This is a genomic window from Micromonospora sp. NPDC093243, from assembly GCF_044753725.1.
GTDB lineage: Bacteria > Actinomycetota > Actinomycetes > Mycobacteriales > Micromonosporaceae > Micromonospora.
The window spans coordinates 510,108-567,778 of the sequence record NZ_JBIVNT010000003.1; the positions used below are offsets into that span (position 1 = coordinate 510,108).

Genomic DNA, 57,671 nt, shown 5'->3' on the forward strand with positions numbered 1-57,671 from the left:
GGATCGACACGGCCGCGGGCAGCATCCTGTGCGACCCATGGGTCAATCCGGCCTACTTTGCCTCCTGGTTTCCGTTTCCGGACAATTCCATGCTCGACTGGGAGAGCCTCGGCCAGGTCGACTACCTCTACGTCTCCCACCTGCACCGGGACCACTTCGACGCGGCGCACCTGAAGCGGTACGTCTCGAAGCAGGCCACCGTGCTGCTGCCCGAGTTCCCCACCTCGGAGATGGAGGACGAGCTGCGGGAGCTGGGCTTCACCCGGTTCCTCAAGGCGCCGAACGAGCAGGTCGTCGAGCTGGACGGCGGCCTGAAGATCATGATTCAGGCGTTGACCAGCCCCACCGACGGCCCGATCGGCGACTCCTCCCTCTGGGTGGAGTACGACGGGGTTCGGCTGCTCAACCAGAACGACGCCCGCCCCACCGACCTGAGCGTCTTCGCCGAGCTGGGGCACGTGCACGCGCACCTGCTGCAGTTCTCCGGCGCGATCTGGTACCCGATGGTCTACGAGCTGCCCCAGTCGGCGAAGACCGCGTTCGGCAAGCAGAAGCGCGACCGGCAGTTCGACCGCACCTGGCGCTACATCGACGACCTGAAGGCCTCGCACGTCTTCCCGATCGCCGGCCCGCCCTGCTTCCTCGACGACGCGCTGTGGCAGTTCAACGACATCCACGGCGACGAGGGCAACATCTTCCCCGACCAGTCGGTCTTCATGAGCGAGTACGCGAAGGTCGGCGGCACCAACGGCATCGTGCTGCTGCCGGGCAGCGTCGCCGAGGTCACCACCGAGGGCGCGACCACCAACCACCCGGTGCCGGTCGAGGAGTTCTTCGCCAACAAGGTCGCCCACCTGGAGGAGATGCGCGAGCGCAAGCGCCCGATCATCGAGGCCGAGAAGGCGTCCTGGCGGCATCCCGAGGTGGACGTGCTCGGCGAGATGAAGCGCCGGATCGAGCCGTTGCTGGACGAGTCGATCTACCTGGCCAAGGGGGTCGGCGGCCCGGTCCGCTTCGACCTGGTGGGGTACGACGGCGACAGCGTCGAGTCGATCGTGGTGGACTTCCCGGGCAAGGAGGTCCGGCCGTACGCGGACGAGAAGGTGCGCTACCGGTTCCGTACCGAGCGGGCGTTGATCGAGCACCTGCTCTTCATCGACGAGGTGGACTGGGTCAACTCGCTCTTCCTCTCCTGCCGGTTCTCGGCGGCCCGGATCGGCCAGTACAACGAGTTCGTCTACGCGTTCTTCAAGTGCCTCTCCGAGGAGCGCCTCCAGTACGCCGAGGGCTGGTACGACGAGCACGAGCGGGCCGTCGACGCGGAGGACATCACCCTGGGCGACTGGGTCGTGCAGCGGCGCTGCCCGCACCTGAAGGCGGACCTGAGCCGGTTCGGCATCGTGGAGGGCGACCAGCTCACCTGCCAGCTGCACGGCTGGCGGTTCGACCTGGCCAGCGGCCGCTGCCTCACCAGCGTCGGGCACAAGGTCCGCGCCCACCGCGTCGACGCCGACACCCCCGCCCCCGCCGGCGAAGCCGCCAGCTGACCCCCCACCCCGCCTCCGCCCCGGCGGCGATCATGGAGTTGTGGTGGGGGACGAAATCCCCTTCCCGCCCCATCACGGGCACCACGACTCCATGATCGAGGGGGCGATGGGGGCGGGGTGTGACCGAGGGCGACGACGAGTCCAGGTACCGGTACGGGCGGGACCGGGAGATGGCCCGGGACGCATCCCGGGTCGAGGCGTTCAGCGACGCCGTCATCGCGATCGTGTTGACGCTGATGGCGGTCGACCTGCTCCAGCTCGGCCCGGTTCGCACCGACGGGACAGGGTTGCCCCGGGCGCTGCTGCACGAGTGGCCGGCCTACCTGGCGTACGTCATCACCTTCGCCATCGTCGGTCAGGTCTGGCTCACTCACCACAACATGTGGCGCTACGTGGTCCGGGTCGACCAGGTCCTGCTGGTCTTCAACCTGCTCCTGCTGCTCTTCGTGGCCGCCATCCCGTTCACCGCTGACCTGCTCGCGGACAACCTGCGCGGCAGCGTCCAGGAGCAGCGGCTGACCGCCGCGCTCTACGTCAGCGCGGTGCTCGGCGAGGCGCTCTTCTTCAACCTGAGCTGGTGGTGGGCCCGCCGCCGGCGCCTGCTGCACCCCGACCTGGATCCCCGGCTGGCCCGGGCGGTGGCGCGGCGGTTCCTGCTCGGACCGGCGCTCTACCTGGTCGCGTTCGCCTTCGTCTTCGTCGACCCGATTCTCAGCCTCGGCCTGTACCTGCTGCTGGTCGGCCTCTACCTGATCCGCGGCCCCGGCGACCTACCCTCTTCCGCCCGCTGACCGCCCCCGCTCCGGCCCCGCCCCACCCGGCCCCGCCCGGCCCCGTTGATCATGAAGTTATCGCCCGCCGGCACGGCGTGTCGCGGCAATAACTTCATGATCAACGGGGTCACGCGGGCCGGGCCGCACCCGCCGGGTCGCGCGCGCCGGGGTCGCGCCGGGTCAGGCGGTCAGGTCGGTGAGGATGCGGCGGGCGGCGTTGTGCCCGGCCGCGCCGATCACGCTGCCGGCCGGGTGGCAGCCGGCGCTGCCCGCGTACACGCCGTCCACGCCGGTGGCGTAGGGCATCCGGTCGGTGAACGAGACGGTGTTGTCCACGTGGTGGATATGGCCGCCGGCGATGCCGAAGTGCGCCTCGATGCCCGGTGGCGGCAGCGGCACCGCGTCGGCGATGAGGTCGCCGGTGCCGGGCGCGTACCGCTCGCAGATCTCGATCAGCCGGTCGACGTAGCCGGGCAGCGCCGCGTCCCAGGTGGTGCCGGCCAGCTCGTAGGGGACCGACTGGACGAAGAGCGCCGACGAGTGGTGCGTGCCGTCGGAGAGCGACGGGTCGACGGTGGTGTGCAGGTACCACTCGATCGTCGGCTCGGCCGGCAACCGCCCGGCCCGCACGTCCGCCCACATGGCGCGCAGCGCGGCCATCGGCGAGGTGTCGTCCCCGCCGACCAGCGACGCCGACCCGGGCAGCAGGTGGATGGTCGAGCCGAACGGGCTCGGCGCGTCCGCCGGTAGGCAGGAGAAGCGGGGCAACTTGGTCAGCGCCAGGTTGAGCTTCAGGGTGCTGCCGGTGCGGCGGACCGCCGTCATCCGCTCGCCGAGGGGCGCCGGGAGCGCGCCGTCGGGCAGCAGGCCCATCAACCGGTACGGGTCGCAGGCGCCGAGGACCACCCGGGCGGCCACCTCCCGGCCGTCGGCGAGCACCACACCGCTCGCCGCGCCACCGTCCAGCGTGATCGCCTGCACCGGCGCGCCGGTCAGGATCCGCGCCCCGGCGGCCTGGGCAGCCTCGGCGAAGGTACGGGAGACCGTGCCCATGCCGCCTTCGGCGATCATCCAGGTGCCGCCCGAGCCGGGCAGCCGGCACATGTTGTGCACCAGGAAGTTGTGCCCGGTGCCCGGGTCGTCCGGGCCGGCGTTCAAGCCGGAGAGCCCGTCAGTGACCGCGTACATGCTGACCAGCAGCTCGGAGCGGAAGTCGAAGCGGGCCAGGTAGTCGGCGACGGAGCCGCGGACCAGGTCGACGAAGACCTGCCGCAGCGCCGGCCGGACGTAGCGTTCGGCGGTCTCCTCCACCGGCAGCGGCTCGGCCAGCCAGGCCGGCGCCAGGTCCTCGCGCAGCGCCGCCAGCTCGGCCTGGAGCGCGTCGTCGGCGGCGACGTCGGCGGGGGAGAAGAACTCGGCGAGCTGGGCCCGGGTGGCCGCGGTGTCACTGCCGAAGAGCAGGTAGGGCGAGCCGAGCTTGCCCGGGGTGGGCAGGAAGTAGTGCGGGTCGCGGCGTAGCACCGGGATCCGCACGTCGAGCGTGGCGAGCAGCTCCGGCGGCATCAGCCCGAGCAGGTACGAGCCGGTGGAGTGGCGCAGCCCGGGCACCTTCGGGAACGGGTTCTCGGTGCGGGTCGCGCCGCCGATGACGTCGGCGGCCTCCAGCACCAGCACGTCCAGACCGGCCCGGGCCAGCAGGACGGCGGAGACCAGGCCGTTGTGCCCGGCGCCGACGACCACCACGTCGGCGCGCGCGGGAAGCTCACTGCTCATGCCGCCGCAGCCTACCCGCCCAGCGACCTTGATCATGAGGTTGCCGGCGGGAATGGAGATCGAACCTGCCGCACGCCTCGTGATCAACCGGAGCCGTCATTCCGCGTTCATCGGATAGCGGGTTTCGTCGATGCCTTTCCGGCCCTAGCGTCGACGGGGCATCGATTCTCGTCCGGGAGGTCTCCGATGGATCGTCGTACCGTCCTGCGCTCCGCCGTCGCCGGCGCCGCCGCCTTCTCCGGCAGCCTGTGGGCCGGCGCGGCCCTGGCTGCCCCCGCCCAGCCCGGCCCCGGCCCGTACGGCGAGCTGCTTGCCGCCGACGGCAACAACCTGCAACTGCCCGCCGGGTTCACCAGCCGGGTGATTGCCCGCTCCGGCCAGCGCGTCGCCGGCACCTCGTACCTCTGGCACTGGGCCCCCGACGGCGGCGCCTGCTTTCCCGCCGGCAACGGCTGGATCTACGTCTCCAACTCGGAGATACCGCTGGTCGGCGGCGCGTCGGCGGTTCGTTTCAACGCCGATGGCGCGGTCGCTGCGGCCTACCGGATCCTTGGCGGCACCAACGTCAACTGCGCCGGCGGAGCCACCCCGTGGGGTACCTGGCTCTCCTGCGAGGAGGTGCCGCTCGGGCGGGTCTTCGAGACTTGGCCCGACGGCAGCCGGGCGGGCGAGGAGCGGACCCGGATGGGGCGGTTCACGCACGAGGCCGCCGCCTGCGACCCGGACCGACGGGTGGTCTACCTGACCGAGGACGAGGGCGACGGCTGCTTCTACCGGTTCGTTCCGGACAGCTGGGGCGACCTGCGCAACGGGCGGGTGCAGGTGCTCTGCGCACCGGCCGACCAGGTGGCCGGCCCGGTGACCTGGCGGGACATCGCTGACCGGGACGGCTTCCCGATCCCCACCCGGCACCAGGTGGGCGCGGCGAAGCACTTCGACGGCGGCGAGGGGTGCTGGTACGACAGGGGGACCTGCTGGTTCACCACCAAGGGCGACAACCGGGTCTGGGCGTACGACGCGGTCAACCAGCGCCTCGACCTGGCGTACGACGACTCGTTGGTGCCGGCCGGCGCCGCGCCGCTGACCGGGGTGGACAACATCACCGGCACCGCCGGCGGCGACCTCTACGTGGCCGAGGACGGCGGCAACATGGAGATCAACGTGATCACCCCGGCCGGCGTGGTCAGCCCGTTCCTGCGCATCCTCGGCCAGTCCTCCTCGGAGATCACCGGTCCGGCGTTCTCCCCGGACGGCACCCGGCTCTACTTCTCCTCCCAGCGCGGCACCAGTGGCGCCTCCACCGGCAGCGGCGGCCTCACCTACGAGGTAACCGGCCCCTTCCGCCGCTAACCCCACCCACCCCCACCCCCACCCCACCCCCGGTGACCCCTGTTGATCAAGAGGTTTGCGTCACCGGAGCGGCCTTTCCTGACGCGGATCTCTTGATCAACCCGGGTCGGTGGGGGCGGGGAGAGGGGGTCAGTGGGGGCGGTGGGTGCGCCAGGCGGAGAGGGCGAGGGTGGCGGAGTAGCCGGCCAACACGATCACGTGGAACACGTAGAGCCAGAGCAGCACCGCGACGCCGGCGCCGATCTCCTCGAATCCGCCGAACGGCACGCCCAGGTCGATCGGGAGCGAGGCGAAGAGGACGAAGCCGTGCAGGAAGCCGGAGAGGTTCGCCGCGGTGAACGAGCCGACGCCCAGCGTGGAGAGCCAGTCCGGCGAGGCCGGGCCGACCACCCGGAACACCCAGAGCAGCACCGGGGTGAGCACCAGCCACACTCCCAGGAACGACAGCACCACGCCCAGCGCGCCGACCCAGCCGCCCCGGCGGACCAGGTCGGTGTTGGTCGGCAAGGCCACCAGGATCGACAGCAGCAGGGCGGGCGCCGGGGCGAGCAGTGGCAGCAGCAGCAACCGTCCCCGCCAGCCGACCCAGGACTCGCCGGTGTGTGACGCGGCGACCGAGACGAACGCCCGGCGCAGCCCCTCGCCATAGAGCGAGGCCGGCAGCAGCGAGGCCAGCGCCAGCGCCGGGGTCAGGCCCACCCCGGCGTCGACCAGCGCGGCCACCGCGTGCGGCGCGCCGATCGCGTCCGGCAGGGTTCGTACGGCGTACGACGTGAGCCGTTGGACCCGGTCGGCCCCGGCCACCAGCGCGGTCGACCAGATCGCCAGCAGCGCGACAGGTACCACGGCGATCGCCCCGTAGAACGTGATGGCGGCGGCGTGCAGGGAGAGGTCGCGGCCGCGTACCGGGCGGAACGCGGCACTGGCGATGCGTTTCGTCCACTGCCACCGGCTGCCCATCGGAGCTTCTTTCCCCGCCCGGCGCCCCGGCACTCATTAAGATCGCCGGCCATGACCGTCCTGCGCACCGAGCGGCTCGTCCTGCGGGACTGGACCGACGCCCCGACCGACCTGGCCCGGCTCTACGACATCTACTCGCGTACCGAGATCACCCGCTGGCTGGCCGCCTCGGGGCTGCCGCTGACCGACCCGGCGCAGGCCGCCGACCGACTGCGGATCTGGCGGGACCGGCACGCCGAGCACGGTGGCCGGTACGGCACCTGGGCGATCGAGGTGCGGGAGAGCGGTGTCGTCGCCGGCACCCTGATCCTCAAGCCGCTGCCCGGCGCGGATGGCGAGACACCGACCGAGAACATCGAGATCGGCTGGCACCTGCACCCCGACTCGTGGGGGCGCGGCTACGCCACCGAAGCGGCCCGGGCGGTGCTGGCGCGGGAGTTCGCCGCCGGCGCGCCGGAGATCTACGCGGTCGTCTCCCCGGGCAACGAGCCGTCGATGGCGGTCTGCCGGCGCCTCGGCATGACCCACCTCGGCCGGCGTACCGACTGGTACGGCGGCGAGGAGTTGGAGACGTTCGCGGTGGCCGCTCCGAGCTGACCGTCCGCTCCCGCTCGATCAGCCCTCGCCCGCGTCGCAGCGGGCCGCGGTCACCCGCGGCCCGCTGACGGCGAACGCCGAGCGGCCGGTTGCACAAACGCCGTCACCGCGACCGGGCCGCCGCCGAGCGCTGGACGCTGCGCGCGAATAGTGATTGTGGTCGAAGTGTTGACGCCCTCGTAGCACGTCAGTAACCTTTGGTCAACGTCACGCAAGATCTAGACAAAGACGTGTCTTGTTCGTTGCAAGCGTCTGAAAAATTGCGCGGGGCCGCCTCTTTGGCGGCCTTTCTCCCCATGTCCCGGAGAGGCCTGGTGATCGTCTCCCTCCTGACGCGCTGGTCGTAGCCTCACTGGTTCCGCCCCGGTCGAGCGGCGTCCGCAGGCCGCTTCACCGACCGCCATCACCCCGCCTTCTCGCTCCCCGACACCGGCCCGGCTCGCCGCCGCGCCCCGGCCGGTGCCGCGATGCCGCACACCCCCGCCGCGGTCGAGAGCATTCCGCGGTCCCGTCCCCCAACGACAGAGGACAGTGATGAGACGAACGAATCTGTTCAGGATGGTGGCGACGACAGTCGCGGCCACGATGATCGCCACCGCAGGGTCGGCGGCCGTCGCGAATGCGGCGCCTGACTCGGGCCCCGCCGGCACCACAGCCGCGAAGAGCACGAGCGACTTCGTGGCGGCGGCCACCAATCTCGCCGCGGGACGCCCGACCCAGGAGAGCGGCCACGCCGACGTCTACGACTCGTCCAAGGTCGTCGACGGCAACGCGGGCAGCTACTGGGAGAGCACCAACAACTCGTTCCCCGAGTGGGTGCAGGTCGACCTCGGCTCCTCGCAGGCCGTCAACCAGGTCGTGCTGAAGCTGCCGACCGCCGGGTGGGCGACCCGTACGCAGACCCTGAGCGTGCAGGGCAGCGCCACCGGGTCGTCGTTCAGCGACCTGGTCGGGTCGCAGACCTACACCTTCAACCCGGCCAGCAACAGCACGGTCACCATCACCTTCAACCAGACCGCCACCCGCTACGTGCGGATCAACTTCACCGCCAACAGCGGCTGGCCGGCGGGCCAGCTCTCCGAGCTCGAGGTCTACGGCAGTGGCGGCGGTGGCCCGGACACGACCGCGCCGAGCGTGCCGGGAAACCTCTCCTACACCCAGTCGGGCACCACGATCACCCTCAACTGGGTCGCGTCGAGCGACAACCCGGGCGGTAGCGGCATCGCCGGCTACGACATCTACCGCAACGGCGCGTTCCTGCAGTCCATCGGGAACGTGACCACGTTCAACGACACCCAGCCGACCACCGCGACCGTGTCGTACTACGTGCGGGCGCGCGACGTCGCGGGCAACCTCTCCGGCAACAGCAACACCGTGACCCGTACCGGCGGCGGCGACACGACCGCGCCGAGCATCCCGGGGACGCTGTCGCACAGCACGTCGGGCAGCACGATCACGCTCAACTGGGGTGCCTCCACCGACTCCGGCGGCAGTGGCCTGGCCGGCTACAACGTCTACCGCGGCGGCAGCCTGATCGCGACCCTGGGCACCGTCCTCACGTACCAGGACACCCAGCCGGCGACGGCGACCGTGTCCTACTACGTCCGCGCCCGCGACGGCGCGGGCAACCTCTCCGGCAACAGCAACACCGTCACCCGGACCGGGACCGCGCCGCCCGGCTGCACCAACGTGGCGCAGGGCAAGGCCATGACGGCGACGGGCTCCACCTTCACCTTCACCCCGGAAAAGGCGAACGACGGGCAGCTCACGACGTACTGGGAGGGTGCGCCGAGCTACCCGCAGAACCTGACCGTCGCGCTGGGCGCGAACCACTCCATCACGGCCGTCAACGTCAAGCTGAACCCGGACCCGGCCTGGGGCACCCGTACGCAGAACATCCAGATCCTCGGCCGCGACCAGGCCTCGTCCACGTACACCAACCTGGTTTCGGCGGCCAACTACCAGTTCGTCCAGGGCAACAACGTGGTGAGCATCCCGGTCACCGCGACCACGGCCGACGTGCAGCTGCGGTTCACCGCCAACACCGGGGCACCGTCGGGCCAGGTGGCCGAGCTCGAGGTGTGCGGCACCCCGGCACCCAACCCCGACCTGGTGATCAGCTCGACGACGTGGTCGCCCGCGTCGCCCAGCGAGGTCACCCCGGTCACCCTCTCGGCCGTGGTCCAGAACGTGGGGTCGGCAGCCGCCGGAGCCACCACGGTGAACTTCAGCCTGGCCGGCGCGGTCGTCGGTAGCGCCGCGGTGGGCGCCCTCGCCGCCGGTGCCTCGACCACCGTCTCGTTCAACGCCGGGACCCGGCCGATGGGCAGCTACAGCGTCTCGGCGGTGGTCGACCCGACCAACACGATCGTCGAGCAGAACAACGGCAACAACAGCTTCACCGCGCCCGCTCCGCTGGTGGTCGCCCAGGCGCCAGGCCCCGACCTGCAGGTCCTCGGCATCACCTCCAACCCGCCGAACCCGGCCGTCGGGGCGTCCGTCACGTTCACCGTGGCGGTACGAAACCGCGGCACCACCGCGACCGGCGCGACCACGGTCACCCGGCTGACGGTGGGCGGCACCACGCTCAACACCAACACCGGGTCGATCGCCGCCGGCGCGACGGTCAACGTGGCTGTCGCCGGGAGTTGGACCGCCACCAGCGGCGGGGCCACCATCACCGCCACCGCCGACGCGACGAACAGCGTCGCCGAGACCAACGAGACCAACAACGCGTTCAGCCAGTCGATCGTGGTCGGGCGGGGCGCGGCGGTGCCGTACGTCTCCTACGAGGCGGAGGCCGCCCGCTACCAGGGCGCGCTGCTGGAGACCGACCCGCTGCGCACCTTCGGCCACACCAACTTCGCCACGGAGTCATCCGGGCGCAAGTCGGTGCGGCTGAACAGCACCGGGCAGTTCGTCGAGTTCACCTCGGCCAACCAGGCCAACTCGATAGTGGTGCGCAACTCCATCCCGGACGCGCCGGGCGGCGGCGGCATCGAGGCGAGCATCAGCCTCTACATCAACGACGTCTTCTCCCGGAAGCTGACGTTGTCGTCGCGGCACAGCTGGCTCTACGGCAACACGGACGGGCCGGAGGCGCTGACCAACACCCCACAGGCCGACGCGCGGCGGCTCTTCGACGAGTCGAACGCGCTGCTGGCGCAGTCGTACCCGGCCGGCACCCGGTTCAAGTTGCAGCGCGACGCGGGTGACAACGCCGCGTTCTACATCATCGACATGATCGACCTGGAGCAGGTGGCGCCGGCGGCCAGCCAGCCGGCCGGCTGCACCTCGATCACCGCGTACGGTGCGGTGCCGAACGACGGGCTCGACGACACCGCCGCGATCCAGCGGGCGGTCACCGACGACCAGAACGGGGTCATCGGCTGCGTCTGGATCCCGGCCGGGCAGTGGCGGCAGGAGCAGAAGATCCTGACCGACGACCCGCTGAACCGGGGTACGCACAACCAGGTCGGCATCAGCAACGTCACGATCCGGGGCGCCGGGATGTGGCACTCCCAGCTCTACACGCTGACCGAGCCGCAGAACGTGGTGGGCGGCATCAACCACCCGCACGAGGGCAACTTCGGCTTCGACATCGACAAGAACACCCAGATCTCCGACATCGCCATCTTCGGCTCGGGCCGGATCCGTGGCGGTGACGGCAACGCCGAGGGCGGCGTGGGTCTGAACGGTCGGTTCGGCACCGGCACCCGAATCAGCAACGTCTGGATCGAGCACGCCAACGTGGGTGTCTGGGTCGGGCGCGACTACGACAACATCCCCGACCTGTGGGGCCCGGCCGACGGGCTGGAGTTCACCGGCATGCGGATCCGCAACACGTACGCCGACGGCATCAACTTCAGCAACGGCACGCGCAACTCGCGGGTGTTCAACTCGTCCTTCCGGACGACCGGTGACGACGCCCTCGCTGTCTGGGCCAACCCGTACGTCAAGGACCGCAGCGTCGACATCGCCCACGACAACCACTTCGTCAACAACACCATCCAGCTGCCCTGGCGGGCGAACGGCATCGCCATCTACGGCGGCTACGGCAACTCGATCGAGAACAACCTGATCTACGACACGGCGAACTACCCGGGCATCATGCTGGCGACCGACCACGACCCGCTGCCGTTCTCCGGGACGACGCTGATCGCCAACAACGGGCTCTACCGCACCGGTGGCGCCTTCTGGAACGAGGACCAGGAGTTCGGTGCCATCACCCTCTTCCCGGCCACCCGGGACATCGTCGGGGTCACCATTCGGGACACCGACATCATCGACTCCACCTACGACGGCATCCAGTTCAAGAACGGCGGCGGCAACATGCCGAACGTCGCCATCACGAACGTACGGATCGACAAGTCCAACAACGGCGCCGGAATTCTCGCGATGAGCGGCGCGCGCGGCAACGCCAACCTGACGAACGTAACCATCACCAACTCGGCCGACGGCAACATCGTCATCCAACCCGGATCGCAGTTCGTGATCAACGGCGGTTAGTCCCGCGCGACCCGCCACGGCGGGAATGCGCGTGAGCGTTCGACGCACGACCGACCAGCCATGTGACGTGCTCCTGCCCGTCAGGGAGCACGCTCACATGGCTGGTCGCGTTCACCGGGCCGGTGGGACCGCACCCGCCCGGACGACCTCGGGGCCGGCGCCTCCCGGACCACCCGCCGGGACGTCAGTTCGCGCGGCTGGCCGCCGACGACGACTCCGGACGGGACAGCGGCAGCGTTGGGGCGGTCGTATCCTCTGCGGCCGTGATGATCAGTTTCGAGACGCAGCCGGACCGGCGCCTGCTGACGGACGCGCTGCGCCGCACGATGCGCCGGAGCCTGCGCCTCTTCACGCTCTGCGGCTTCATCCTGCTGCTGCCCGCGGCGGTCGGTCTGCTCGGCGACGACCCGGTGCTGGCGGTGGGCTGGTTGGTGGGGGCTGTCGTCTTCTGGATCCTGCCGCCGCTGGTGGTGCGCGGCGCGGTCCAGGCGAGCTGGAAGACGTACGGGCTGCCGATCGCCTGGCAGTTCTCCGACGAGGGGGTGCGGATGGACTCGGCGCTGATGGAGAGCCTGGTCCGGTGGGCGGCGCTGGAGTCGGTCGAGCCGGTCCCCGGTCAGTTGCTTCTCAGGATCAACCGTCAGCAGGTCGTCCCGGTGGCGATCGGCGCGCTGGCTGCCGCCGACCGTGACGCGCTCGCCGACCTCCTGCGTGCCCGGAACCTGCTCCCCGGCGGGGCGCGGCTCACCGCCTGACGGGTACGCAGGATCTGCACGATGATCCACACCGGTGCGGCGACATGGCGGTATCCGGGTGACCGGGATACCGCAACGTCGCTGAACCGGTGTGGATCGTCCGCCGCCACCCGGGTGCGGCGAGGCCGTCGGGCATCCGACAGTCGCGACCGCCGGCGGCGGGCCGGGCCGCTCGCGACCGCCGTAAGCGGCTCGTGACCTGCGCCGATGGCGCGCAGCCGGGGGCGCCGTGGCGGTCCGGGGACCGTCCGCGGGACGAGCACACCACCCCGTCGACATGCCAGTGTGGACTCCTGATCGACATCGGGTTCGGGCCGTACGCCGGAGCGAGGGGTCGGAGGCAGACATGGATGACGAGGCCGGCTCCACCTCCGGCCGGCCGCTGCGGGCCGCACTTCGCTGGCTCGCTGCGGCTGCCGCCATCGCCGGCATCGTCGGCGTGGTGTTCCAGGTGATCGAGTGGGCCGGCTCCCGGGCCACGCCGTCGGCGGCGGCGAGCGCCACGGCCGGCCCGACCTCGGCGGGCCCGCCCACGGCGAGGGCCGGCGGGGATGAACAGTTCGTGCAGGCCGGGCAGTGTGTACGCAACGTCGGTGACGCGGACACCATCGTGTACGAGATCGCCACCTGCGGCCCCGGGACCCCGCGGGTCCTGGCCCGCATCGAGCAGGCGGTCACCGATGAGGCGCAGGCCGACGCGCTGTGCGCGGCCCAGGCGCCCGGCTTCACCGATTACCACTACTCGAACTGGGCCAAGCGCTCCGGCTACCTCGACATCGTGTTCTGCCTCGGCCCCGCCTGACCGCCACCGAGGTCCCGGGATCGCGTCGACCTGCGCAACCGGGTTCCCTCGATGGCGTTGTTCGAGCTGACCGAGGGGGAGTACCGGCCGGTGGCCGCCGCCGCGGCCGGCAGCACGTTCGAGATGCGGCAGCCCTTCGGGTTCGCCATCGACCCGGCCGACCTGCTCGACGAGGAAGCTGCCGAGCGGGACGAAGCTCCGGCGCAGGTCGACGGCGAGAATTGAGGCTCCCAGCGGACGCACAGCGGCGCTGGGGAAGAATGGCCGGGTGACTTCCGCGCGAAATCTCGTCCTGCTCGGTTCCACCGGGTCGGTCGGCACCCAGGCCATCGACATCGTCCGGCGCAACCCGGAGCGGTTTCGGGTGGTGGCGCTGGGTGCCGGCGGCGGCAACGTCGAGCTGCTCGCCGCCCAGGCGCTCGAGCTGGGGGTGGAGGCGGTCGGGGTCGCGAAGGCGTCCGCCGCCCAGGATCTCCAGCTGGCGTTCTACACCGAGGCGAGCCGGCGTGGCTGGGCCACCGGGGACTTCAAGCTTCCGAAGATCATTGCCGGGCCGGACGCGATGACCGAGCTGGCCCAGTGGCCGTGCGACGTGGTGCTCAACGGGGTGGTCGGTTCGCTCGGGCTGGCGCCCACCCTGGCGGCGCTGCGCGCCGGGCGTACCCTCGCGCTGGCCAACAAGGAGTCGCTGGTGGCCGGCGGCTCGCTGGTCAAGGCCGCGATGACCCGGGCGGGTCAGATCGTGCCGGTGGACTCCGAGCACTCGGCGCTGGCCCAGTGCCTGCGCGGCGGGACGCGCGGCGAGGTGCGCCGACTGATCGTCACCGCCAGCGGTGGCCCCTTCCGGGGCAAGCGGCGCGACGAGTTGACGCAGGTCACGCCCGAGCAGGCGCTCGCCCACCCGACCTGGAACATGGGTCCGGTCGTCACGATCAACTCAGCCACCATGGTCAACAAGGCGCTCGAGGTGATCGAGGCGCACGAGCTGTTCGACGTGGCGTACGGCGACATCACCGTGATGGTGCACCCCCAGTCGGTGATCCACTCGATGGTCGAGTTCGCCGACGGCTCGACCCTCGCCCAGGCCAGCCCGCCGGACATGCGGCTGCCGATCGCGCTGGGCATCGGCTGGCCGGACCGGGTGCCCGACGCCGCCACGGCGGTCGACTGGACGGCCGCGCACACCTGGGAGTTCGCCCCGCTCGACGACGACGCGTTTCCGGCGGTCGCGCTGGCCAAGGCCGCCGGCCAGGCGGGACGCTGTCGCCCGGCCATCTACAACGCCGCCAACGAGGAGTGCGTGGCCGCGTTCGTGGCCGGCCGGCTGCCTTTCCTCGGCATCGTGGACACCTTGGCGAGGGTGCTGGACGACGCTCCGGACTTCGACGAACCAGGTACCGTCGGGGACGTGCTCGCGGCCGAGTCGTGGGCACGCGCGCACGCGCAGGAGATCATCGCCGGGTCGGCGGAAGGAGCTTGATGTCATTCGTGCTCGGGGTAGCGCTCTTCGCGCTGGCCATCCTCATCTCGGTGAGCCTGCACGAGGCGGGGCACCTGCTCACCGCCAAGGCGTTCGGGATGAAGGTCACGAAGTACTTCGTCGGCTTCGGGCCCACCCTCTGGTCCTTCCGGCGCGGTGAGACCGAGTACGGCCTCAAGGGCATCCCGCTCGGCGGCTTCTGCAAGATCGTCGGAATGACCCCGCAGGACGACGACGTGGACCCGGCGGACGAGCCGCGGGCCATGTGGCGCTACCCGGTGTGGAAGCGGACGATCGTGATGTCCGCGGGCTCGATCACCCACTTCGCGCTGGCGCTGGTGACGCTCTGGATCCTGGCCGTCTCGGCCGGCCTGCCCAACCCGAAGTTCCCGTCCACCGAGGCGGAGATCCGCCAGGAGCCCGCGGTCATCGTGCTCAGCGACTGCGTGGTGCCGGAGAGCATCGCCCGTGCCTGCGCGCCGGGCGACCCGGCCAGCCCGGCCGCCCAGGCGCAGCTACGTGACGGCGACCGGGTCACCTCGCTCAACGGCACTCCGATCAACAACTATGGGGAGCTGCTCACCGCGCTGCGCGGGCTCCAGCCGGGCAGCACCGCGACCATCGGCTACGTCCGCGACGGGCAGCCGGCCGAGACCCGCACCACGCTCGCCCAGACCCAACGCCCGCCGCTGGACGACCCGAAGGGCGCCGTCGCACCGGTCGCCGCGCTCGGCGTCGGGCTCATCCCCAGTACCCCCACCCGGGTGACGTACGGGCCGGTCGGGGCGTTCGGCGCGACCGCCGACTTCACCGGCGAGATGGCGGTGGGCACCTACCACGCGCTGCTGCGGATCCCGTCGAAGGTGCCGGCGTTGTGGACCGCGATCACCGGCGGCGAACGGGACGTGGACACCCCGATCAGCGTGGTCGGCGCCAGCATCCTCGGCGGCGAGGCGGTGGAGAACAACGCCTGGCTGGTCTTCTTCATGCTCTTCGTCTCGCTGAACTTCTTCATCGGCGTGTTCAACCTGCTGCCGCTGCTGCCCGTCGACGGCGGACACATCGCCGTCGCCTGGTTCGAACGGGCCCGCTCCTGGGTCTACGCCCGGTTGCGGCGTCCGGACCCGGGCCGCGTCGACTACCTCAAGCTCATGCCGTTCACGTACGTGGTGATTCTGATCGGTGGCGCGTTCACGTTGCTGACCATCACCGCGGACATCGTCAATCCGATCTCGCTCTTCTCAAGGTGAGTGTTGAAGTGACCGCTGTCAGTCTCGGTATCCCCGCCGTCCCGCCGCCGCCGCTCGCTCCCCGGCGGGCCAGCCGTCAGATCATGGTGGGCTCGGTCCCGGTCGGCGGCGGCGCACCGGTGTCGGTGCAGTCGATGACCACCACCCTCACCTCCGACGTCAACGCCACGTTGCAGCAGATCGCCGAGCTGACCGCCAGCGGCTGCCAGATCGTCCGGGTCGCGGTGCCGTCCCAGGACGACGTCGAGGCGCTGCCCGCGATCGCCAAGAAGTCGCAGATCCCGGTGATCGCCGACATCCACTTCCAGCCGAAGTACGTCTTCGCCGCGATCGACGCCGGCTGCGCCGCCGTGCGGGTGAACCCCGGCAACATCCGGCAGTTCGACGACAAGGTCAAGGAGATCGCCAAGGCCGCCGGCGACGCCGGGGTGCCGATCCGGATCGGTGTCAACGCCGGCTCGCTCGACAAGCGGCTGCTCAGCAAGTACGGCAAGGCCACCGCCGAGGCGCTGGTCGAGTCGGCGCTCTGGGAGTGCTCGCTCTTCGAGGAGCACGGCTTCCGGGACATCAAGATCTCGGTGAAGCACAACGACCCGGTGGTGATGATCCGCGCCTACCGGCAGCTCGCCGAGCAGTGCGACTACCCGCTGCACCTGGGCGTCACCGAGGCGGGCCCCGCCTTCCAGGGCACCATCAAGTCGGCGGTCGCGTTCGGTGCCCTGCTGGCCGAGGGGATCGGCGACACCATCCGGGTCTCGCTCTCCGCCCCGCCGGTCGAGGAGATCAAGGTCGGCAACCAGATTCTGGAGTCCCTCGGCCTGCGCGAGCGGGGCCTGGAGATCGTCTCCTGCCCGTCCTGCGGGCGGGCCCAGGTGGACGTCTACAAGCTCGCCGAGGAGGTCACCGCCGGCCTGGAGGGGCTGCCGGTGCCGTTGCGGGTCGCGGTCATGGGCTGCGTCGTCAACGGCCCGGGCGAGGCCCGGGAGGCTGACCTCGGTGTCGCCTCCGGCAACGGCAAGGGCCAGATCTTCGTCAAGGGGCAGGTCGTGAAGACCGTCCCGGAGGCGCAGATCGTGGAGACGCTGATCGAGGAGGCGCTGCGGATCGCCGACGAGATGGGCGCCGAGCTTCCCGAGGAGCTGCGCGGCATGATCACCGGACCCACCGTCACCGTGCACTGATTCATCCGCCCGCTGGGCGTGCGAAAGGGTGGTCATTCCCGCGGGAACGACCACCCTTTCCGTACCCGGATCACTCGGATTCGGCGAGGATCGCGTAGAGCTTGCGCCGGGTCTCGTCGAGCACCTGGGCGGCCCGCTCCCGCTGGTCGTCGGTGCCGGTCATCATCACCTGCCGCAGCGCCTGCATCGCCTGCATCCCGGCGTCGCGGATGTCGTGCCAGCTGTTCACCGTGTCCTGGGCGAACTCCGCCCAGGGTGGGGTCTGCGCCGCCTCGGTCGCCTCGTCGCGACCGGCGTCGGTCACGGTGAACCGCTTCCGCCCGCCCCCGGACTCCTCGGCCGGGGCGATGACGCCCTCGTCCTCGAGCAGCTGCAGGGTCGGGTAGATCGAACCGGGGCTGGGCCGCCAGGCCCCGCCGGTACGCGAGTCGATCTCCTGGATCATCTCGTAGCCGTGCATCGGCCGCTCGATGAGCAGCGCCAGCACGGCGCCCCGGACGTTGGGTCGGCGACCCCGGCCGCGTCCGCGACCCCGGCCGCCGCCACCGTGGCCGTGTGGGCCGGGCGGGAAGCCGAAACCGAAACCGCCGTGCATCCGGGCCTCGTGCATCGCGTGGTGCTGTCGATGGAACCGCATGGTCCCGTCTCCTTCCGTCGTATCACTGATGCATCAACGATATATCGGCAACGTGTCGGCGACAAGTCTTCGTAAAGGACGGCTACCAAACCGTACGTACGTCTTGCTAGGCTGCCGGTCGTGCGCCTACTCCCCGCGCCGGGCCCGGCCCGGATCCTCACCCTCGGCACCCTGGTCAAGACCGTCGGCCGGGGCCTCTGGCTCGTCGCCAGCGCGCTCTTCCTCACCCGGTCGGTCGGGCTCTCCGCCGCCGAGGTCGGCGCCGGGCTGACCATCTCGGCGTTGGTCGGCGTGCTGGCCAGCGCCCCCACCGGCTACCTGGCCGACCGGGTCGGCCCGCGGGGCACCCAGATCGGCGCGCTGGTCGCCGCGGGCATGCTGACCGCCGGTCTGGTCGCCGTCCGGTCGTTCCCGGCGTTCCTGCTGGTCGGTGCGGCGACCGCGCTCGCCGACGCCGCCGACCGGGGCGCCCGGGGCGCGCTGATCGCGGGCGCCATCCCCGCCGACCAGCGCGTGCGCACCCGGGCCTACCTGCGCGCCACCACCAACGTCGGGATCTCGGTCGGTGCCGTGCTCGCCGGGTTCGCCATCGCCGCCGACACGCGAGCCGCGTACGTCGCGCTGGTGCTGACCGCCGCGGCGGCGTCCCTGGCCGCGGCGGCCGTGTTCACCCGACTGCCGGTCGTCCCGCCCGTCGCCGCGCCGGCGCACGGCCCCCGGCTCGTCGCCCTGCGGGACCGCCCATTCCTGGCCTTCACCGTGCTCGACGGCCTGATGTCGATGCACTTCGGCCTGCTCAACATCGCCCTGCCGCTGTGGATCGCCGGGCACACCCGCGCCCCGGCCTGGGCGATCTCCGGGGTGATGCTGGTGAACACCGTGATGGTGGTGCTCTTCCAGGTCCGCGCCGCCCGAGGTACGGAGAACGTGACCGGGGCGGCCCGCGCGTCCCGCCGCGCCGGGATCGCCATCGCGGCGGCCTGCGTGCTCTTCGCGGTCAGCGGAGGGCTGCCCACCGTCGCCGCCGTCGGGCTGCTCGGCTGCGGGGCGTTGGTGCACGTGGTCGGCGAGCTGTGGCACTCCGCCGCCGGCTGGGGGATCTCCTTCGGGCTGGCCCCCGAGGAGGCTCAGGGGCAGTACCAGGGGGCGTACAGCATGGGGTACGAACTGGGCAAGATGCTCGCACCGGTGGTGGTGACCAGCCTGGCGATCGGCTGGGGCGTACCGGGCTGGTTGCTCCTCGGCGGGCTCTTCCTGCTGCTCGGCGCCCTGATGCCCCCGGTGGTGCGGTGGGCCGCCCGGAGTCGCCTCGCCCAGCGGCAGGAGCGCCAGGAACGGGCGGTGCCGGTGTGACGGCTGGGCTCGGCACTCCCCCGGCGAGGCGGGGGCCCGATCTGGCAGGCTGGTAAGCGTGCTGACGGTGCCGGTACGGCAACTCGGGGAATCGGAGCGCCGCGCGGTCGAGCGGCTGCTCGACCTCGACCCGTTCGCGGGCGCGCAGGTCGCCGAGCGGGTCGCCGCGCGCGGGCTCTCCTGGTGGCGGGCCGAGGGACGGATCCTCGGCTACGGCGCGCGGCGCAACCTCGAGTCGATCTGCTGGCTCGGCGGCAACCTGACCCCGGTCCTGGCCACCGAGCCGGCCGTCGCCGCCTTCGCCGACCTGCTCGCCGGCGAGGAGCGGCTCTGCTCCTCGATCGTCGGCCGGGCCGACGCCGTGCTCGGGCTCTGGGACCAGCTCTCCGATGTCTGGGGACCGGCCCGGGACGTACGCCCGAACCAGCCGCTGCTGGCCACCGAGGCGCTGCCGGCGGTCACCGCCGACCCGGAGGTGCGGCGGGTGCGCCCCGGCGAGATCGACCGGCTCTTCCCGGCCGCGGTGGCCATGTACACCGAGGAGGTCGGGGTGTCCCCGCTGGCCGAGGATGGCGGGCGCAGCTACCGGCGGCGGGTCAGTGAGCTGGTCCGGGCCGGTCGGGCGTACGCCCGGTTCGTCGACGGCCGGGTCGTCTTCAAGGCCGAACTCGCGGTGGTGACCCGGCGGACGGCCCAGGTCCAGGGGGTCTGGGTGGCCCCGGACTGGCGGGGCCGGGGGATCGCCACGGCGGCGATGGCGGCGGTGGTGCGCGACGCGCTGCTCCGGGTCGCGCCGTCGGTCAGCCTCTACGTCAACGACTTCAACCAGCCCGCGCGCCGGGTCTACGAGCGCTGCGGCTTCCGCCCGGTCGGCACTCTCGCCACCGTGCTCTTCTGACGGTTTCCGTCCAGCGGGCCGGCCGATCGAGGACGTGCAGGAGACGCTGCTCGGCATCGTCCGGCGGATAGCGCAGACCTGATCCGAGCTGGCCGATGCGGGCTCAGAGGGGCCCGCTGGCTGGTAATTGCGTTGAGCGGCGCCGGCCGAACGACCAGGCTGGAGGCACCGCCCCCAGCCGAGCCGAGTCCGGAGGACTTTCCATGCGCCTGCTCCGCGACCTCTGGGCCACCGCACCCCGCCGGATGGCGGTCGTCCTGCTGCTCGTCGTGCTCGGCGCCGCCGGCCAGGCGGCCGCGTCCGCGCTGGCCGGGCCGGTGCTGGTGCACCGGTCGATGGGCTTGTTCACCGTGCTGGCGGTGGCGCTGGTCGCCGCGGTGCTCACCGACCTCGCCATCGGGTTGCTGATGGCCGGCCTGACCGCCGACTGGTCCGCCGACGTGCGTCGCCGGCTGTGCCGGGTCGCGCTCGGGCAGGACCTGCCCACCCTGGAGACCACCCCGGTCGGCGAGCTGCTCGACCGGATCGACAACGACGTCTACCAGGTCGCCGCCGAGCTGCGGAACACCGGTGTCCGGCTCGTCCAGGGGCTGGCCGTGTGCGTGCTCGCCACGGCGAGCGCGCTGGTGGTGTGGTGGCCGGCCGGCATCGGGATGATCGTGCTGACCGGGCTGCTCGCCGTGGTCCTGCGCCGTCCCACCGCGCGGATCGCGCCCGCCCGGATGGCCGAGGAGGAGGCCTGGTCCGACCTCGCCGCGGTGATGGAGGAGGCGGTGCACGGCCAGGACGACGTCCGCACCAGCCTGGCCCGGCCGTACGTGCTGCGCCTCTACGCCAGGCGGGCCGCCGAGGTGATCGCCCGGGGTGGTCGGGTGTTCCGGATGTCCGCCCAGGTCACCGCCGTCGCCGCCGGTGGCATCCGGGCCGGGATCGCCGCCGTGGTGCTCGGCGGCGCGTGGGCGCTGGCCAGCGGCCGGATCGACGCCGCCCGGCTGACCGCGATCTGGCTGCTCGTCATCGCCTTCGGCGCGACCGTCGAGCACCTGGCCCGCTGGGTGCCGCACCTGCAGTACGCGCTCGGCGCCTGGGCCCGGGTGCAACTGCTCTCCGACTCGCCGCAGGAGCCCGCCGGCGGGGCCGAGCCGGTCGACGGCGACCTGACCGTGCGGGGGCTCACCTTCCGCTACTCCGCCGACGACGACCGCGGCCCGGCGCTGCGCGACGTCCGGCTGACCTTTGCCCGCGGCCGGTCGTACGCCCTGGTCGGCCGCACCGGATCCGGCAAGTCGACGCTGGCCAAGGTGCTCACCCGGGCGGTCGAGGTGCCCCGGGGCACGGTCTTCCTCGGCGACACCGACCTGGTCGACCTCGACGTCGAGGAGCTGCGCCGGTGGATCGCGGTGGTGCCGCAACGCACCGAGATCCTGGCCGGCACGCTGGCCGAGAACGTCGCGCTCTTCGACCCCGACCTGCTCGACGACGCCACCCGGGCGTTGGAGGAGCTGGGGCTGGCCGGGTGGATCGCCGAACTCCCCGACGGCGTACGGACCCGGCTGGGCGAGGGCGGGCACGTGCTCTCCGCCGGGCAGGAGCAGCTGGTGGCGTTCGCCCGGATCCTGGTCCGCGACCCGCACGTGGTGATCCTCGACGAGGCCACCGCCCGGCTGGACCCGGTCACCGAGTCGCGGGTCCGGCAGGCCACCGAGCGGCTGCTCACCGACCGGATCGGCATCGTGATCGCCCACCGGCTCTCGTCGGTGCGCCGCTGCGACGAGGTGGTGGTGCTGGCCGACGGTGCGGTGCTGGAGGCCGGGCCGCTGCGCGAGTCGACCCGCTTCGCCGAGCTGCTGGCCACCAGCCACGCGAGCGCGTACGCCGGGGCGGGCGCGGGGCACGGCCGGGTGGACCTGCTGCCCGCGCCGGGTACGGAGTGGGACCTCGCCGAGTCCACCGAGGCGGCGTCGGTGCAGGTCGAGCGGCCGGTCGCCGTACCGAAGACCGATCCGCCTCCGGTGCCCGCGACGCCGCCCGCCCGGACCCTGCGGGAGATCCTCCGGCTCGGGGTCAACGACCCGCGCTACGGCCTGGTCTCCGTCACCCTCTTCATCGTCATGACGCTGCTCGGCCTGGACGGCTCGGTGCTGCCGTGGCTCTGGGCCGACGTGGTCGACGGCGGCAGCCCGTGGCTGCCGGCGATCGGCATCGTCGCCGCGCTGCTCGTCGTCCTGCCGCTGCCCTACCTCACCAACCTGTGGTTCCCGCAGTGGTGGATCCGGCAGATGCTGCGGATCAGCCAACGACTGGTGCACGGCCAGACCGGTGCCCGCCGGGTCAGCACGCACACTCCGGCCGAGGTGGTCGCCCAGAGCGGCGACACGGAGCGGGTGGTGCAGCTCGCCGACAACCTGATGGACCAGTTCATCTCGCTGGCGATCGTGGCCACCATGACCCTGGTGACCGGCAGCGTCGTACCGGCGCTCTTCTTCCTCGGCACGATGGTGGTCTCCGGGCTGGCGGCGACCCTGTTCGGGCCGCGGTTGGAGCGCACCGCCCGGGGCACGGTGAAGGCCCGGGCCGCGTTCGCCACCGCGCTGGTCTCCTCGCTCTCCGCCGCCCGTACGGTGAAGCTCGCCGGCGCCACCCGCCCGGTGCTGCACCACCTCGCGGCACTGGACACGGTCCGCAGCGACCGGCAGCGCCGCGAGATCTCGATGCAGGTCTGGGCGCGGTCGACCCCGTCGGTGGTCAGCGGGCTGCTGCCGATCGGCGCGTGGGCGCTCTACCTCGGCGGCGGGCTCACCGCCGGCGCCGTGCTGGTGGCGGTCTCCACCCTCGGGGCGGCCCGCTGGTTCGCCTGGACCACGGCCGCGCTGGTCTCGCACTACCCGTCCGCCCGGGTCTGGACCCGCCGGACGGTGGCGATGACCGGCGCCGCCACCTACTCGGCGGCCGTGCCGGGGGTGGACCTGGCGGCCGGGACCGCGCCCGCCCCGGAACCGCCGCCGCGACACCCGCTGCGCCGGCTGGAGCTGACCGGCTTCGGCGCGCTGCACTCGGACGGGAAACTCGCCGTGCGCGACGTCGACCTCACCGTCGAACGGGGACAGCTGGTCCTCGTCGTCGGGCCGGTCGGCTCCGGCAAGTCGTCGCTGCTGCGTGCCCTGGCCGGGATCGTGCACCACACCGGGCGGCTGAGCTGGAACGGCGAGCCGGTCACCGAGCCGGAGCTGTTCCTGCGCCCGAACCAGGTCGGTTACGTGGGTCAGCTGCCCCGGGTGCTCTCCGGCACGGTGGCCGACAACATCGCCCTCGGCCACCAGGTCGACGCGGTGGAGGCGGTCTCGACCGCCCAACTGGAGCACGACCTGGCCGCGGCCGGCGGCGGGCTCGGGTTGCTGATCGGGCACAAGGGCACCCGCCTCTCCGGCGGTCAGTTGCAGCGGCTGGCGTTGGCCCGCGCGTTGGCGCCGCGGACCGAGCTGCTGGTCGCCGACGACGTGTCGTCCGCGCTGGACGTGACCACCGAGCTGGAGCTCTGGGCGGCGCTGCGCGCGCACGGGGTGACGGTGGTCGGCTCGACCTCCAAGCGCGCCGCGCTGGTCCGCGCCGACCACGTGGTGGTGCTGCTCGCCGGCACGGTCGCCGCTCAGGGCCCGTGGCGGGAGCTGGAGCAGCGCTGGGGCCATCTGGCCGGCTGATCGGGGCTCGCGCGGTGGCCAGGTGCGCGCGGCGGTGTGGCGCGGGCGACGTCTCGCGGGCGGTAGGGCTCGCTGCGCTCTGGGTCGCGGTAGGTGCGGGTGTCGCCGCTTCCGGGGTACTCCCTCGCGCCCTTTGCTCTGCTTCAGCGACGGAAACACCCGCCGTCCGGATAGCGGACGGCGGGTGTTTCCTCGGCTGATGCAGAGCAAAGGAGGTGGAACGGGGGCCGGCGCGGGCCGCCGGGACCGGCGCATGGCCACCGGTCGGGCCAGCCGGGCCGCTGGGTACTGATGTCAGGTGGCGCGGAGGTACTGGCTCGGCCAGCTGGGGGTGGCGCCGAGCTTGGCGGCCGCGCGGTGCGGCCAGTACGGGTCGCGCAGCAACTCCCGGCCGAGCAGCACCAGGTCCGCCTCGCCGCCGGCGACGATCGCCTCGGCGTGCTCCGGCTCAACGATCAGTCCGACCGCGCCGGTCGGCACGCCGGCCTCCCGACGAATCCGGCCGGCCGCCGGCACCTGGTAGCCGGGGCCCAGCGGGATCCGCTGGGCGGTGCTGACGCCGCCGGACGAGGTGTCCACCAGGTCCACCCCGGCCCCGGCCAGCTCGCCGGCGAGCACCACGCTGTCGTCCACCGTCCAGCCGCCCTCGACCCAGTCGGTGGCGGAGATCCGGGTGAGTACCGGCACCTCCTCGCCGACCGTCGCACGGACCGCCCGGGCCACCTCGAGGGTGAGCCGCATCCGCCCGGCCCGGTCACCACCGAATTCGTCGGTGCGGTGGTTGCTCAGCGGGGAGAGGAACTCGTGCAGCAGGTAGCCGTGCGCAGCGTGGATCTCCACGGCGGCGAAGCCGGCCTCGATCGCCCGACCGGCGGCGGCGGCGAACGCCTCGATCACCCGCACGATGCCGGCCGCGTCGAGGGCGGTCGGCGTCCGGTAGTCGGGCGCGAACGGCTCGGACCCCGGGCCGACCGGTGCCCAGCCGCCCTCGGCGTCCGGCACCCCTCCCCGGCTCTCGGCCCATGGCCGGTACGTCGAGGCCTTGAACCCGGCGTGCGCGAGCTGCACCGCGGGCACCGCCCCGTGCGCGGCGAGGAAGGCGGTCACCGGGCGCCAGGCGTCGACGTGCGCGTCGGACCAGATCCCGGTGTCCTGCGGGCTGATCCGCCCCTCGGGCAGTACCGCCGTCGCCTCGGTGAGCACCAGGCCGGCGCCGCCCACCGCCCGGGCACCCAGGTGCACCAGGTGCCAGTCTGTGGGCAACCCGTCCGGGCCGGCGGTGTACTGGCACATCGGCGCCACGGCGATCCGGTTGGGCAGGGTCACCGCGCGCAGGGCCAGCGGCGAGAACAGGACGCTCATCTCGTCATCCTCTCGGTACGGAAGGAGGACCCCTCGACGAGGGGTCCTCCTTCCGGTCATCGGGTTCAGGCCGGTACCGGGCTCAGCCCGTCCTGCCGGGTGGGGGCGGGGGCGTCCGCGGACTCCGGGTCGACCAGCCCGCGCCGGCCCGCCGTGTCGTAGGCGGTCCGGTCGAGGGTGCCCTCGCGAGCCGCGACGACGGTCGGCACCAGCGCCTGGCCGGCCACGTTGGTAGCGGTGCGGATCATGTCCAGGATCGGGTCGATGGCCAGCAGCAGACCGGCGCCGGCCAGCGGCAGGCCCAGCGTGCTGAGGGTCAGGGTGAGCATCACGATCGCGCCGGTCAGGCCGGCGGTGGCCGCCGAGCCGACCACCGAGACGAAGGCGATCAGCAGGTAGTCGGTGACGCCGAGGTGGACGCCGAAGACCTGGGCCACGAAGATCGCGGCGAGCGCCGGGTAGATCGCGGCGCAGCCGTCCATCTTCGTGGTCGCGCCGAAGGGAACCGCGAACGAGGCGTACTCGCGGGGCACGCCGAGCCGCTCGACGGCGCGCTGGGTCACCGGCATGGTGCCCACCGAGGAGCGGGAGACGAAGGCCAGCTCGATGGCGGGCCAGGCGCCGGCGTAGAAGCGCACCGGGTTGAGCCGGCCGGCGGCCACCAGCACCAGCGGGTAGACCACCAGCAGCACGATCGCGCAGCCGAGGTAGACCGCGGTGGTGAACTTGGCGAGCGGAGCGAGCAGGTCCCAGCCATAGGAGGCGACCGCGTTGCCGATCAGGCCGAGGGTCCCGATCGGGGCGAGCCGGATCACCCACCAGAGCGCCTTCTGGACGATCTCCAGCACGGAGCGGTTCAGCGTCACGAACGGCTCCGCCTTCTCGCCGACCAGCAGCGCGGCGGCGCCGACGACCAGCGCCAGGAAGACGATCTGGAGCACGTTGCCCTCGACGAAGGCGCCGACCGGGTTGGTCGGCACGATGCCGGTGAGGAAGTCCGTCCAGGAGCCGGTCTTCTTCGGCGCGGTGGCGCCGGCGAGGTCGAGGGTGACGCCCCGGCCGGGGTTGGTGAGCAGGCCCAGGCCGATGCCGACGCCCACCGCGATCAGGGCGGTGAGGCCGAACCAGAGCAGCGTCTTGAGCGCCAGCCGGGCGGCGTTGGCCACCCCGCGCAGGCTGACCACGCTGACCACGATCGCGGTGAAGACCAGCGGCGGCACGGCCAGCTTCAGCAGCTGGACGAAGAGGTGGCCGACGGTGTCGAGGGTGCTGGTCAGCCAGCTCAGGTCGTTGGCGCGGGCCAGGAAGCCGAGCGCCACGCCGAGGACGAGGCCGAGGAGGATCTGTACGGAAAAGGGGATCTTGCGCAGGGCGGAAGCCACGATGATGCGTCCAAGGGTCTGGTGGGGTCAGGGCAGCGTCAGGAGAGCGGCTGCGCCGGACAGACGCCGCTGGCCTGCAGTCGGAGATCGACGTACAGGCGCACGGTCAGGCACCAGATGTTGGTCATCGCCGGCAGACGATACGCCGGAGGGGGTCCGCAGGGAAGGAGCGGTATCCGTGACGATCCTTACAACCTGACGTCGTCGGTCGATGTCCACCGGCCGGTCAGGCCGACCGTGGCGGCGACGGCCAGCCCCCAGAGCACCGCGATCGCGAGCACGAGCCGTTCCAGCACACCGACCAGGGCTCCCCGGCCGACCAGCAGCATCGCCAGCCCCACCGCGGCGCAGAGCGGCAACGCCACCGCCGCGGCGATCGCGGAGAGCCGCCGCAGCTGCCCGCCGGCCCGGCCGGAGAGCGCGATCGCGACCATCGCGAAGATCACCGCCGCGGTGGCCATGATGCTCGCCCCGCCGTGCACCAGGTCGGCCACGGTGGCGCGTTCGAACGGCGGTAGCGGGCAGCCGGCCGTGCAGGTCACCGCGCCGGAGAGCGCCGTGCCCAGACCGGCGGCGGCGAGCAGCGCCGCGGCCGCCCGCAGCGCCGGCAGCAGCGCCGCGGCGAGCAGCAGCAACCCGGCGGCCAGCGCGTAGACCCCGATCCGGTACATCGGCGCGTGTCCGCTGCCGGCGATGCCGGCTTCGCTGACGTACCCGGTCAGGCCCGGTCCGGGCCCGGCGAGCACGGCGAGGGTCACCGCGCCCGCGCCGGCGAGGGTGCAGCCGGCGGACGCCGACGCGGCCGCCGCGCGGGGGGTGATGAGCGGCTCGGGCCGGCCCTGCTCAGCCACGCCCGTGCGGCGTGGTCCAGCCGGAGAGGTCGGGGCCGAGCGGCACGACGCCGGTCGGGTTGATCTCCTTGTGGGTGCCGTAGTAGTGCCGCTTGATGTGGTCGAAGTCGACCGTCTCTCCGAAGCCGGGCGTCTGGAACAGGTCCCGGGCGTACGCCCAGAGCACCGGCATCTCGGTGAGCTTGCTGCGGTTGCACTTGAAGTGCCCGTGGTAGGCGATGTCGAAGCGGACCAGCGTGGTGAAGAGCCGCACGTCCGCCTCGGTGATCGCGTCGCCCATCAGGTAGCGCTGCCCGGCCAGCCGCTCCGAGAGCACGTCCAGCCGGGCGAAGAGGGCCCGGTACGCCTCGTCGTACGCCTCCTGCGAGGTGGCGAAGCCGCACCGGTAGACGCCGTTGTTGACGTCCCGGTGGATCTCCGCCATCAGCGCGTCCAGCTCCGGACGCAGCTCGACGGGGTAGAGGTCCGGCGCGTCAGGCGCGTGGAACCGCCGCCACTCGGTGGAGAGGTCGAGGGTGAGCTGCGGATAGTCGTTGGTGACCACCCGCCCGGTCCGGGTGTCGATCAACGCCGGCACGGTCACCCGGCCGCTGTAGTCCGGGTCGGTCGCCAGATAGGCGTCGGAGAGGAACCCGATGCCGAGCACCGGGTCGAAGCCGTCCTGGTCGAGGGTGAACCGCCAGCCCCGCTCGTCCCGGATCGGGTCGACGGTGCCCAGCGAGAGGACGTCCTCCAGGCCGAGCAGGCTGCGGACGATCCGGGCCCGGTGCGCCCACGGGCACGCCCGGCACCAGATCAGCCGGTAGCGGCCCGCCTCCAGCGGCCAACGGCCCTGCTCGTCCGGCCCGCCGCCGGGCGGGGACGTCGAGTGCGGGGTGACCCGGTCGGTGAACCGGTTGGGTTGGCGGACGAACGCGCCGCCACCGCTGGTCTCTGCGCTGAACTGGGCCTGAGCCATGCCGTCAACCTATCGGCTCCGGAGGGCCGATATCCTGGCGGTCGGGCGTCCCTCGCGACCCGACGGGCGCGCCCGCCCCGCCCTTCCCACCCCCGAAGGACTCGCGATGACCGTGGCATACCTGGTGGCCGGTGTCCGCACCCCGATCGGCCGTTACGCCGGCGCGTTGGCCGGCGTCCGCCCCGACGACCTGGCCGCGCACGTGATCCGGGAGTTGGTCGCCCGCCACCCGTCGGTGGACTGGGCCCGGGTGGACGACGTGCTCCTCGGCTGTGCCAACCAGGCCGGCGAGGACAACCGCAACGTGGCCCGGATGGCCGCGCTGCTCGGCGGGCTGCCCGAGCAGGTGCCCGGCAGCACCATCAACCGGCTCTGCGGCTCCGGCCTGGACGCCCTCGCCACCGCGGCCCGCGCCGTCGTCGCCGGCGAGGCCGAGCTGGTGGTCGCCGGCGGCGTGGAGAGCATGAGCCGGGCCCCCTTCGTCATGCCGAAGGCGACCTCGGCGTACTCCCGGTCGGCCGAGGTCTACGACACCACGATCGGCTGGCGGCTGGTGAACCCGCTGATGAAGGCCGGGTGGGGCGTCGACTCGATGCCGGAGACGGCGGAGAACGTCGCCGCCGAGTACGGCGTCGACCGGGTCGCGCAGGACGAGTTCGCCCTCCGTTCGCAGCAGCGGGCGGCCAAGGCGCAGGCCGACGGCCGGTTCGCCGAGGAGCTGGTCGCGGTGACCGTGCCGGAGGGGCGCCGCGGCACCCGCCTGGTGGAGGTCGACGAGCACCCGCGGGAGACCTCGCTGGAGAAGCTCGCCGCGCTGCCCACTCCGTTCCGCGCCGGTGGCACGGTGACCGCCGGCAACTCCTCGGGTGTGAACGACGGCGCGGTCGCGCTGCTGGTCGCCTCCGAGGCGGCGGTCGCCCGCTACCACCTCACCCCGCTGGCCCGGATCGCCGGTGCGGCGGCCGCCGGGGTGCCGCCGCGGATCATGGGCGTCGGTCCGGTACCGGCCACCCGCAAGCTGCTGGACCGGCTCGGCGTCGGCCTGGACGCGGTGGACGTGATCGAGCTGAACGAGGCGTTCGCCGCCCAGTCGGTCGCCGTCCTGCGCGAGCTCGGCCTGCCCGAGGACGCCGAGCACGTCAACCCGAACGGCGGGGCGATCGCCCTCGGCCACCCGCTCGGGGCCAGCGGCGCCCGACTGGCGCTGACCGCCGCGCTGGAGCTGCGTCGCCGGGGCGGGCGGCGGGCATTGGCCACCATGTGCATCGGGGTGGGGCAAGGGATCTCCCTAATGCTGGAGTCCGCGGCCTAGAGTGTTCAACACCACACCCTCAGCGGGTCGACTGGTGGGCCGACGCGTGCCCCCGCGCGTCCCGACACCGGCTGCGTCCCGCCTCTCGGCGACGAACTGGGGAGCTTGCAGATGCCGGACGGACTGCCGACCGAGATCGACCTGACCAGGCCGAGCGCCGCCCGGGTCTACGACTATTTCCTGGGCGGGGCGCACAACTTCGAGATCGACCGGCAGCTCGCCGAGCAGATCGCCCGGATGACGCCGAACCTCGCCGCCACCATGCGTGCCGGCCGCGAGTTCCTGCGCCGGGCCGTCCGCGCGCTGCTCGACGCCGGCGTCGACCAGTTCCTCGACATCGGCTCGGGCATCCCGACCGTGGGCAACGTCCACGAGGTGGCCCAGGGCGCGAACCCGAAGGCCCGCGTGGTCTACGTGGACATCGACCCGGTGGCCGTCGCGCACAGCCGGGAACTGCTCGCCGGTAACGACCTGACCACGGTGGTCCACGCCGACCTGCGCGAACCGGAGCGGATCCTCGACGAGGCGCGTGGCCTGCTCGACTTCGGCCGCCCGGTCGGCATCCTGCTCGCCGGCGTGGTGCACTTCGTTCCGGACGCCGACCGGCCCGGGGAGATCCTGGCCACCCTGCGGGCCGCCGCCGCCCCGGGCAGCTACCTGGTGATCTCCCACTCCACCTTCGAGGACCAGCCGCAGGAGATGCTCGACGCGCAGCGGCTCTCGGCGCGTACCGACACCGAGATCAGCCTGCGCTCGCGGGCCGAGATCACCGGGTTCTTCGGCGACTGGACGCTCCTGGAGCCGGGCCTGGTGCACATGCCGCTCTGGCGGCCCGACTCGCCGTCCGACGTGGACGAGCACCCGGAACGGTTCGGCGCGTTCGGCGGTGTCGCCCGCTACGACCAGCCCGCCGCCGGCTGATCGCATGGCCGCCGTCGCGGACTCCGCGGGCGACGAGGTCAGCCGGGCCGGCGCGCAGGGGTACGCCGCCGAGTGGGCCCGCGCGGTTCGCCGCCTCGGTTTCGTGCCGCTCAGCGCCGCCGAGACCGAGCGGCTGCTGCTGGTGCACACCGTACGGCTGGCGCAGGCGCTGCGGGCGGAGCCGTTCTCCGGCCAGCCTGCCGAGGACGTCGGGCGGGCGCTGGTCGAGGCGCACCTGGCCGAGCCCCGGATGCTGGAGTGGTCGGTGCGCGCCCTCGGCGAGGAGTTTCTCGACCGGGCGGTGCCCGCCGGGGCGTACCCCGGGAACGCGCGGCAGCGGATCGTGGCCTTGCAGGCCGGTCTCTCCGCCGGTTTCGCCCGGGCGTTGCGTGACCGCACCTTCAGCCAGCAGGAGCGGATCGCCCGCTCGGCCTGGCAGGCGCGCGACGAGGTGGAGCAGGCCCTACGGGACAGCGAGGCGCGGTTCCGGGCGGTCTTCACCGGCGCCGCGATCGGCATCGGCATCGCCGGGATCGACGGGCAGATCATCGACGTCAACCAGTCGTTCGCGGACATGCTCGGCTACTCGATCGAGGAGCTGCACGGAACCGACGTGGCCGGCCTCTTCCACGTCGAGGACGCCGCCGGCATGTGGGAGCTCTACCAGGAGATGGTCGAGGGCAAGCAGGACCTGGTCCGGGTGGAGAAGCGCTACCACCGCAAGGACGGCAGCATGCTCTGGACCGACCTCGCGGTGTCGCTGATCCGGCACGACGACGGTCGGCCGCGGTTCACCGTCGCCATGATCGAGGACATCACCGAGCGGTACGCGCTCCAGCAGCGGCTGCGCTTCCAGGCGCTGCACGACCCGCTCACCGGCCTGCCCAACCGGACGCTCTTCTTCGAGACGCTGGGCCGGATCTTCGAGACCGCGGCTCCCGGCCGGCGGCTCGGGATCTGCTTCCTCGACCTGGACGGCTTCAAGGCGATCAACGACAGCCTCGGGCACGACCTCGGTGACCGGCTGCTCGTCATGATCGCCCGGCGGCTCGCCGACTGCGTCGCCGACCAGGGCCACCTGGTGGCCCGGATGGGCGGCGACGAGTTCGTCATCCTGGTCGACGGCGGCGAGGGGCTCGACGACGCGGTCGCCGTCGCGGAGGCGGCGCTGGCCGCGGTCTCCGCCCCGGTGCACGTCGGCGACCAGCAGCTCGCCGTCTCGGCCAGCGTGGGCATCGTCGACGGCCCGGTCGGCGGGACCAGCGCGTCGGAGTTGATGAAGGCCGCGGACACCACCCTCTACTGGGCCAAGGCGGAGGGGCGCGGCCGGTGGGCGGTCTACGACCCGGAGCGCAGCGCCCGGGACATCGCCCGATCGTCGCTGGCCGCCGGCCTGCCGGCCGCGCTCGACCGGGGGGAGTTCGTGCTGCGGTACCAGCCGATCGTGTCGCTGCTGGAGGGGCGGATGCTGGCGGTCGAGGCGCTGGTCCGCTGGCAGCACCCGGAGCTGGGGCTGCTCGGCCCGGACCGGTTCATCGGGCTGGCCGAGGAGACCGGACTGATCGTCCGGCTCGGCGAGTGGGTGCTCCGGCAGGCCTGCCGGGACGCCGAGGAGTGGCGACGCCGCTTCCCGGAGGCCCGGCTGGTGGTGAGCGTGAACCTGGCCGCGCGGCAGGCCGAGGATCCGGCCATCGTGGCGACCGTCTCGGACGCGCTGAGCACCAGCGGGCTCCCCGCCGAGCTGTTGCAACTGGAGTTGACCGAGAGCGCGGTGATGGGCACCGCCGGGGAGCCGCTGCGCTCGTTGCACCAGTTGGGGGCGCTCGGTGTACGGCTGGCGATCGACGACTTCGGCACCGGCTACTCGAACCTGGCTTACCTGCGTCGGCTGCCGATCCACTGCCTGAAACTGGCCGGCCCCTTCGTCGAGGGCATCCGCGGTGACGGCCCGGAGGCGGCGGCCGACCACCGGGACGAGCGGATCGTCGACGCGCTGGTCCGGCTGGCGCACGCGCTGGAGCTGTGGGTCACGGCCGAGGCGGTGGAGACCGGCGTGCAGGCCGAACGGCTGCGGGCGCTGCGCTGCGACACCGGGCAGGGACGGTTCTTCGGCAGCCCGATGCCGGCCGATCGGATCGCCGCCCGGCTCGCCCGGGCGCAGGGGGGATCTGAATGAGCGCGACGGACACCGAGGCCCTCGTCGCGGTGGTTGCCGCCCTGGCGATCCTGGCCGGGCTCGCCGGCGTGGTGGTGCCGGGGCTGCCGGCGCTCCCGCTCTGCTGGGGTGGGGTGCTGGTCTGGGCGCTCTTCGGTGGCGCCGGGGCGGGTCGGTGGGCGGTGCTCGCCGCCGCGACCCTGGTCGCGCTCGGCGGCACGGTGGTGAAGTACCTCTGGCCGGGGCGGAACCTGAAACGCACAGGCGTGCCGACGCGCTCCCTGCTGGCCGGGGGCGTGCTGGGGCTGGTCGGCTTCTTCGTCATCCCGGTCATCGGCCTGGTCATCGGCTTCGTCGGCGGGGTCTGGGCGGCCGAGCGGCTGCGGCTCGGGGACAACCGCCTCGCCTGGCCCGCCACCGTCCAGGCACTGAAGGCGGCCGGGCTGTCGATGCTCGTGGAGTTCGCCGCCGGCCTGGTGATCGCGGCGCTCTGGGTGGCCGGGCTGCTGCTCGGCTGAGCGCCGCGGGCGGGTGCGGGGCGACGACGCGGGGCACCCGTTCGGTAGCTACGGCGGATCACGCCGTACTTGTGAGAGAGAGGTGGGCACCCCGCGCCGACGTGGGCCGGGCGTTGCCGAGCGCCCGGCCGGGGCCCGTCGCGATCGGGCCTGGTCACGAGGTCAAGGATGCGGCCGGCGCGGGCGTAACGGCAACGGAATTAGTCCGGTACGGCGGTGAGATTCCCACCGGCGATCTATTGACCGACTTGATCGGCGGGACGAGACTTTTGCCCACTCGCACCGGGGATCACCTCGAGGAGGTGTGCAGTGGCCACGACGCCCGCGCCGACCGCCGAGCAACCGATGGACGACGACGCCCGACGGCTCGCCGAGCTCGGCTACAAGCAGGAACTGCGCCGCAAGTGGAGCGGCTTCTCCAACTTCGCCATCTCGTTCTCCATCATCTCGATCCTGGCCGGCTGCTTCACCACCTTCGGCCAGGCGTGGAACAACGGCGGCCCGGTCGCGATCTCCTGGGGCTGGCCGCTGATCTCGCTCTTCATCCTGATCATCGGCTTCTGCATGGCCGAGCTGGTGTCGGCCTACCCGACCGCCGGCGGCATCTACTGGTGGGCGGCGAAGATGGGCCGGCCGGTGCACGGCTGGTTCACCGGCTGGCTCAACCTGATCGGTCTGGTCGCAGTCACCGCGTCGGTCGACTACGGCTGCGCCACCTTCCTCAATCTCACCCTCTCGGCGCTCTTCGACGGGTGGGAGGGCACGCTACGCCAGGCCTTCCTGCTCTTCGTGATCATCCTCGTCCTGCACGGGCTGATCAACGTGTTCGGTCACCGGATCATCGACGTACTCCAGAACGTCTCGGTCTGGTGGCACGTGGCCGGCGCGGCCGCCGTGGTGGCCATCCTGGTCTTCGTCCCGGACAACCACCAGAGCTTCCAGTTCGTCTTCACCGAGCGGTTCAACAACTCGGGCTTCGCCGACGGCGGCACCGGCGGGTTGACCTTCTGGTTCTACGTGCTGCCGCTGGGCTTCCTGCTCACCCAGTACACGATCACCGGGTTCGACGCCTGCGCGCACGTCTCCGAGGAGACCCGCGGGGCGTCGCAGGCCGCCGCCCGCGGCCTCTGGCAGTCGATCTTCTATTCCGCGATCGGCGGCTGGATCCTGCTGCTGGCGTTCCTCTTCGCGGCCACCGACGTCGAGGCGGTCAACGCCGCCGGCGGCTTCTCCGGCGCGATCTTCGAATCCGCGCTCACCCCGGTCTTCTTCAAGACGGTCATCATCATCTCCACCATCGGCCAGTTCTTCTGCGGGATGAGCTGCGTGACCTCGATGAGCCGGATGGCGTACGCGTTCAGCCGGGACCGGGCGGTGCCGGGCTGGCGGCTCTGGTCCAAGGTGGACCGCAACGGCACCCCGGCCAACGCGATCATCGGCGCCACCGTGGCCGGCCTGGTGCTCACCCTGCCCGCGCTCTACGAGAGCGCCGACGGCATCCCGATCGCCTTCTACGCGGTGGTCTCCGTCGCGGTGATCGGGCTGTACCTGTCCTTCCTCATCCCGATCGCGCTGCGACTGCGGATGGGCGACCGGTTCGTTCCCGGACCGTGGACCCTCGGGCGCCGGTACAAGCTGCTCGGCTGGATCGCGGTGATCGAGATCGCGATCATCTCGGTCTACTTCGTGCTGCCGATCGTGCCCGCCGGAGTGCCCGGTAACCCCGACTTCACCTGGTCGGCGGTGAACTACGCGCCGCTCGCGGTGGGCGGGCTGCTGCTGGTGGTCGCCGTCTGGTGGTACGCCTCGGCCCGGAAGTGGTTCACCGGCCCCCGCCGTACGGTCGACGTGCCCGGGCCCCGGCCCGCCCCCGACGGCGCACCGGTCGACGAGCCGGCATGACCCCGCCGCCCGGGTTTCCCGGGCGGCGGGTTCCGGGCATTGACGGTGATCCGGTTTGCCAGTAGACCTTGGTGATGGAGGCCCGCCGATGAGGAAAGCTCCGCTCACGCTGGAAGAGTTGCGGGTCGCCATCGGCGGCGGCGAGATCGACACGGTGGTGCTGGCCCTGGTCGACATGCAGGGCCGGTTGCAGGGCAAGCGGTTCCACGCGCCGTTCTTTCTCGACCAGGTGGTGGCGCACGGCAGCGAGGGGTGCAACTACCTGCTCGCGGTCGACGTCGACATGAACACCGTCGACGGCTACGCGATGTCGAGCTGGGAGCGAGGCTACGGCGACTTCGCGATGAAGCCCGACCTGAGCACGCTGCGCCGGGTGCCCTGGCAGCCGGGCACCGCGATGCTCCTGGCCGACCTGGAGTGGCTGGACGGCTCCGGCCCCGTGGTCGCCTCGCCCCGGCAGATCCTCCGCCGTCAGCTGGACCGGCTGGCCGGGCACGGGCTGCGGGCGTACGCCGGCACCGAGCTGGAGTTCGTGCTGTTCCGCGACTCGTACGAGGATGCCTGGCGGCGCGGCTACCGGGAGCTGACCCCGGCGAACCAGTACAACGTGGACTACTCGCTGCTCGGTACCGCGCGGGTGGAGCCGCTGCTGCGCCGGATCCGCACCGAGATGGCCGGCGCCGGACTGACCCCGGAGAGCGCCAAGGGGGAGTGCAACCTCGGCCAGCACGAGATCGCCTTCCGCTACGACGAGGCGGTGGCCTGCGCCGACCACCACGTCATCTACAAGAACGGGGCGAAGGAGATCGCCGCCCAGGAGGGCATGGCGATTACCTTCATGGCCAAGCCCAACGCCCGGGAGGGCAACTCCTGCCACATCCACTTCTCGCTGCGCGGCGCCGACGGCCGCTCGGCCATGCTCGGCGACGGCCCCGCGCACCTGTCGGTGACCGGGCAACGGGTGCTGGCCGGGCTGCTCGCCACCATGCGTGAGTTCAGCCTCCTCTTCGCCCCGAACATCAACTCCTACAAGCGTTACCAGCCGGGATCGTTCGCGCCGACCGCGCTGCGCTGGGGCACCGACAACCGCACCTGCGCCCTGCGGCTGGTCGGCCACGGGCAGGGCATGCGGGTGGAGAACCGGGTGCCGGGGGCCGACGTCAACCCGTACCTGGCGGTCGCGGCGCTGGTCGCCGGCGCAGTGCACGGCATCGAGCGGGAGCTGGAACTCGGCGACGAGTGCACCGGCAACGCCTACGACGACCCGGACGCCGAGCGGGTCCCCGGCACGCTGCGCGACGCCCTGGCCCTCTGGGAATCCTCCACGGTGGCCGCCGAGGCGTTCGGCGCCGAGGTCGTCGCCCACTACGCCAACCAGGCGAAGGTCGAGCTGTCGGCCTTCGACGCCGCGGTCACCGACTGGGAGCTCGTCCGTGGCTTCGAACGCCTCTAACCCCACCCGCCCCGCCCGCCGCCCCGCAGGCCGCCCCGCCGGCCGCGTCGATCATGCAGTTGTGCTGGGCGATCGGTGGCATTTCGCGGCGTTGGTGAGGCACCACAACTGCATGATCGACGGAGTGGGGTGGGGATTGTGACGGGCGTGGTCAACCCGGCCAGCGGGGAGGTGGTCGCGGAGGTCGCGGGCACCACTCTCGCCGAGACGGATGCGGCGATCGCGCGGGCGGCCGTCGCCTACGAGCGGTGGCGGGGCGTGGCACCGGGGGAGCGGGCGCGGCTGCTGCGCCGCTTCGCGGCCGTGGTGGACGCACACCTTGAGGAACTGGCGCAGCTGGAGGTGCGCAACTCCGGGCACACCGTCGGCAACGCCCGCTGGGAGGCCGGCAACGTCCGCGACGTGCTCGACTACTACGCCGGGGCGCCGGAGCGGCTCACCGGCCGGCAGATCCCGGTGCCCGGCGGGCTGGACGTCACCTTCCACGAGCCGCTCGGCGTGGTCGGGGTGATCGTGCCGTGGAACTTCCCGATGCCGATCGCCGCCTGGGGCTTCGCCCCCGCGCTCGCCGCCGGCAACACCGTGGTGCTGAAGCCGGCCGAGCTGACCCCGCTCACCGCGCTGCGCCTGGCCGAACTGGGCCGCGAGGCCGGCCTGCCCGAGGACGTGTTCACCGTGCTCCCCGGCGAGGGCCGAATGGTCGGCGAGCGCTTCGTCACCCACCCGGCGGTCCGCAAGATCTGCTTCACCGGGTCCACCGAGGTCGGCACCCGGATCATGGCGGGCGCCGCCGAACAGGTGAAGCGGGTGACGCTGGAGCTGGGCGGCAAGAGCGCCAACGTGGTCTTCGCCGACGCCGACCTGGCGAAGGCGGCGGCCACCGCGCCGTACGCGGTCTTCGACAACGCCGGCCAGGACTGCTGCGCCCGGTCCCGGATCCTGGTCCAGCGCTCGGCGTACGACCGGTTCCTGGAGCTGCTCGAACCGGCGGTGCGAGCGTTGCGGGTGGAGGACCCGGCCCGGGAGACCGCCGAGATGGGCCCACTCATCTCGGCGGGCCAGCGGGACCGGGTGGCCGGTTACGTCGACGGGGCGAAGGTCGCCTTCACCGGCAGCCGCCCCGACGGCGCCGGCTTCTGGTACGCCCCGACGGTGCTGCTCGCCGACTCCCCAACGAACCGGCACTGGCGGGAAGAGATCTTCGGCCCGGTGGTCTCGGTGCTCCCGTTCGACGACGAGGCCGACGCTATCCGGCTCGCCAACGACACCGAGTACGGCCTCTCCGGTTCGATCTGGACGCGCGACGTCGGGCGGGCCATCCGGGTGGCCCGGGCCGTCGAGTCCGGCAACCTGAGCGTCAACTCGCACTCCTCAGTGCGCTACTGGACCCCGTTCGGTGGCATGAAGCGCTCCGGGCTCGGCCGCGAGCTGGGCCCCGACGCGCTGCACGCCTTCACCGACGTCAAGAACGTGTTCATCGCGACGGAGGAGTGAACAGTGCAGGGTCGGTTGCAGGACCGGGTGGCCGTGGTCACCGGCGCGGGCAGCGGGATCGGGCTGGCCACCGTGCGGCGGTTCGCCGCCGAGGGGGCCCGGGTGGTCTGCGTGGACATCGACGCGGAGGCGGGTAAGCGGGCCGCGGACGAGGTGGGCGGCGAGTTCGTCGCCACCGACGTCGCGGACGAGACGGCCGTCCGGGACCTCTTCGACGGGGTGGCCGAACGGCACGGCCGGGTGGACGTGGCGTTCAACAACGCCGGCATCTCGCCGCCGGAGGACGACTCGATTCTGGAGACCGGCCTGGACGCCTGGGAACGGGTGCTGCGGGTCAACACCACGAGCGTCTACCTCTGCTGCAAGTACGTGATCCCGCACATGCGCCGGCAGGGCAAGGGCTCGATCATCAACACCGCCTCCTTCGTGGCGCTGATGGGGGCGGCCACCTCGCAGATCGCGTACACCGCGAGCAAGGGTGGCGTGCTGGCGATGACCCGGGAGCTGGGGGTGCAGTTCGCCCGGGAGGGGATCCGGGTGAACGCGCTCTGCCCCGGCCCGGTCGCCACCCCGCTCCTGCTGGAACTCTTCGCCGCCGACCCGGAACGGGCCGCCCGCCGGCTGGTGCACGTACCGATGGGCCGGTTCGGGAACCCGGCGGAGATCGCCGCCGCGGTGGCGTTCCTGGCCAGTGACGACGCGTCCTTCATGACCGCCGCCCAGTTCGTGGTGGACGGCGGCATCACCGGCGCCTACGTCACGCCGCTGTGAGCGCGAGGAGTGAGCCGGGTTTGCGAGCCCCGCAGTCGCGATCGGTGCCGGTCCGGTGACCGAGGAGTGAGTCGGTGACCCGGCCGCTGATCGGGGTCAGCGCCTACGTCGAGCCGGCCGGCTGGGCGGTCTGGCGGGACGTGCCCGCGGTGCTGGTGCCCGAGGCGTACGTGCGGGCGGTGACCGCGGCCGGCGGCCGGGCGGTGGTGCTGCCCCCGGACGACCGCGACGCGGACGTGCTGCGGGTGCTGGACGGGCTGATCCTGGCCGGCGGCGCCGACGTGGACCCGGCCCGGTACGGCCAGCTCCCGGCCCCGCGCACGGAGAGCCGGCAGGATCGGGACGCCGGCGAGTTGACCCTGCTCACCGCCGCGCTCGACGTCGGGCTGCCGTTGCTCGGGATCTGCCGGGGCATGCAGTTGCTCGCCGTCGCCTACGGCGGGGTCCTGCACCAGCACCTGCCGGAGGTGGTCGGGCATGACCGGCACCGTCCGGCGCCCGGTGTCTACGGCACGCACCCGGTCCGGTTCGCCCCGGGCAGCCTGGCCGGGGCCGTGATGGCCGGGGTGGACCGGGTCAACTCGTACCACCACCAGGGGGTGGCCGATCCGGGGCGGCTCACCGTCACCGGCTGGGCCGACGACGGGGTCGTCGAGGCGGTGGAGGACCCGGACCGGCCGTTCGTGCTGGGTGTGCAGTGGCACCCGGAGAACGAGGCGGATCCGCGGCCGGTCGCCGCGTTGGTCCGGGCAGGCCGGGACCGGGCTCTCGGGCACCTGCGAGGCTGACCGCCGGTCACACCCGGTGTAGCCGATGTCACATTTCCGCCAGGCCCGCGCCGACGCTCGCCATCCCACCGGTCAGCCACGCTCCTCAATGGGCCTGCCGGAGCGGGCTGCCGGCGGGACGGGCCCGGACCAGCCGGCGATCGCCTCGCCGTCGCGTCGCGGCTGGCGCGGAAGGCAAACAGCGCTCCCGCCGCGCCATGCGTTACGTTGCCGCTCGGCTGGGGTACATGGCGGAGCACGGCGGATGGAGATCATCGGCTGACGGGTGGGGATGGCCGGAGCGGGAGGCTGCATGAGTTCGCCGCTGGGGGGCGCGGACCGGGGGCAACGCCCGGACGGCGGGAAACTGCCCCCGCCGCTGGCCGCGGCCTTCGCGGCCGGCGGCGAGATGGGTCGCCGCCTCGGTGACCTCGACTGGTCCCGCACCTCGCTGGGCACGCCGCACCGCTGGCCGCCCGCCCTCTCCGGAGCCGTCAGCATGATGCTCGCCTCCAGCGCCCAGATCGTCATGTTCTGGGGCGAGGAGCAACTCGCCTTCTACAACGACGCCTACCGCCCGACGATCGGCAGCAAGCACCCGCAGGTGCTGGGCCAACCAGCCCGGACGTACTGGGCGGAGACCTGGGACGTGCTCGCCCCGCTGCTGGACGGCGTACGGAGCAGCGGTCGCTCGTACCGGGGCGAGGACCACCAGTTCCTGATCGACCGGCACGGCTTCCTCGAGGAGACCTACTTCGACGTCTGCTACGACCCGATCCGCGGCGGCGACGGGTCGGTCGCCGGCGTCTTCTGCATCGTGAACGAGACCACCGGGCGGGTGGTCGGCGAGCGCCGGCTGCGGGCGTTGGCCGAGCTGGGCACCGAACTGGCCGACGTCGGCTCCGGCGCCGAGCTGGGCCGGACGATCGCCGAGGTGCTCGACCGGCACCGGGCCGACGTGCCCTTCGCCCAGATCTGGCTCCGAGCTGACGCCGACCGGTTCACCCTTGCCGGGTGCAGTGGCGTGGAGCCCGCGGCGGTCACCGCCCGGGCCGACCTGCTCGCCTCGGTCGCCGGCGACGGGCCCGCCCTGGTGGGGGTGGCCGAGGTGCTCGATTCGGTGCCGGCCGGGGCGGGTGACAAGGCTCTGGTGCTGCCGATCACCGCGACCAACGAGACCGTCGGTGCGCTCGTGGTGGGCGTGGGCCGCCGGTTGCCGCTCACCGACGAGTACCGCACCTTCCTGGATCTGGTCGCCAGCCAGGTCAGCCGCGCGGTGGGCAAGCAGCGGGCGTACGAGCAGGAACGGGCGCGAGCCGCCGAACTGGCCGCCCTGGACCGCGCCAAGACCAACTTCTTCGCCAACGTCAGCCACGAGTTCCGCACCCCGCTCACCCTGGTGCTCGGCCCGCTGGAGGACCTGCTCGCCGATCCCACTCTGCCGGCCGGTCACATCGACCGGCTCACCGTGGTGCACCGCAACGCGCTGCGCCTGCTCAAGCTGGTCAACACGGTGCTCGACTTCTCCCGGCTGGAGTCCGGCCGGCTGGCCGCCCGCTACGAGCCCACCGACCTGGCGGACTACACCTCCCGCCTTGCCAGCACGTTCCGCTCGGCGATCGAACGGGCCGGGCTACGGCTGCGGGTCGACTGCCCTCCGCTGCCCGCGCCCGTCTTCGTGGACCGCGACATGTGGGAGAAGGTCGTCCTCAACCTGGTGTCGAACGCGGTCAAGTTCACCTTCCACGGCGAGATCCGGGTCCGGGTCCGGGCGGTCGACGGCGCGGCCCGGGTGGAGGTCGAAGACACCGGCGTGGGCATCGCGCCGGAGCAGCTGCCGCACGTCTTCGAGCGGTTCCATCGGGTGCCCGGTGCGCGTTCCCGTACCCACGAGGGGACCGGGATCGGCCTGGCGCTGGTCCGCGAACTGACCGAGATGCACGGCGGTGAGGTCACGGTGACCAGCCGCGTCGACGAGGGCAGCACCTTCACGGTGACCGTCCCGTTCGGCTCCGCGCACCTGCCGCCGGAGCGGGTGACCGACACCGGGCTGACCCCCGCCGAGCCGAGGCAGGCCCGGCTGCACGTCATGGAGAGCGCACTCTGGACCGGCCAGGACGAGCCGCCGCGTCCTGCGGGCGTCGCCCCCGCGGGGCGGATCCTGGTCGCCGACGACAACGCCGACCTGCGAGAACACGTCACCCGGCTGCTCTCGCCGACCTGGGACGTGGTCACCGCGAGCGACGGCGCGCAGGCGCTACGGCTCGCCGCTGAGGGCGACTTCGACCTGGTGCTCACCGACGTGATGATGCCCCGGCTGGACGGGTTCGGGCTGGTCACCGCGCTGCGGGCGGACCCACGTACCCGGTACGTGCCGATCGTGCTGCTCTCCGCCCGGGCCGGGTCGGCCGACGCGGTGGCCGGCCTCTCGGTCGGTGCGGACGACTACCTGACCAAGCCCTTCTCCGCGCAGGAGCTGATCGCCCGGGTGCGGGCCAACGTCGAGCTTGGTCAGTTGCGCGGCCAGCTGATCCGCGGACTCCGGGGGCTGGCCGACGCGGCGGTGGCGGTGAACACGGCCCGCTCCACCACTGATGTTCTCCAGGTCGCCGCCCGGCACGCGCTCAGCCTCGCCGAGGCCGCCCTGGTGGTGATCAACGCCAATGGTGCCCGCGTCGAGGCCGACGCCGGGGGTAGCACCGCCCCGGACCCCTCGTTCACGCTGGCGCTCACCGGCCCCGGCGGCGACACCCTGGGCGAGCTGCGGGTGTGGCGTCCGGACGGGGACGGCGCGGAGACCGACGAGGCGGCGCTGACCCAGCTCGCCCGGCTGGTCGGGGCGCGGCTGGAGAACGCCCAGCTCTACGAGGCCGAGCACCGCATCGCCAACACGTTGCAGCACAGCCTGCTGCCCCGGTCGCTGCCGCAGTTGCCGGGCGCGGTGGTGGCCAGCCGGTACCTGCCGGGTAGCGCCGACGTCGAGGTCGGCGGCGACTGGTACGACGTGGTCGCGCTCAACGACCAGGAGATGGTGCTGGTCATCGGTGACGTGGTCGGCAAGGGCGTGCAGGCCGCCGCGGCGATGGGCCAGCTGCGTAACGCGCTGCGGGCGTACCTGCTGGAGGGGTTCGACCCGGGCGAGTCGCTGACCCGGCTGAACCGGCTGGTCGGCTCGACCGAGCACCGGCCGCTCGCCACCGTGGTCTGCCTGCTGTTCCAGTCCCGCACCGGGCGGCTGCGGTACGCCAGTGCCGGCCATCCGTCCCCCTTGGTCATCCGCGGGGGTGAGGCCGTGTTCCTGCATGACCGCGCGCTGGGTCCGCCGGTCGGCGCGCTGCCGGAGACGTCGTACCGGACGGTGGCGGGCGAGCTGGCCCCCGGCAGTCGGCTGCTGCTCTACACCGATGGGCTGATCGAGGACCGGCAGGTCGGCATCGACGCGGCGTTGGCGCAGCTGCGGGCGGACGCGGCCAGTCCGGTCGAGCACGTGGTGGACCTGGTCGACGCCGTGGTGGCCCGGGTCGCTGGACGGCCCCGACGCGACGACGTGGCGGTGCTCGCGCTGGAGGCCGCCGAGCTCAACCGGTTCGCGCTGCGGCTGCCGGCCGACCCGACCCGACTCAGCGTGCTGCGCAAGCGGCTGGAGGACTTCCTGGTCGCGCACGGCGTCGGCGAGACGGACCTCTTCGACCTGACCGTGGCGATCTCGGAGGCCGCCGCCAACGCCATCGAGCACCCGGTCACCCCCGCCGAGGCGACGATCAGCGTCGAGGTGACGATCGAGGACGGGACGGTGGTGGCCACGGTGCGCGACAGCGGACAGTGGCGGGAGTCGACCGGGTCCGGCTTCCGGGGGCGCGGGCTCTCGCTGATCCGCGCGTTGGGGGAGCTTTCGGTCAGCCGTACCCCGAGCGGCACCGAGGTGACGCTGCGCCGGAGGCTGCAGAGCTGAGCCCCGTCCGGCGGGCGCCGCGGTTCAGACCGGGCGAAGCCAGGGCTGCTCGCCGAGGCCTGCGATCTCCAGCACCCGGCGGACCTGCCGGGACGGCAGCACGGTGAGCGTGCCCGGGAACTGCCGGGCCAGCTGGACCACGGCGTGGATCGCGGCCGAGTCGAAAAAGGTCACCGCCCGCAGGTCGAGCGTGACCCGCGCCGCGGGCTCGCGGAGCGCGGTCTGGCGCATGGTGTCGGCGGTCGACATGTCGACCTCTCCCACCACCACCACCTGGAGGTGATCGCCGTCGATCTCCGCGGTGGCGGAGAAGACGGGCGGCGCTGCCCCTTGATCCACGCAGACACAGTGGCACAGCGGGCCAGGTGGGGCAACAACCCTCCGGGACGGGCCGTGGCGGGGCTCACCCCCAGCACGACGATAGGCTTGCGCTATGACCGTCCGTTCGCCGCTGACCCCAGGCACGCTCTCCCCGTGGCGACCGGTGCCTGACCACATTCCTCGCCCCGAGTACGTCGGCAAGAAGGGCCCGCAGGAGTGGCGGGGGTCGCACGTCCAGACCCCGGAGACCATCGAGAAGATGCGGATCGCCAGCCGGCTGGCCGCCCAGGCGACCCAGCTCGCCGGGGAGCACTGCAAGCCGGGCGTCACCACCGACGAGATCGACCGGGTGGTGCACGAGTTCCTCTGCGACCACGGCGCCTATCCGTCGACGCTGGGCTACCGGGGCTTCCCGAAGTCCTGCTGCACCAGCCTCAACGAGGTCATCTGCCACGGCATCCCGGACTCCACGGTGCTCGCCGACGGCGACATCATCAACGTCGACGTCACCGCGTACATCAACGGTGTGCACGGCGACACCGACGCCACGTTCTGCGTCGGCGAGGTCAGTGACGAGGCCCGGCTGCTGGTCGAGCGGACCCACGAGGCGATGATGCGGGGCATCCGGGCCGTCGTCCCGGGCCGGCAGATCAACGTGATCGGCCGGGTCATCGAGTCGTACGCCAAGCGCTTCGGCTACGGCGTGGTCCGGGACTTCACCGGCCACGGCATCGGCGAGTCCTTCCACAGCGGGCTCTACGTGCCGCACTACGACAGCCCCCGGCCGACCGACGTGATGGAACCGGGCATGACGTTCACCATCGAGCCGATGATCACGCTGGGCACCTACCAGTACGACATGTGGGACGACGGCTGGACCGTCGTCACGAAGGACCGCAAGTGGACCGCGCAGTTCGAGCACACCATCCTGGTGACCGAGGACGGCCACGAGATCCTGACCCTTCCGTGACCGACACGCCCGCCGCACTGCGCGAGGCCCACCACGCCGACGTGTCCGGCGGGTGGCTGCGACCGGCCGTGTTCGGGGCAATGGACGGCCTGGTCACCAACATCGCGCTGATCGCCGGTGTCGGCGGTGGTGGCGTGTCGCCGCGCAGCATCGTGCTCACCGGCACGGCCGGCCTGGTCGCCGGAGCCATCTCGATGGGGCTGGGCGAGTACACCAGCGTCCGGTCGGCCAACGAGCAGGTCGCCGCCGAGGTGGCCAAGGAGCGCCGCGAGCTGGAGCGGCACCCCGAGGCGGAGGCGCGCGAGCTGGCCGAGGCGTGGGTGGCCCGGGGGCTGCCCCGGGATCTCGCCGTGCAGGTGGCCGAGGCGGTCCAGCGCAACCCGGAGGAGGCGCTGCGGGTGCACGTCCGGGAGGAGTTGGGCGTCGACCCGGACGACCAGCCGAGCCCGTGGGCCGCCGCGATCTCGTCGTTCATCTTCTTCTCGGTCGGCGCGCTGGTGCCGCTGCTGAGCTACCTGGTCGGCTTCACCAGCCTCGGGCTGGCGCTCGGGGTGGGCGGGCTCGGCCTCTTCGCCGCCGGCGCGGTGGTGGCCCGGTTCACCAACCGACGGTGGTGGACCAGCGGGCTGCGCCAGCTGTTGCTGGGGGCGGCCGCCGCCGCGGCGACCTACCTGGTCGGCGCGTTGATCGGCGTCCAGGGCGGCCTCGGCTGAGCTGGCTGGTCAACCGGTGAGCAGGTCGTCGACGCTGCCGTCGACCGGCTGGCCACGGGCGGCCAGCTCCGCCGACTGACCGGCCAGCACCGCACCCACCTCGGTCATGTCGGCGCCGGCAAGGCCGGTGCGGCGGACCGCGTCGCCCGGATCCCGAAAGTAGGTGCGGCTGAGCAGGCCGTTCACCGTGGCCGCGGCCAGCCGAGCCTCACCGAGCATGAGCAGCGCCTGGTCCGTCTCGTACCACTCGGCGAGCCGGGCGGCCCGGGCGTGCGCCGCGTACCCCCGGTACCAGGCCTGCCGGGCCGCGGCGCTGAACTCGGCCGGGCGCGCCCGGGCCAGTCGGCCGAGGTGTTCGTCGCGCAGGGTCCGCAGCCAGCCGGTCGGGTCGTGCAGCGGGCAGGTGGTGACGTACCGGTCCGCGGTCAGCGGCCAGAGCGGAGAGATCACCCGGGCCTGCCGGAGGTAGTCGTCGGCGCCGGCCACGGTCAGGTCGACAAGCACACCGTCGACCCGCCGGGTGGCCGGGGCCGGGCCGGCGTTCGGCCGGTAGGTCACCACCAGCAGCCCGATCTCGCGGTCGCCGCCGCCGTCGTCGTCGCCGTGAGCCAGCGGCCCGTGCACCGCGAGGGCGAGCACATCGGCCGGGAAGCGCCGCTGGGCCGCTTCCGCCACCCGCTCGGCCACCGTCCACCGGGGATCGGCCAGGTGCCGCTCGAACCCGGCGTCCTCGCTGCTCGCGCTCACGCCGACCACCCCTGCCTCGCGACTGCGCGGACACCTTCACGGCGTCCGCTGCCCGCTCTCAGGACACCGCCGGCCGGCCCCGGTCGCGCGCACCGGTCGCCCCGCTGCGCACCACCCTAGCCACGGCCGTCCGCCCCGGCCGGCGCGCCGCGCCCGACCGGGGCCAGCCGGAAGATGCGGATCTCCCGGCCGCCCGCCCGGCTCACGTACGTCCGGTACGCCGGCCACTCGGTCACCAGCAACTGCCAGAGCCGGTCCCGTTCGGCGCCGGTCGCCACGTCGGCCCGGACCGGGATCTGGCAGCCGCGCACGGTCACCTCCGCCTCAGGTCGGGCGAGCAGGTTCATCGACCAGCCGGGCTGGTGCGGCTGGCCCCAGTTCGAACCGATCACCACGTAGGCGTCGCCGTCCCGCACGTACAGCAGGGGATTGCTGCGCGGTTTGCCGGAGCGGCGGCCGGTGGTGGTGATGATGAGGGACGGGATCAGCCCGAGGGCCACCACCCGACCCCGGGTGAGTCGCCCGACCACCCGGTCGGCCGGGACGAGCAGACGGGCGGCGGCGCCGAACCAGCGGTGGTGGCCGAGGCGGCGGGTGAGGGCTCCGAGCGCGGGCACGGGGACAGTGTGCCGGCTCGGCGTTCCCGGCGGCACCCCCGAGTGTCGGACGTGGTCTAGTCCAGCCGCCGCTCGACGGGCAGCCGGGACCGGGTGAACAGGGCCGCGCCGAGCATCGCCACCAGCGGCACCACCACCAGGATGCCGAGCGCCGACCAGGGCATCACCAGCGGATACGGATCGCTGATCGGCCAGGTTCCGGCGTACTGCCGGTTCATCGAGAACAGGATGATGCCGGCGGTGCCGAGACCGGCCACGATGCCGAGCAGCGAGCCGAGTCCGGCGATCACGCCGGCCTGGCAGAGCGAGAGCAGCCGCCGTACCGTCGGGCTGGCGCCGACCGCGGCCAGGGTGGAGAGGTCGGCGCGACCCTCGGCGGCGGCGAGCCCGGTGGCGATCCCGGCGGCGCCAACGGTGATCAGCCCCGCCGCCGCCGCGAGCAGGAGCAGCACCGGCTCGTTCGCGCCCGGCTGGTGGCCCTTCTCCACCTCGATGGCGTACGAGCCGTACGGGCGCAGCGCGGCGGTGAACCGGTCGAGCTGCCGCTGGTCGGGCCGGGCCGGCGTGGCGACCGCCCAGCCGCTGGTGGACCACGTCAGCCCGAGCTGTGCGGCCGCGGTCCGGGAGAGCAGCAGCCGCTCGGGGCCGACGGTGTCGGGCAGCGCGTACCCGGCCAGCACGCTGAGCGTGCGCGACGGCGGGCCCGCCTCGTCGCCCCGCTCGACCGCGACCGCCACCCGGCCGTCGCGCAGGTAGCTCGGGTCGGTCACCACCGCGCCGCCGGCACGCAGCACGGCGGCGGCGGCCGCCGCGTCGGCCGGCGCCGCGCCGGTGAGGATCGGGATCGCCGCCCCGTCGTCCACCAGCACCGGCAGGTACGGCCCGAAGTAGTCCTGGGACCGGAAGTCGCAGCGCGGGTCGGCGCGGGCCTGCCGCTGGTCCGCGGCACTGAGCCCGTCGCCCGGCTGCCAGGGGCAGATCCGTTCGGGCGGCAGCACCGGGGTGACCATGCACAGGTCGGTCGGGCCCCGCCCCGGGTCGCAGCGGACCTCGTCGAGCGGGGCCACCGCGTCCGCGCCCAGCTGGGTCCGGGCCGCCTCGGCGACCTGGGCGTACCGGTCCGGCGGCTGCTCCGGCCCGGTGTCGGTGACCAGCACGTGCCCGATCGGCATGCTCGGCTGATAGGTGGCGGCGTCGCGGGCCGTGTCGCTGGCCAGGAAGGTGCCGAGGGCGACGCTGCCGGCCACCGCGGCCATCACCGCGGAGATGGCGGGCGCGGCCGACGCCCGGTTGCGGCTGGCGTCGCGCAGCGCGATCCGGGGTGCCAGGGGCAGTGCCCGGCCGAGCCGGGCGAGCAGCCCGATCAGCGTGGGAATGCAGAAGACCAGTCCCAGCTCGCCGAGGATCAGCCCGGCGAGGATGACCGGTGGCGTGGTCCGGGCGGCGCCGAACGCGGCGAGCGCCGCGCCGCCGGCCGTGAGGGCCAGCCCGAGCACCAACCATCGCCCCCGGTGCCGGGGTGCGGTCCGCCGGCCGGCCAGCCCGGCGACCACGTCCTGCCGGGCGGCCGTCCAGGCGGGGGCCAGCGCGGCGAGCACCCCGGCCAGCACCGCGACCCCGGCGATAACCGCGAGCGCCGCCGGCCAGCACCGGTAGCCGCCGAAGCGGGCGCCGAAGATGAACTCCTCGACCAGCGGGCGGGCGGCGAAGGCGGCACCGACCCCGAGCGCCAGGCCGGCGCCGGCACCGAGGGATCCCAGCACCACCCCGTCGGCCAGCACCACCCGGCGCAGCTGGGCGGCGTCGCCGCCGGCCACGGCGACCAGGGCAAGGTCGCGGCGCCGCCGTCGTACGCCGACCGCGAAGGCCGGCCCGACCAGCAGCACCACCTCGAGCAGGCCGAGCCCGCCGACCAGCACGCCGGTGCTCAGGTCGGCGGGGTCGGCCAGTCCGCGCTGCTCCGGCCAGTACCCGGGGCCGGCGGCCACCGGAGTCCGCGCGGTCACCACCATGCCCCGCTCGTTGAGCCGGTGGACCAGGCCGGCGTCCACCTCGCCGGGCACGTCGACCAGCCAGGTGGTCTCCGCCTCGGGATCGGTGCGTTGCCCGGCGGTGGGGTGCAGGGCGAGCAGCGGACCCAGCTCGTCCGGGAACTCGACCGTCCCGACCACCCGGTACGACCGGGAGCCGTCGGCGTTGCTGATCTGGTCGCCGACCCGGGTGTCGAGGCGACGCAGGGCGGCCGGGCTCGCCGCGATCTCGCCCGGGGCGGCCGGCACCCGACCGTCGCGCAGGCGCACCGTGCTGCGGGCGAGCGGGTCGGTGAGGTCGAGGGTGCGCCCCTGCACCGTCTCGTCGCGGTCGCCGATCCGGAACGTGACCGGCGTCCAGAGGCGTACCTGGGTGGCCCGGCTGCCCGGCCCGAGCAGCGCGGTCACCTGCTCGGCGGTGGCCACGCGGCCGAACGTCGGGTACTCGGCGTCGCGGGAGTGCCAGGCCTCGCCCCACTGGTCCTGGACGACCGGCCGGTCGCCCATCCAGCGCAGCGCCGCGTCGGCGATCCCGAGCTGCCGGTCGACCCGTTCCTGAGGGGTCAGCTGTCCCATGTCGTAGCTGGCCGCGAGGAACGCCAGCACCAGCACCGGCAAGGTGATCATGGAGAACACCAGCGTGGTCCGGCCCCGCGCCCGGCGCGCCTCCCGCCGGGCGATGCGCAGGGCCGCCCGCCAGGAGCCGACCAGCTCGGCCACCCGCCGCCGGCCGAGCGGTGCGCCGCCCTCCGGTGCGCCCGGCTGCCGGTCGCCCGGCGCTGGTCGGGCGCCGGCCCGCAGCCGGGTCCGTACGCTGGCGCGGACGCTCACCGCCCGCTACCGCTGAGCAGTTGCTCGACGCTGCCGAGCGGGGCCGTCGTGTCGACCAGCACCCCGTCCCGCAGGAAGATCACCCGGTCCGCCCAGCCGGCGTGCCGCGCCTCGTGGGTGACGAGCAGCCCGGCCGCGCCGGCGTCGACCCGGCGGCGCAACAGGTGCAGCACCGCCTCCCCGGTCTGCGAGTCCAGCGCCCCGGTCGGCTCGTCGGCCAGCACGAGCCGCCGCTCGCCGACCAGGGCGCGGGCGATCGCCACCCGCTGCTGCTGGCCGCCGGAGAGCTGGTCCGGGAAGCGGTCGCCCAGCTCGGGCAGGCCCACCTCGGCGAGTGCGGCCAGGGCCAGCTTGCGGGCCCGGCGTACCCCGGTGCCGTCGAGTTCCAGCGGCAGCGCGACGTTCTCCACCGCGCTCAGGCTGCCCAGCAGGTTGAGGTCCTGGAAGATGTAGCCGACCCGGCGTCGGCGCAGCTGGGCCAGGCCGCGGCGGTCCAGCCGCGCCAGCGGCTGCCCCTCGACGTGTACCTCGCCGGCGGTGGGGCTGTCCAGGCCGCCGGCGAGCGTCAGCAGGGTGGACTTGCCGGAGCCGGACGGGCCCATCACGGCCACCAGTTCGCCGGCCCGGACGGTCAGGCTCACCCCGCGCAGGGCGTGCACGGCGGCCGCGTCGGCCCCGTGGGTGCGGTGGACGTCACGCAGTTCGAGCACGGCGACGTCCGGTCCGCTCACCGCCGCGCCTCCTCGTCGACCGGGTGCACCGCCTGAGCCGGCGGTGCGGTCGCCTGCCGGCCGGGGTCGGGCGGGCGGTACCGCACCAGACTGGTCTCGCAGTGGTCCAACCAGCGCACCTCGGCCTCGGCCTGGAACACCATCGCGTCGAGCACCAGCCGCCAGGGCAGGTCCTCCGGCCGGTCGCTGGCGTACTTCAACCGGGTCAACTCCTGCAGGGCCCGCATGGTCGCGCTGCGCTGCGTCTGCACCACCGACCGCACGTCGACGCCGGGGGTGGTGAGCGCCAACGCCAGCTTGATCGCCAGCTCGTCGCGGGGCCGGTCGGTACGGCTGACCGGGGTGGCGAACCAGAGCGCCAGGTCCGCCCGCCCGGCGTCGGTGATCTCGTACGGGCGCTGGCCGGCCTCGCTCTCCGGCAGCGGGCGCACCAGCCCGTCCCGCTCCAGGCGGGAGAGCGTGGTGTAGACCTGCCCGATGTTCAGCGGCCAGGTCGAGCCGGTCGACTCCTCGAACGCGGCCCGCAGCTGGTAGCCGTACATCTTGCCGCGTTCGAGCAGGGCGAGCAGCCCGTGACGGATGGACATGGCCCGGAGTATGCATACCTGGTATGCGACCCGCAAGCTGGGCGGGAGCCGTCGGCGACGTCCACCCGGCGGAGACCGGTCAGGTCGGTCGGCCGGGGAACGGAACGGTCAGCGGGGTGAGCCCGGCGGCGCGCCGCCACCGGGTGGCCCGCACCGCGTAGTCGAGCAGGGCGTCCAGCGCCTGGTCCCGGTCGGCGCCGGTGGTGGCGGCCAGCGCCGCCCGCCAGTGCGCCGCGGTGCGCTCCTCGACCTCGACCGCCAGTCGCAGCGCGCTCGCCCGGTCGGTGACCGGGAACGGCAGGGCGTACCCGGCCTGGTCCGGTGGCACCGTCGCGCCCGTGGTGCTGAGCTGCACCACCAGCGCGTCGCGGCGGCGCCGGTGCGCGGCCTCGGACTGCCGGGCCACGGTGCGGACGGCGCCGGAGAGCCGGATCCCGATCGGGCCGTAGGCGTAGATCGCCGCGTACTCGGCGGTCAGCGCCGCGCCGAGCGCCTCGGCGGTGCTGACCGCTGCGCGCGCTGTCACTTCAGTGCCTCCAGGTGGGTGGCCCGGGCGGCCGCGACCGAGCCGAGCAGGGCGGCCCGCTCCGCGGGTGCCGCGGCGCAGGCGGTGACGGCGGCGTCCCGGCCGGCCCGTTCCCGCTGCACCAGGGCGGCGAGCGCGGTGTCCGGGTCGGCCGGCGGCGGGCCGCTCGGTGCCGCGGCGGTCGAGGGGAGCGGCACCCCGATGACCCGGGCCAGCTCGGCGGCGTGCGCCTGGTGCGCATCGGCGATCGGCGTGAGCCGGTCGGCCAGGTCCGGGTGGGCCCCGGCGGCCTCCCGGTAGCTCGCGGCGAGCGTCAGCGCCTCATCGAGCAGTGGTCGCAGGGGATCGGCCGCCGGGGTCGGCCCGCCGTCCCGGTCGAGAAGATCACAGCCGGTCAGCGGCACCGCCGCGCCACCGAGGGCCAGCAGGGCCCCGGCGCGCAGCAGTCGTCGCCGGGAATGCCCGGATGTCCCGTTGCGCTGTGCAGTCATGCCCGTTGCCACCGGACAAGTCAACACCATGTCCGGTCGTGCCCGGGTCATCGGCGTCGGTGCGCCGCCCGGCCGGGTGGCCGCCAGGCGCGTTACGCTCTGCGCAGCCACCGGCGCGTCCGCACCGGTGGCGAGCCGGCATTGGGCGGGACGACCAGGCAATCGGGTCGCCGTCGATCAGGAGAAGGGTGCGGAGATGACGCAGCGTGGCCGTGCCACCAGGTCGACCGGGCGGCCGCGCGGTGGCGAGCGCCCCGGTGGCGGTGACCGGCCCCGCGGGGGTGACCTCGCCGCCCGGCGCAACCGGTTGCGGGAGGTGATCGAGCCCGTCGTCACGGCCGCCGGCTACGACCTCGAGGACCTCAACGTTTCCCGGGCCGGCCGACGGCACGTGGTGCGGGTGATCGTGGACGCCGACGGCGGGATCAACCTGGACGCCGTCGCGAACGTGTCCCGGGCGGTCTCCACGGCGCTGGACGCCGCGGAGGAGTCCAGCGGCGACATCGTCGCGGGCGAGTACCAGCTCGAGGTCAGCTCGCCGGGCGTGGACCGGCCGCTCACCCTGCCCCGGCACTGGCGACGCAACGTCGGCCGGCTGGTCAAGGTGACCGCCCGGGGCGCGGGCGCGCTGCCCGGCCAGCGTGGCGAGCAGCCCGCCGGCGAACGGCAGCTGACCGGCCGTGTGGTCGAGGCTGACGACGAGGGCGTGGCGCTGGAGACCGATGCCGGCCGCGCGGAACTGACCTACGCCGAGCTCGGCCCCGGTCGGGTGCAGGTCGAGTTCAGCCGCCTCGACGAGATCGAGGAATCGGACGAGCTCGACGACGCCGGCGAGACCGGTGATTCAGACGACTTTGACGACGAAGATGATGTGGAGGACGAGGAGAGGTGAACATCGACCTCGCGGCGCTGCGCGCACTGGAGCGCGAGCGGGAGATCCCGTTCGACACGATCCTCGCGGCGATCGAGACCGCGTTGCTGACCGCCTACCGGCACACCGAGGGCGCCGAGCCGCACGCGCGTGTGGAGATCGACCGCAAGTCCGGCGCGGCCCTGGTGTACGCGCAGGAGATGGACGACGAGGGCGCCGTGGTGCGGGAGTGGGACGACACCCCGCACGACTTCGGCCGGATCGCGGCCATGACCGCCAAGCAGGTGATCCTCCAGCGGCTGCGGGAGGCCACCGACGAGGTGCACTTCGGCGAGTACGTGGGGCGCGACGGCGACCTGGTGACCGGCGTGGTGCAGGCGCACGAGGCGCGGGCGGAGAAGGGCATCGTCAGCGTCGACCTGGGCAAGCTGGAGGGCGTCCTGCCGCAGTCCGAGCAGGTGCCCGGCGAGCGGTACGTGCACGGTGAGCGGATCCGGTGCGTGGTGGTGCACGTGGCGAAGGGCCTGCGCGGGCCGCAGATCACCCTGTCCCGGTCGCACCCGGCGCTGGTGAAGAAGCTCTTCGCGCTCGAGGTGCCGGAGATCGCCGACGGCACCGTCGAGATCGGCGCCATCGCGCGTGAGGCAGGTCACCGCACGAAGATCGCGGTCCGCTCCGCGGCTCCCGGGGTCAACGCCAAGGGCGCCTGTATCGGCCCGATGGGCCAGCGGGTCCGCGCGGTGATGAGCGAGCTGCACGGCGAGAAGATCGACATCATCGACTGGTCGGACGACCCGGCCACCTTCGTCGGCAACGCGTTGTCGCCGGCCAAGGCGCTGCGGGTCGAGGTGGTCGACCTGGCCACCCGGACCGCCCGGGTGACCGTGCCGGACTTCCAGCTCTCGCTGGCCATCGGGCGGGAGGGGCAGAACGCCCGACTTGCGGCCCGGTTGACCGGTTGGCGGATCGACATCCGCTCGGACGCGGAGCAGGCGAACCCGGCCGCCCGGAGCGGAGCTGATCACGTCCCGGAGCCGGGCGGCGCGATCTCCGGCAGCTAGGGGTAGACTTTCTCAGTGACACGACGCGCGCAGCCGGAGCGCACCTGTGTGGGTTGCCGGCAGCGAGCGCCGGCGAGCGAACTTCTGCGGGTCGTCGCGGTCGGTGACGAGGCTGGCTACAGCCTCCGCCCCGATCCGATTCGCAGACTGCCGGGTCGGGGCGCGAACATGCACCCGGATCCGGCCTGCTTCGCGCTGGCAGTGCGGCGACGCGCTTTCGGGCGTGCGCTGCGCGTCGCCGGGGTCCCCGACCACGGCGAGCTTGCGGAGCACATCGATGCGTCAACCACGACGCCCGGTCAGCCCGACCGGGCGCGGGTCGCTAGCAAGGTAGGACGACCGACATGAGCACACGATGAAGTCCCTGAAATGACCAGGCTTCAAGTGCACGAGTGAGGTCGCTGCGGGTGCTGCCCGCACGACCTCGGAGTGAGGAGTGCAGTGGCAGGCAAGGCCCGCGTTCACGAGCTTGCAAAAGAGCTCGGGGTCGAGAGTAAGACCGTTCTCGCCAAGCTGAAGGAAATGGGCGAGTTCGTGAAGTCCGCGTCCAGCACCGTCGAGGCGCCCGTCGCCCGGCGGCTGCGTGGCGCATTCGTCGCGTCCGCCGGCACCTCGGCGCCGACCGCCCCGCCGGCGGCCGCCCCGAGCCCGGCACCGACCCCGACGCCGTCTCCGACCCCGGGTGCGCCCCGGGTCTCGGCCAAGCCGATGCCGCCGCGGCGGCCGGCCGCGCCGGCACCCGGTCCGAAGCCCAAGGGGCCGACGCCCGGTCCGGCGCAGCCCGCGGCCCCGGTCGCGAAGCCGGCGAGTGCGCACGACATCGAGGTGGCGGCCGCCGAGGCGCGTGCCGCCGCGCTGAAGGCTGAGCAGGAGGCCGCGGTCAAGGCCGCCCAGGCCGCCCGCCAGCAGCAGCGGGAGAACGTCCGCCGGGAGCCTCCGGCCGAGGGCGGTCCCCGTCCTGGCCCGCGTCCGGGTCCGAACGCGGCGCCGCCGCGTCCGGGTGCCCCGGCCGCCGGTCGTCCGGGCGCCCCGACGCCGGGCCCCGGTGCCCGTCCGGGCGGTCGTCCGCCGGCGCGCGGCGCCGGTAACAACCCGTTCGGTATCCAGGGTGGCCAGCAGCAGCGGCCCCCGGCGGCCGGCGCGGGTGGTCCGCGGCCCAGCCCGTCGGGCATGCCGCCGCGGCCGAGCCCGGCCTCCATGCCGCCTCGGCCCAGCCCGGCCTCCATGCCGAGCCAGCGTCCGTCCACGGGCCGTCCCGGCCCCGGTGGCGCTGGTCGTCCCGGTGGCGGCGCCGGTCGTCCGGGCGGCGGCGGTGGCGGTGGCTTCCGCGGCGGTCCCGGTGGCGGCGGCGGTGGCGGTGGCTTCCGCGGCGGTCCCGGTGGCGGCGGCGGTGGCGGTGGCTACCGTGGCGGTCCCGGTGGTGGCGGCGGTGGCGCTCCCGGTGGCGGTTTCCGGCCGGGTGCTCCGGCCGGTGGCGGCGGTCGTCCGGGTGCCGGTGGCCGTGGCCGTGGCGGCGGCGCCGCGGGTGCCTTCGGGCGTCCGGGTGGCCGGCCGACGCGTGGCCGCAAGTCCAAGAAGCAGCGCAGACAGGAGTTCGACAACCTGTCGGCTCCGACCATGAGCTCGGGTGCTCCCCGGGGTCAGGGTCAGGTCGTCCGGCTCTCCCGTGGCGCCTCGCTGTCGGACTTCGCCGACAAGATCAACGCCAACCCGGGTTCGCTGGTCCAGGAGATGTTCAACCTGGGCGAGATGGTCACCGCGACCCAGTCCTGCTCTGACGACACCCTGCTGCTGCTGGGTGAGCACCTGGGCTTCGACATCCAGATCGTCAGCCCGGAGGACGAGGACCGCGAGCTGCTCGCGCAGTTCAACATCGACCTCGACGCCGAGGTCGCGGAGGACCGTCTGGTCAGCCGTGCGCCGGTGGTGACCGTCATGGGTCACGTCGACCACGGTAAGACCAAGCTGCTCGACGCGATCCGTAAGGCGAACGTGGTGGCCGGCGAGGCGGGTGGCATCACCCAGCACATCGGCGCCTACCAGGTCCACGTCCCGCACGAGGGCGAGGACCGGGCGGTGACCTTCATCGACACCCCGGGTCACGAGGCGTTCACCGCCATGCGTGCCCGCGGTGCCCAGGTGACGGACATCGTGGTGCTGGTGGTCGCGGCCGACGACGGCGTGATGCCGCAGACCATCGAGGCGTTGAACCACGCCAAGGCGGCCGACGTGCCGATCGTGGTGGCGGTCAACAAGGTCGACAAGCCGGAGGCCAACCCGGACAAGGTCCGCCAGCAGCTGACCGAGTACGGGCTGGTCGCCGAGGAGTACGGCGGCGACACCATGTTCGTCAACGTGGCCGCGAAGCCCGGTATCGGCATCGACGAGCTGCTCGAGGCCGTCCTGCTGACCGCCGACGCGTCGCTGGAGCTGACCGCTCCGATCGACGGGCCGGCACAGGGTGTGGCGATCGAGGCGCACCTCGACAAGGGTCGCGGTGCGGTGGCGACGGTGCTGGTGCAGAAGGGCACCCTGCGGGCGGGCGACTCGATCGTCGCCGGTGGGGCGCACGGCCGGGTTCGGGCGATGCTCGACGAGAACGGCAACCAGGTCGCCGAGGCGGGCCCGGCACGTCCGGTGCTGGTCCTCGGTCTGACCGCGGTGCCGGGCGCCGGTGACACCTTCCTCGCCGCGGCGGACGACCGCACGGTGCGGCAGATCGCCGAGCAGCGGCAGGCACGGCGGCGGGCGGCGTCCTTCGCCAACTCGCGCGGCCGGGCCACCCTCGAGACGCTCATGGAGCAGCTCAAGGAGGGCGAGAAGACCTCGCTCAACCTGGTGCTCAAGGGCGACGGCTCCGGTTCGGTGGAGGCCCTCGAGGACGCGCTGTTCAACCTCGACATCCCCGAGGAGGTCCAGCTCAGGATCATCCACCGGGGCGTCGGCGCGATCACCGAGAGCGACGTCATGCTCGCGAGCGCCTCGTCCGAGGCGGTCACGATCATCGGCTTCAACGTGCGGGCCGCCAACAAGGTCCGCGAGATCGCCGACCGCGAGGGCGTGGAGATCCGGTACTACACGGTCATCTACCAGGCCATCGAGGAGATCGACGCGGCGCTCAAGGGGCTGCTCAAGCCGGAGTACGAGGAGGTCGAGCTGGGCTCCGCGGAGATCCGCGACGTGTTCCGCTCGTCCAAGATCGGCAACATCTCCGGTTGTATCGTCCGCTCCGGTGTCATTCGCCGCAACGCGAAGGCACGGCTGCTGCGCGACGGCGCGGTCGTGGCGGACAACCTCACGGTCAGCTCCTTGAAGCGGTTCAAGGACGACGCGACGGAGGTCCGGGAGGGCTTCGAGTGTGGTCTGACCCTGGGCGGGTTCAACAACGTCCAGGTCGGCGACATCATCGAGACCTTCGAGATGCGGGAGAAGCCGCGCGCCTGATCCTGCGGTGACAACGCTGATCAAGGGGTTTACGCCGGAAGGCGTAAACCCCTTGATCATGCGGGGTGGCATCCGGGTATCGTCCGGGACGATGTTCACCGGAACCGCGGTCTTCGACCTGCTGCTGCCGGGCGACTCCCGGTCGCTCAAGGCCAAGAGATCATACGTACGGCCGATCGTGGCGGCGCTGCGTCGCTTCGAGGTCTCGGCCGCTGAAGTGGGAGCGCTCGACCTGCACGGTCGAGCCGAGATAGCGGTCGCCGTGGTGGCCGCCGAGGCGGCGCACGTCGGCGAGGTGCTCGACTCGTGCGAGCGCCTGGTGGCCGGCCGACCGGAGGTCGAGCTGTTGTCGGTCCGGCGGCGGCTCCAC

46 protein-coding genes (2 of these 46 cut by a window edge) are annotated in these 57,671 nt (G+C 72.9%); 31 read left to right on the top strand and 15 right to left on the bottom strand.

Annotation, left to right across the window (positions count from 1 at the left end; translation table 11 throughout):
* Positions 1 to 1,547: the 3' portion of a Rieske 2Fe-2S domain-containing protein gene (locus ACIP9D_RS12020; RefSeq protein ID WP_350869707.1), read on the top strand. The gene continues 34 nt to the left of window position 1, outside the view; only the last 1,547 of its 1,581 coding nucleotides appear in the window; the start codon falls outside the window, past its left edge; the stop codon is at positions 1,545 to 1,547.
* 170 nt (positions 1,548 to 1,717) lie between these two features.
* Complete coding sequence (locus ACIP9D_RS12025) at positions 1,718 to 2,338, top strand: TMEM175 family protein (RefSeq protein WP_350869960.1); 621 nt, start codon at positions 1,718 to 1,720, stop codon at positions 2,336 to 2,338.
* Positions 2,339 to 2,500: 162 nt separating this feature from the next.
* Here the strand turns inward: ACIP9D_RS12025 and ACIP9D_RS12030 are convergent, their stop codons facing one another.
* Entirely contained in the window at positions 2,501 to 4,093 is a 1,593-nt protein-coding gene (locus ACIP9D_RS12030) for an NAD(P)/FAD-dependent oxidoreductase (protein ID WP_350869709.1), read from the bottom strand.
* 186 nt (positions 4,094 to 4,279) lie between these two features.
* On the opposite strand from ACIP9D_RS12030, the gene ACIP9D_RS12035 reads away from it, so the two are divergent.
* On the top strand, positions 4,280 to 5,443 hold the full coding sequence (locus ACIP9D_RS12035; RefSeq protein ID WP_350869711.1) for an alkaline phosphatase PhoX: 1,164 nt from the start codon (positions 4,280 to 4,282) through the stop codon (positions 5,441 to 5,443).
* A gap of 129 nt (positions 5,444 to 5,572) precedes the next feature.
* Here ACIP9D_RS12035 and ACIP9D_RS12040 read toward each other — a convergent pair whose 3' ends face one another.
* The gene (locus ACIP9D_RS12040; RefSeq protein WP_350869713.1) at positions 5,573 to 6,403 is read right to left on the bottom strand and encodes a YhjD/YihY/BrkB family envelope integrity protein; all 831 of its coding nucleotides are present in this window, start codon (positions 6,401 to 6,403) and stop codon (positions 5,573 to 5,575) included.
* Between the two features lie 51 nt (positions 6,404 to 6,454).
* Between ACIP9D_RS12040 and ACIP9D_RS12045 the strand changes: the two genes are divergently transcribed.
* From ACIP9D_RS12045 to ispG, 8 genes are all read left to right on the top strand, one after another.
* On the top strand, positions 6,455 to 7,000 hold the full coding sequence (locus tag ACIP9D_RS12045; RefSeq protein ID WP_350869715.1) for a GNAT family N-acetyltransferase: 546 nt from the start codon (positions 6,455 to 6,457) through the stop codon (positions 6,998 to 7,000).
* A gap of 558 nt (positions 7,001 to 7,558) precedes the next feature.
* Positions 7,559 to 11,509 carry a CARDB domain-containing protein gene (locus ACIP9D_RS12050; RefSeq protein ID WP_350869717.1) on the top strand — a complete coding sequence of 1,317 codons (3,951 nt, stop codon included), beginning with the start codon at positions 7,559 to 7,561 and terminating at the stop codon, positions 11,507 to 11,509.
* Positions 11,510 to 11,772: 263 nt separating this feature from the next.
* Complete coding sequence (locus ACIP9D_RS12055; RefSeq protein ID WP_350869719.1) at positions 11,773 to 12,264, top strand: YcxB family protein; 492 nt, start codon at positions 11,773 to 11,775, stop codon at positions 12,262 to 12,264.
* 346 nt (positions 12,265 to 12,610) lie between these two features.
* A complete protein-coding gene (locus ACIP9D_RS12060; RefSeq protein ID WP_350869720.1) occupies positions 12,611 to 13,066 on the top strand; it encodes a hypothetical protein in 456 nt (151 codons plus the stop codon).
* 51 nt (positions 13,067 to 13,117) lie between these two features.
* A complete protein-coding gene (locus ACIP9D_RS12065) occupies positions 13,118 to 13,291 on the top strand; it encodes a hypothetical protein (RefSeq protein ID WP_350869722.1) in 174 nt (57 codons plus the stop codon).
* Positions 13,292 to 13,334: 43 nt separating this feature from the next.
* Entirely contained in the window at positions 13,335 to 14,546 is a 1,212-nt protein-coding gene (dxr, locus tag ACIP9D_RS12070) for a 1-deoxy-D-xylulose-5-phosphate reductoisomerase (protein WP_350869724.1), read from the top strand.
* Positions 14,546 to 15,796 (top strand): site-2 protease family protein, encoded by a 1,251-nt coding sequence (locus tag ACIP9D_RS12075; RefSeq protein ID WP_350869725.1) that lies wholly within the window; start codon positions 14,546 to 14,548, stop codon positions 15,794 to 15,796. The genes dxr and ACIP9D_RS12075 overlap by 1 nt, the downstream gene beginning before the upstream one ends.
* 8 nt (positions 15,797 to 15,804) lie before the next feature.
* A complete protein-coding gene (gene ispG, locus ACIP9D_RS12080; protein ID WP_350869726.1) occupies positions 15,805 to 16,977 on the top strand; it encodes a flavodoxin-dependent (E)-4-hydroxy-3-methylbut-2-enyl-diphosphate synthase in 1,173 nt (390 codons plus the stop codon).
* Positions 16,978 to 17,047: 70 nt separating this feature from the next.
* Here ispG and ACIP9D_RS12085 read toward each other — a convergent pair whose 3' ends face one another.
* Positions 17,048 to 17,614, bottom strand: coding sequence for a PadR family transcriptional regulator (locus tag ACIP9D_RS12085; RefSeq protein ID WP_350869728.1), 567 nt, complete (start codon positions 17,612 to 17,614; stop codon positions 17,048 to 17,050).
* Positions 17,615 to 17,734: 120 nt separating this feature from the next.
* Here ACIP9D_RS12085 and ACIP9D_RS12090 point away from each other — a divergent pair, with 120 nt between their 5' ends.
* From ACIP9D_RS12090 to ACIP9D_RS12100, 3 genes are all read left to right on the top strand, one after another.
* Positions 17,735 to 18,967 (top strand): MFS transporter, encoded by a 1,233-nt coding sequence (locus ACIP9D_RS12090; RefSeq protein WP_350869731.1) that lies wholly within the window; start codon positions 17,735 to 17,737, stop codon positions 18,965 to 18,967.
* A gap of 58 nt (positions 18,968 to 19,025) precedes the next feature.
* Positions 19,026 to 19,865, top strand: coding sequence for a GNAT family N-acetyltransferase (locus ACIP9D_RS12095; RefSeq protein WP_350869733.1), 840 nt, complete (start codon positions 19,026 to 19,028; stop codon positions 19,863 to 19,865).
* 203 nt (positions 19,866 to 20,068) lie between these two features.
* A complete protein-coding gene (locus ACIP9D_RS12100; protein ID WP_350869735.1) occupies positions 20,069 to 23,563 on the top strand; it encodes an ABC transporter ATP-binding protein in 3,495 nt (1,164 codons plus the stop codon).
* 294 nt (positions 23,564 to 23,857) lie between these two features.
* Here ACIP9D_RS12100 and ACIP9D_RS12105 read toward each other — a convergent pair whose 3' ends face one another.
* The 4 genes from ACIP9D_RS12105 to ACIP9D_RS12120 form a co-directional block, all read right to left on the bottom strand.
* Entirely contained in the window at positions 23,858 to 24,925 is a 1,068-nt protein-coding gene (locus ACIP9D_RS12105; RefSeq protein ID WP_350869737.1) for an NADH:flavin oxidoreductase/NADH oxidase, read from the bottom strand.
* A gap of 65 nt (positions 24,926 to 24,990) precedes the next feature.
* Positions 24,991 to 26,295 carry a dicarboxylate/amino acid:cation symporter gene (locus ACIP9D_RS12110; protein ID WP_350869962.1) on the bottom strand — a complete coding sequence of 435 codons (1,305 nt, stop codon included), beginning with the start codon at positions 26,293 to 26,295 and terminating at the stop codon, positions 24,991 to 24,993.
* A 200-nt stretch (positions 26,296 to 26,495) separates the two neighbouring features.
* The gene (locus ACIP9D_RS12115; RefSeq protein WP_350869739.1) at positions 26,496 to 27,158 is read right to left on the bottom strand and encodes a DUF998 domain-containing protein; all 663 of its coding nucleotides are present in this window, start codon (positions 27,156 to 27,158) and stop codon (positions 26,496 to 26,498) included.
* Positions 27,151 to 28,116 carry a glutathione S-transferase C-terminal domain-containing protein gene (locus tag ACIP9D_RS12120; RefSeq protein WP_350869741.1) on the bottom strand — a complete coding sequence of 322 codons (966 nt, stop codon included), beginning with the start codon at positions 28,114 to 28,116 and terminating at the stop codon, positions 27,151 to 27,153. The genes ACIP9D_RS12115 and ACIP9D_RS12120 overlap by 8 nt, the downstream gene beginning before the upstream one ends.
* 106 nt (positions 28,117 to 28,222) lie before the next feature.
* Here ACIP9D_RS12120 and pcaF point away from each other — a divergent pair, with 106 nt between their 5' ends.
* From pcaF to ACIP9D_RS12170, 10 genes are all read left to right on the top strand, one after another.
* A complete protein-coding gene (gene pcaF, locus ACIP9D_RS12125; protein ID WP_350869743.1) occupies positions 28,223 to 29,428 on the top strand; it encodes a 3-oxoadipyl-CoA thiolase in 1,206 nt (401 codons plus the stop codon).
* A gap of 105 nt (positions 29,429 to 29,533) precedes the next feature.
* Positions 29,534 to 30,349 (top strand): SAM-dependent methyltransferase, encoded by an 816-nt coding sequence (locus ACIP9D_RS12130; RefSeq protein ID WP_350869744.1) that lies wholly within the window; start codon positions 29,534 to 29,536, stop codon positions 30,347 to 30,349.
* A 4-nt stretch (positions 30,350 to 30,353) separates the two neighbouring features.
* Positions 30,354 to 32,525: an EAL domain-containing protein gene (locus ACIP9D_RS12135; protein WP_350869746.1), complete on the top strand. Its 2,172-nt coding sequence runs from the start codon at positions 30,354 to 30,356 to the stop codon at positions 32,523 to 32,525.
* Complete coding sequence (locus tag ACIP9D_RS12140; protein WP_350869747.1) at positions 32,522 to 33,022, top strand: DUF456 domain-containing protein; 501 nt, start codon at positions 32,522 to 32,524, stop codon at positions 33,020 to 33,022. The genes ACIP9D_RS12135 and ACIP9D_RS12140 overlap by 4 nt, the downstream gene beginning before the upstream one ends.
* A 309-nt stretch (positions 33,023 to 33,331) precedes the next feature.
* On the top strand, positions 33,332 to 34,924 hold the full coding sequence (locus ACIP9D_RS12145; RefSeq protein WP_350869748.1) for an amino acid permease: 1,593 nt from the start codon (positions 33,332 to 33,334) through the stop codon (positions 34,922 to 34,924).
* 88 nt (positions 34,925 to 35,012) lie between these two features.
* The gene (locus ACIP9D_RS12150; RefSeq protein WP_350869750.1) at positions 35,013 to 36,377 is read left to right on the top strand and encodes a glutamine synthetase family protein; all 1,365 of its coding nucleotides are present in this window, start codon (positions 35,013 to 35,015) and stop codon (positions 36,375 to 36,377) included.
* Positions 36,378 to 36,515: 138 nt separating this feature from the next.
* Positions 36,516 to 37,871 carry an aldehyde dehydrogenase family protein gene (locus tag ACIP9D_RS12155; RefSeq protein ID WP_350869964.1) on the top strand — a complete coding sequence of 452 codons (1,356 nt, stop codon included), beginning with the start codon at positions 36,516 to 36,518 and terminating at the stop codon, positions 37,869 to 37,871.
* A gap of 3 nt (positions 37,872 to 37,874) precedes the next feature.
* Entirely contained in the window at positions 37,875 to 38,642 is a 768-nt protein-coding gene (locus ACIP9D_RS12160; protein WP_350869751.1) for a 3-oxoacyl-ACP reductase, read from the top strand.
* Between the two features lie 74 nt (positions 38,643 to 38,716).
* Positions 38,717 to 39,430, top strand: a complete 714-nt coding sequence (locus ACIP9D_RS12165) for a gamma-glutamyl-gamma-aminobutyrate hydrolase family protein (RefSeq protein ID WP_350869753.1) — start codon at positions 38,717 to 38,719, stop codon at positions 39,428 to 39,430.
* A 292-nt stretch (positions 39,431 to 39,722) separates the two neighbouring features.
* A complete protein-coding gene (locus ACIP9D_RS12170; RefSeq protein WP_350869755.1) occupies positions 39,723 to 43,361 on the top strand; it encodes a SpoIIE family protein phosphatase in 3,639 nt (1,212 codons plus the stop codon).
* A 24-nt stretch (positions 43,362 to 43,385) separates the two neighbouring features.
* Here the strand turns inward: ACIP9D_RS12170 and ACIP9D_RS12175 are convergent, their stop codons facing one another.
* Positions 43,386 to 43,700, bottom strand: a complete 315-nt coding sequence (locus ACIP9D_RS12175; protein ID WP_350869756.1) for an STAS domain-containing protein — start codon at positions 43,698 to 43,700, stop codon at positions 43,386 to 43,388.
* 94 nt (positions 43,701 to 43,794) lie between these two features.
* Between ACIP9D_RS12175 and map the strand changes: the two genes are divergently transcribed.
* Both map and ACIP9D_RS12185 read left to right on the top strand, forming a co-directional pair.
* The gene (gene map / locus ACIP9D_RS12180) at positions 43,795 to 44,652 is read left to right on the top strand and encodes a type I methionyl aminopeptidase (protein ID WP_350869758.1); all 858 of its coding nucleotides are present in this window, start codon (positions 43,795 to 43,797) and stop codon (positions 44,650 to 44,652) included.
* Positions 44,649 to 45,365, top strand: a complete 717-nt coding sequence (locus ACIP9D_RS12185; RefSeq protein WP_350869760.1) for a VIT1/CCC1 transporter family protein — start codon at positions 44,649 to 44,651, stop codon at positions 45,363 to 45,365. The genes map and ACIP9D_RS12185 overlap by 4 nt, the downstream gene beginning before the upstream one ends.
* Before the next feature lie 9 nt (positions 45,366 to 45,374).
* Here ACIP9D_RS12185 and ACIP9D_RS12190 read toward each other — a convergent pair whose 3' ends face one another.
* From ACIP9D_RS12190 to ACIP9D_RS12220, 7 genes are all read right to left on the bottom strand, one after another.
* Positions 45,375 to 46,112 (bottom strand): nucleotidyltransferase domain-containing protein, encoded by a 738-nt coding sequence (locus tag ACIP9D_RS12190; protein ID WP_350869762.1) that lies wholly within the window; start codon positions 46,110 to 46,112, stop codon positions 45,375 to 45,377.
* A 116-nt stretch (positions 46,113 to 46,228) separates the two neighbouring features.
* On the bottom strand, positions 46,229 to 46,729 hold the full coding sequence (locus ACIP9D_RS12195; protein WP_350869764.1) for a nitroreductase family deazaflavin-dependent oxidoreductase: 501 nt from the start codon (positions 46,727 to 46,729) through the stop codon (positions 46,229 to 46,231).
* A gap of 56 nt (positions 46,730 to 46,785) precedes the next feature.
* Positions 46,786 to 49,590 (bottom strand): ABC transporter permease, encoded by a 2,805-nt coding sequence (locus tag ACIP9D_RS12200; protein ID WP_350869766.1) that lies wholly within the window; start codon positions 49,588 to 49,590, stop codon positions 46,786 to 46,788.
* Positions 49,587 to 50,321 carry an ABC transporter ATP-binding protein gene (locus ACIP9D_RS12205; protein ID WP_350869768.1) on the bottom strand — a complete coding sequence of 245 codons (735 nt, stop codon included), beginning with the start codon at positions 50,319 to 50,321 and terminating at the stop codon, positions 49,587 to 49,589. Before ACIP9D_RS12205 ends, ACIP9D_RS12200 begins: the two co-directional genes overlap by 4 nt.
* Positions 50,318 to 50,908: a PadR family transcriptional regulator gene (locus tag ACIP9D_RS12210; RefSeq protein WP_350869770.1), complete on the bottom strand. Its 591-nt coding sequence runs from the start codon at positions 50,906 to 50,908 to the stop codon at positions 50,318 to 50,320. Before ACIP9D_RS12210 ends, ACIP9D_RS12205 begins: the two co-directional genes overlap by 4 nt.
* A 79-nt stretch (positions 50,909 to 50,987) precedes the next feature.
* The gene (locus ACIP9D_RS12215) at positions 50,988 to 51,434 is read right to left on the bottom strand and encodes a ferritin-like domain-containing protein (RefSeq protein ID WP_350869771.1); all 447 of its coding nucleotides are present in this window, start codon (positions 51,432 to 51,434) and stop codon (positions 50,988 to 50,990) included.
* The gene (locus tag ACIP9D_RS12220; protein ID WP_350869966.1) at positions 51,431 to 51,880 is read right to left on the bottom strand and encodes a hypothetical protein; all 450 of its coding nucleotides are present in this window, start codon (positions 51,878 to 51,880) and stop codon (positions 51,431 to 51,433) included. Before ACIP9D_RS12220 ends, ACIP9D_RS12215 begins: the two co-directional genes overlap by 4 nt.
* Positions 51,881 to 52,121: 241 nt before the next feature.
* Here ACIP9D_RS12220 and rimP point away from each other — a divergent pair, with 241 nt between their 5' ends.
* The 5 genes from rimP to ACIP9D_RS12245 all read left to right on the top strand — a co-directional run.
* Positions 52,122 to 52,817, top strand: a complete 696-nt coding sequence (gene rimP / locus ACIP9D_RS12225) for a ribosome maturation factor RimP (RefSeq protein ID WP_350869774.1) — start codon at positions 52,122 to 52,124, stop codon at positions 52,815 to 52,817.
* Positions 52,814 to 53,857, top strand: a complete 1,044-nt coding sequence (nusA, locus tag ACIP9D_RS12230; protein WP_350869776.1) for a transcription termination factor NusA — start codon at positions 52,814 to 52,816, stop codon at positions 53,855 to 53,857. Before rimP ends, nusA begins: the two co-directional genes overlap by 4 nt.
* Positions 53,858 to 53,872: 15 nt before the next feature.
* Positions 53,873 to 54,205, top strand: coding sequence for a YlxR family protein (locus tag ACIP9D_RS12235; protein ID WP_350869778.1), 333 nt, complete (start codon positions 53,873 to 53,875; stop codon positions 54,203 to 54,205).
* A gap of 93 nt (positions 54,206 to 54,298) precedes the next feature.
* The gene (gene infB, locus ACIP9D_RS12240) at positions 54,299 to 57,301 is read left to right on the top strand and encodes a translation initiation factor IF-2 (protein ID WP_350869780.1); all 3,003 of its coding nucleotides are present in this window, start codon (positions 54,299 to 54,301) and stop codon (positions 57,299 to 57,301) included.
* Positions 57,302 to 57,392: 91 nt separating this feature from the next.
* Positions 57,393 to 57,671, top strand: partial view of a DUF503 domain-containing protein gene (locus tag ACIP9D_RS12245; RefSeq protein WP_350869781.1) — the 5' portion only. It continues 15 nt past the right edge of the window; 279 of the gene's 294 nt are visible here — the first part of the coding sequence; it begins with the start codon at positions 57,393 to 57,395; its stop codon lies off the right edge, out of view.

Bases quoted from the DNA above. Each gene is read 5' to 3' on its own strand.
- ACIP9D_RS12025 (WP_350869960.1), top strand. From the start codon at position 1,718: ATGGCCCGGGACGCATCCCGGGTCGAGGCGTTCAGCGACGCCGTCATC.
- ACIP9D_RS12030 (WP_350869709.1), bottom strand. From the start codon at position 4,093: ATGAGCAGTGAGCTTCCCGCGCGCGCCGACGTGGTGGTCGTCGGCGCC.
- ACIP9D_RS12035 (WP_350869711.1), top strand. From the start codon at position 4,280: ATGGATCGTCGTACCGTCCTGCGCTCCGCCGTCGCCGGCGCCGCCGCC.
- ACIP9D_RS12040 (WP_350869713.1), bottom strand. From the start codon at position 6,403: ATGGGCAGCCGGTGGCAGTGGACGAAACGCATCGCCAGTGCCGCGTTC.
- ACIP9D_RS12045 (WP_350869715.1), top strand. From the start codon at position 6,455: ATGACCGTCCTGCGCACCGAGCGGCTCGTCCTGCGGGACTGGACCGAC.
- ACIP9D_RS12050 (WP_350869717.1), top strand. From the start codon at position 7,559: ATGGTGGCGACGACAGTCGCGGCCACGATGATCGCCACCGCAGGGTCG.
- ACIP9D_RS12060 (WP_350869720.1), top strand. From the start codon at position 12,611: ATGGATGACGAGGCCGGCTCCACCTCCGGCCGGCCGCTGCGGGCCGCA.
- ACIP9D_RS12065 (WP_350869722.1), top strand. From the start codon at position 13,118: ATGGCGTTGTTCGAGCTGACCGAGGGGGAGTACCGGCCGGTGGCCGCC.
- ACIP9D_RS12075 (WP_350869725.1), top strand. From the start codon at position 14,546: ATGTCATTCGTGCTCGGGGTAGCGCTCTTCGCGCTGGCCATCCTCATC.
- ACIP9D_RS12085 (WP_350869728.1), bottom strand. From the start codon at position 17,614: ATGCGGTTCCATCGACAGCACCACGCGATGCACGAGGCCCGGATGCAC.
- ACIP9D_RS12100 (WP_350869735.1), top strand. From the start codon at position 20,069: ATGCGCCTGCTCCGCGACCTCTGGGCCACCGCACCCCGCCGGATGGCG.
- ACIP9D_RS12105 (WP_350869737.1), bottom strand. From the start codon at position 24,925: ATGAGCGTCCTGTTCTCGCCGCTGGCCCTGCGCGCGGTGACCCTGCCC.
- ACIP9D_RS12120 (WP_350869741.1), bottom strand. From the start codon at position 28,116: ATGGCTCAGGCCCAGTTCAGCGCAGAGACCAGCGGTGGCGGCGCGTTC.
- pcaF (WP_350869743.1), top strand. From the start codon at position 28,223: ATGACCGTGGCATACCTGGTGGCCGGTGTCCGCACCCCGATCGGCCGT.
- ACIP9D_RS12135 (WP_350869746.1), top strand. From the start codon at position 30,354: ATGGCCGCCGTCGCGGACTCCGCGGGCGACGAGGTCAGCCGGGCCGGC.
- ACIP9D_RS12140 (WP_350869747.1), top strand. From the start codon at position 32,522: ATGAGCGCGACGGACACCGAGGCCCTCGTCGCGGTGGTTGCCGCCCTG.
- ACIP9D_RS12150 (WP_350869750.1), top strand. From the start codon at position 35,013: ATGAGGAAAGCTCCGCTCACGCTGGAAGAGTTGCGGGTCGCCATCGGC.
- ACIP9D_RS12170 (WP_350869755.1), top strand. From the start codon at position 39,723: ATGAGTTCGCCGCTGGGGGGCGCGGACCGGGGGCAACGCCCGGACGGC.
- map (WP_350869758.1), top strand. From the start codon at position 43,795: ATGACCGTCCGTTCGCCGCTGACCCCAGGCACGCTCTCCCCGTGGCGA.
- ACIP9D_RS12210 (WP_350869770.1), bottom strand. From the start codon at position 50,908: ATGTCCATCCGTCACGGGCTGCTCGCCCTGCTCGAACGCGGCAAGATG.
- rimP (WP_350869774.1), top strand. From the start codon at position 52,122: ATGACGCAGCGTGGCCGTGCCACCAGGTCGACCGGGCGGCCGCGCGGT.